A 57,671-nucleotide genomic window follows, 5' to 3' on the forward strand; every position below is an offset into this window, starting at 1 on the left:
CTCGCCTGGGGTGACCAAGGGTTCGTTAACGCAGAGGGGCTGCGGCTCTGGGGGAGGGGGGGTGCGGAGGGGTTCGTCCCGGGTGGGGGTGACCACCGCTGTGCGGCGCCCCGGGCGGCCCCCCGCGACCGACACATTGGCCGCCGAACCTCCAAGGAATTTCCCGAACGTCTCCACACGGTCCAGGGAGATCCCGGTCTGCAGGGGATAGAGGTCGACGCCGATGCGCCCCATCGTGATCAAGTCGAAATGCTGTGCCGGCCCGGCCATGCGCGACCTCCTCGGGAAGCTGGGGATGCGGGTCCCGGGGTGCCCTGACACGGTGGGGGCGTGGACTCATGGGACCTGCCGCCCCTCAGGTGTAGGTCTCGGAGGGCGGCGCTGTCAATAGTTTGTACTTACATTCGGACCTGCTTGTGAAATGATGTCTTAACAAAGTATTGACAGCGGGCGCGGCAGGGACTTGTATCCCGTGGCATCGCCACAGTCTGTTTGCGGCATCATGATCCGGACTCCGTAAGGCTCCGGGACCACGGATCCCTTCGTGATCCCTCCCCTTTCCCCCGCAGTAGCACAGTGAGGTGCCAGGAAAGATGGACCGCTCTTCTCACCCCCGCTCCCGCAGAATCGCGCCCGTCGTCGCCGTGGCCGCGGCAGCGGCCCTGACTCTCGCCGGCTGCTCCAGCAGTTCCGGGGGCAAGGGTGCCGAGGAAGGCGCCGCGAACGCCTCCGCCGGCAAGGCGACCACGCCGCGCATGACCGTCGCCCTGGTCACCCACCAGGCGCCCGGCGACACCTTCTGGGACACCGTCCGCAAGGGTGCCGAGGCCGCGGCCGCCAAGGACAACATCAAGCTCGTCTACTCCGCCGACCCGAACGCGGGCAACCAGGCCAACCTGGTCCAGAACGCGATCGACCAGAAGGTCGACGGCATCGCCGTCACCCTCGCCAAGCCGGACGCGCTCAAGGGCGTCATAGGCAAGGCCGAGAAGTCCGGCATACCCGTCGTCGGCCTCAACTCCGGTCTGAGCGACTGGAAAAAGCTCAACATGCTGGAGTTCTTCGGCCAGGACGAGTCCGTCGCAGGCGAGGCCTTCGGCAAGAAGCTCAACGAGGTCGGCGCCAAGCATGCCCTCTGTGTCGTGCAGGAGCAGGGCAACGTCGGCCTGACCCAGCGCTGCGACGGCGTGGAGAAGACCTTCGACGGCAAGCTCGACACCCAGAACGTCAACGGCACCGACATGCCGGGCGTGAAGTCGACGATCACCGCCAAGCTGAAGCAGGACCCGTCCATCGACTACGTCGTCACGCTCGGCGCACCCTTCGCGCTGACCGCCGTGCAGTCGATCGGCGACGCCGGCAGCAAGGCGAAGGTCGCCACCTTCGACCTCAACAAGGACCTCATCAAGGCCATCAAGAGCGACGACATCCAGTTCGCCGTCGACCAGCAGCCCTACCTCCAGGGCTACCTGGCCGTCGACGGCCTGTGGCTCTACAAGAACAACGGCAACTACAGCGGTGGCGGTGAGCAGCCCGTGCTGACCGGCCCGGCCTTCGTCGACAAGGCCAACGTCGACAAGATCGGGGAGTTCGCCGCGAAGGGCACCCGGTGATGAGCATGACCCAGCAGGCCACGCCGGCGGTGGACACACCGCCGGCCCCCGGCCAGAAGCAGTCCGACGGCCGGACGCGGCAGCGGCCGCTGGCGCTGCGGCTGCTCGCCCGGCCCGAGGTCGGCGTCTTCCTCGGCGCCGTCGCCGTGCTCGTGTTCTTCCTGTTCACGGCGCCGCCGGTGCGCGACGGCAGCTCGATGGCCAACATCCTGTACCAGTCGTCGACCATCGGGATCATGGCGCTGCCCGTGGCCCTGCTGATGATCGGCGGCGAGTTCGACCTGTCGGCCGGTGTCGCCGTGATCACCTCGGCGCTGACCGCTTCGATGCTCAGCTACCAGCTGACCCTGAACGTCTGGGTGGGCGTGATCGTCGCCCTGCTCGTATCGCTCGCGATCGGCGCGTTCAACGGCTGGCTGCTGGTCAAGACCGGCCTGCCGAGCTTCCTGGTCACCCTGGGCACCTTCCTGATCCTGCAAGGCGTGAACCTCGCCGTCACCAAGCTGGTCACCGAGAACGTGGCCACCGACGACATCAGCGACATGGACGGCTTCGCCCAGGCGCAGAAGATCTTCGCCTCGACCTTCAACGTCGGCGGGGTCAACGTCAAGATCACCGTGGTGTGGTGGCTGGTCTTCGCGGCCCTGGCCACCTGGGTGCTGCTGCGCACCAAGTACGGCAACTGGATCTTCGCCGTCGGCGGCAACAAGCACTCCGCGCGGGCCGTCGGTGTGCCCGTGACCTTCACCAGGATCTCCCTGTTCATGCTGGTCGGCTTCGGCGCCTGGTTCGTCGGCATGCACCAGCTGTTCTCCTTCAACACCGTGCAGTCCGGCGAGGGCGTGGGCCAGGAGCTCATCTACATCGCCGCCGCCGTCATCGGCGGCTGTCTGCTCACCGGTGGCTACGGCTCCGCGATCGGCCCGGTCTTCGGCGCCTTCATGTTCGGCATGGTGCAGCAGGGCATCGTCTACGCCGGCTGGAACCCCGACTGGTTCAAGGCCTTCCTCGGCGTGATGCTCCTCGGCGCCGTCCTCATCAATCTGTGGGTCCAGCGCACGGCGACCCGGAGGTGACCGCAATGACCAGCGAAGCAACCGCCACCGACAAGGCCGCCACCAAGGACGCCGCTCTCGTCGAACTCAAGGGCGCCGGCAAGTCCTACGGCAACATCCGCGCCCTGCACGGCGTCGACCTCACCGTCCACCCCGGCAAGGTGACCTGCGTCCTCGGCGACAACGGCGCCGGCAAGTCCACCCTCATCAAGATCATCTCCGGGCTGCACCAGCACACCGAGGGCGAGTTCCTCGTCGACGGCGCACCGGTGCGCTTCTCCACCCCGCGCGAGGCCCTCGACAAGGGCATCGCCACGGTGTACCAGGACCTCGCGGTCGTCCCGCTGATGCCGGTGTGGCGCAACTTCTTCCTCGGCTCCGAGATGACCAAGGGCCCCTGGCCCGTACGCCGTCTCGACATCGAGAAGATGAAGAAGACCGCGGACGAGGAACTGCGCGCCATGGGCATCGTCCTGGACGACATGGAGCAGCCCATCGGCACGCTCTCCGGCGGCCAGCGCCAGTGCGTGGCCATCGCCCGCGCCGTCTACTTCGGCGCCCGCGTCCTGATCCTCGACGAGCCGACCGCCGCCCTCGGCGTCAAGCAGTCGGGTGTCGTGCTGAAGTACATCGCCGCCGCCCGCGAGAAGGGCCTGGGCGTCATCTTCATCACCCACAACCCGCACCACGCCTACATGGTCGGCGACCACTTCAGCGTGCTGCGCCTCGGCACCATGGAACTGTCCGCCTCCCGCAGCGAGGTCAGCCTCGAGGAGCTGACCAACCACATGGCCGGCGGTACCGAACTGGCCTCCCTCAAGCACGAGTTGGCGCAGGTACGCGGCGTCGACGTCGAAGAGCTCCCCGAGGCGGGAGACCTCACCGCCCCCGTAGCCGCGTCTTCGGAAGGAAAGTCCTGACATGGCCCTCGCGCTCGACCGCATCCGGGTCGGCTCCGCCCCCGACTCCTGGGGCGTCTGGTTCCCCGACGACCCCCAGCAGGTGCCCTGGGTACGCTTCCTCGACGAGGTCGCCGAAGCCGGCTACTCGTGGATCGAACTCGGGCCGTACGGCTACCTGCCGACCGACCCGGCCCGGCTCACCGACGAGGTGACCAAGCGGAACCTCAAGGTCTCCGCCGGCACGATCTTCTGCGGTCTGCACCGCGGCCCCTCCGAGTGGGACTCCACCTGGGAGCAGGTCAGCAACGTCGCCGCGCTCACCCAGGCCATGGACGCCAAGCATCTTGTCGTCATCCCGTCCTTCTGGCGCGACGACAAGACCGCCGAGATCCTGGAGCCCCCGGAGCTCACCACCGAGCAGTGGCGCAACCTCACCACGGGCATGGAACGCCTCGGCCGTGAGGTGAAGGACAAGTACGGCCTGGACATCGTCGTCCACCCGCACGCCGACACCCACATCGACACCGAGGAGCACGTCGAGCAGTTCCTCGACTCGACCGACTCCGACGCGGTCAACCTCTGCCTGGACACCGGGCACTACGCCTACTGCGGCGGCGACAGCGTCAAGCTGATCGAGACGTACGGCGAGCGCATCGGCTACCTCCACCTCAAGCAGGTCGACCCGGAGATCCTCGCCGACGTGGTGAAGAACGAGGTGCCGTTCGGCCCGGCGGTGGCGCGCGGTGTGATGTGCGAACCGCCCGCCGGTGTGCCCGAGCTGGGCCCGGTCCTCACGGCGGCCCAGAAGCTGGGCGTGGACCTCTTCGCCATCGTCGAGCAGGACATGTACCCCTGCGAGCCGGACAAGCCGCTGCCGATCGCGGTGCGCACCCGTAAGTTCCTGAGGTCCTGCGGCGCCTGACGACCCGAAAGGACGGCCATGACTGAGCGCGCCACCACCCTCGGAGTCGCGGTCATCGGTACCGGAAGGATGGGCGCGGACCATGTGCGCCGCATCCATGAAGTCACCAGCGGAGCACGGGTGACAGCCGTGGTGGACGTCGACGCGGAACGCGCGAAAGCCGTCGCCGCCCGCGTCGGCGGCTGCACCGCCTACACGGACCCGGCCGCCGCGATGGCGGCGGCCGACGTCGACGCCGTCCTGATCGCCTCACCGGGCCCGGCTCACGAGGCCACACTGCTCGCCGCCTTCGAGCACGATCTTCCCGTCCTGTGCGAGAAGCCGCTCACCCCCGACGCGGCCTCCGCCCTGCGCGTCCTCGAAGCCGAAACGCGCCTCGGCCACCGCCGGGTCCAGGTCGGCTTCATGCGCCGCTACGATCCCGAGTACGCGAAGCTGAAGGCCCTGCTGACCACCGGCCAGCTGGGCCGCCCGCTGATGGTGCACAACCGGCACCGCAACGCGGCCAGCCCGCCCTTCTTCACCAGCACCATGCTCATCACGGACTCCGTCGCCCACGAGGCCGACGCGACCCGCTGGCTGCTCGGCCACGAGATCACGGCCGTCACGGTGCTGCGCCCGACCCCGTCCGCCAACGCCCCCGACGGGCTGCGCGATCCGCAGTTCGTCGTCTTCGAGACCGACGGCGGCGCCCTCTCCGACGTGGAGATCTTCGTCAACTGCGGCTTCGGCTACCAGGTCCAGGCCGAGGTGGTCTGCGAACGCGGCACCGCCCGCATCGGCGACGGCCACGCCCTGGTCACCAACATGGCCGGCCGCTGGGGCGGCACCATCGCCCAGGACTGGACCGAACGCTTCGAGACGGCCTACGACCAGGAGATCCAGGCCTGGGTCGACGCCACCCGGCGGGGCACGGTCACCGGGCCCGGCGTCTGGGACGGCTATGCCGCGGCGGCGGTGTGCGAGGCGGGGGTGCGGGCGCTGGAGGACGGCGGCCGGGTCGAGGTCGAACTCGCCGAGAAGCCCGCGCTGTACGCGTGAGAAGGGCCCGGGGTCACGCCCCGGGCCCCTCCCTTTCCGCGATTCCGCGTGTGCGTCAGATCCTGGTCCGCGGCCGGGGCTCGAACCCGGCCTTCCGGTAGCAGGCGTCGATGAGCTCCATCGTCGTCACCGCGTCGTCCGCGTCCAGTGGCAGCGGAGCTCCGTCCCGCACCGCGGCGGCGAACGCCTCCAGCTGGTACGTGTACGACGAGCGCGTCCCGAGCCGTTCCGTGCGCTCGCCCTCCGCGGTGCGGACCACGACCCGGTCGTCCAGCTGCGGCAGCACGAAGTTCGGGGCCGTCGCCTCGCCCCGGGAGCCGACGATCCGGATGCTCATGTCCAGCCCGTCGTACGCCATGTGGCAGCGGGCGGAGCCCGTCGCGCCGCCCGGGAACTCCAGATCGGCGTCCAGCCACTCGTCGACCCCGGGCGCGCCCGCCCGCTCCCCGCCCCGGGCTCCGGCAAGACGCGGTGCGCCGCCCGCCCAGGGGGCCAGCATCCGCAGTGCGTGCAGGCTGTAGCAGCCCAGGTCCATCAGGGCGCCGCCGGCCAGCGGCAGCGACCAGCGCGGGTCGGTGTCCGGCGGCGCGGCGATGGCGACCATCGCCTCGACGTGCCGCAGTTCGCCGAGTTCGCCCGAGGCCAGCAGCTCGTGCAGGCGGCGGGTGACGGGATGGAAGAGGTAGTGGAAGGCCTCCATGAAGACCGTCCCGGCCTTCCGGGCGGCCTGACGTACCTCCGCCGCCTCCTCCGTGTTGCTCGCCGACGGCTTCTCCGACAGGACGTGCTTGCCGGCCGCGAGGGCGGCCAGGTTCCACGGGCCGTGCAGGCCGTTGGCGAGCGGGTTGTAGACGACGTCGATCCCGGGATCGGCCACCAGCTCGGCGTACGACCCCACCACCCGCTCCACACCGTGCCCGGCGGCGAACGCCTCGGCACGGGCGCGGTCGCGGGCGGCCACCGCGACGAGACGGTGGCCGGTCGCCCGGGCCGGGTCGATCAGGGAGCGTTCGGTGATCCGCGCGGCTCCCAGCAGTCCTATGCGCAGGGGTTCCCGGCCTGGTTCGCTCATGCCTGCCATTCCTCCTCGTTCGTCGCGGGACGGTGCTCGTGCGTCGACAGTGTGCGCAAAGATTCTGGTCGCCCCGCGGGCGGCAGCGGCGTAGCGTGATCAGTGCCTTCGAGGGGAGCTGTGATGGGCACAGCACGCGACCTGATGATCGTGGCCATGGACGCGGCCACCGACCGGCCGGTGACGCAGGGCGACCTGTCGCTCGGGCTGGCCGGGGCCGAGCTGATCGACCTCCTCGGTGCGGAGGTGGTGACGCTGGACGGCGACCGCATCGTGTCCCGCCCGGCGCCGCCCCTCGGCGACACCCTGCTGGACCGGGCCGCGACCGCACTCGTGCGCGACAAGCCGTATGAGCCGATCGAGGACTGGCTGTGGCGCAGGGGCCGTGGACTGGCCGAGGAGTACGTGAGCGTCCTCCAGGAAGAGGGGCTCGTCGCACGGCCCCGGGCCTCCTGGCTCCCCTTCCGCGACGCCACCTGGCCGGCACCGGTCGAGTCCCCTGCCCGGCAGCGCGCCCGGCACCGCCGGGCCACCGACGAGCCGGTGCTCGCCACACTCGCGGCCGCCGTCGGGGTGCGCGGCGAGGTGCCCGAGGACCTCCCGGAGCCCGGCGACGCGGCCCAGGCCGTGCTCGCCGCGGTGGTCGACGCCGTGACGGAGCTGGACGCCGTCCGCCGTCGGCGGACCCTCGAGAACGAGGCTTTCGCCAACGTCTGGCGCGGTGCGTGAGCCGCGGCGGCCGCCACACCCTTAGGCCACCCGTACCTCCTCGATGGTCACCGGACGGTGCTCGTGCAGCGACAGGGTGCACGCGTCGGCGATCCAGCCCGCCTCCAGGGCGTCCTCGATCGTGCAGGGGGAGGGGCGGGTGCCGACGACGACCTCGGTGAACGCGGTCAGTTCGGCGCGGTAGGCCTCGGTGAACCGGTCCATGAAGAAGTCGTGCGGCGTGCCCGCGGGGAAGGTCACGCCCGGCTCGACCGAGCGCAGCGGCAGCTTGTCCTCCAGACCGACGGCGATGGAGTCCTGGAAGCCGTGGATCTCCATGCGGACGTCGTAACCACGGGCGTTGTGGCGGGAGTTGGAGACCACCGCGATCGTGCCGTCGTCCAGGGTGAGGATCGCGCCGGTGGTGTCGGCGTCCCCGGCCTCCTTGATGTAGTCGGCGCCGCGGTTGCCGCCGACGGCGTACACCTCCGTCACCTCACGGCCGGTCACCCAGCGGATGATGTCGAAGTCGTGCACCGAGCAGTCGCGGAAGATACCGCCGGAGGCGCCGATGTACGCGGCCGGGGGCGGCGCCGGGTCCAGCGTGGTCGACCGCACGGTGTGCAGCTTGCCCAGCTCACCGGCCTGGACGGCGGCCCGCGCGGCGACGAACCCGGCGTCGAAACGGCGGTTGTAGCCGATCTGGATCGGCACGTCCCTGCCCTGGACGGCCTTGAGCACCTCGACGCCCTCGCTCATGGTCCTGGCGACGGGCTTCTCGCAGAAGACGGGCACACCGGCCTCGACCCCGGCCAGGATCAGCGCCGGGTGGGCGTCGGTCGCCGCCGCGACGACGATGCCGTCCACACCGGCGGCCAGCAGGGCCTCGGGCGAGTCCACGACCTCGGCGCCGAACCGCTCGGCCGCGGCCTTGGCGGCACCCGCGAACGGGTCGGTGACGACGAGCGACTCGACGGCGTCGAGCCCGGACAGGGTCTCGGCGTGGAAGGCGCCGATACGGCCGAGGCCGAGGATTCCGATACGCATGGGGTGTTGCTCCTTGATGTGTAGCGCCCCGAAAGGGGCGCGGGGAACTGCGCGATCAACCACAGCGGCGTCGCACACGACCAGTGACCGGGCGCGGCACTTCCTCAGTCGAGCCCGCCGAGCACGTTCTGGTCCCAGTCGATCACCGACCCGGTGACCACCCCGGACCGGTCCGACAGCAGGAAGACCACGAAGTCGGCGATTTCGTCCGGCTGGCCGAGCTTGCCCATCGGCAGCTTCGCGGCCGCTTCGTCACGCCAGTCGTCCCCGGCCCCGTGAAAGGCCTTCTGCGTGGCGTCCTCGCCCTCCGTCGCGGTCCAGCCGATGTTCAGCCCGTTGATCCGGACCCGGTCCCACCGGTGCGCGTGCGCGGCGTTGCGGGTCAGCCCGATCAGCCCCGCCTTCGCGGCGACGTACGGCGCGAGAAACGGCTGCCCGCCGTGCGCCGACGACGTGATGATGTTGACGACCGTGCCGGGCGCCTCGCGCGCGACCATGTCCGCGACCGCCGCCTGCATCGCGAAGAACGGGCCCTTGAGGTTGATCCCGATGTGCTGGTCGAACAGCTCGGGCGTGGTGTCCAGCAGCGTCCCCCGGGAGGTCAGCCCCGCGGAGTTCACGAGACAGTCGACCCGGCCGTACGCCTCCACGACCCGGGCCACGGAGGCCTTCGCCTGCTCGGCGTCCGACAGGTCGGCCCGTACGTACAGGGCCTTGCCGCCCGCGGCGATCAGCTCCGCCACCAGGGCCTCGCCCGGTTCGGGACGCCGCCCGGTGACGGCCACCACCGCCCCCTCGCGGACCGCGGCCCGCGCGATGGCCGCGCCGACGCCCTGGCTGCCGCCGTTGACCAGGACGACCTTGTCGTCGAGAAGTCCCACAGGTTTCCTCAGCTCTCTCGCCGTTCGGTACCGGCCCGCAGCTCCGCACGGAGCGCCTCCGGCGTCCAGTTCTCACGCAGCGCCCGCCGCAGCAGATCCGCCTGTGAAGGCGGGGCCAGGCCGTCGACCGGCGGGTCGCTGTCGAGGTTCGTGGGGAAGGGGTAGCCCTCGGCACTCGCCGCGATCACCCGGTCCAGCCATGCCTGGTCGGCACCCTCGGCCCCGCGCTTGAGCAACGCCGGGTACACCGCGTTCGCCACGGCCTCCCGGTCCACCGTCTCCATCGCACGCCCGAACGCGGACGACACCTGCAGCAGGTTGGCCATGCGCCGGATGTCCGCCGAGCGGTTGGTGCCGGCGGCGTGGAAGAGCGCCGGGTTGAAGAAGACCGCGTCGCCCTTCGCGAGCGGCAGCTGCACCTGGTGCGCATCGAAGTACGCCCGGAACTCGGGGAGCCGCCAGGCGAGATAGCCGGGCTCGTACTTCTGCGAGTGCGGCAGGTACATCGTCGGCCCGGACTCCACCGGCATGTCGCAGTGCGCGACCGCGCCCTGGAGGGTCAGCACGGGGGAGAGGCGGTGCACGTGCGCGGGATAGGCGGCGGCGACCTCGTTCGACAGGAAGCCCAGGTGGTAGTCGCGGTGCACGCTCTGCGCGGCGCCGCCCGGATTGACCACGTTGAGCTGGGAGGTGACCTGGTAGCCCGGGCCCAGCCAGGCAGTGGCGACCAGCGCGAGCACCTCGTTGGCGTAGTAGTCGGCGAAGGCCTCCGCGTCATACAGGGCCGCCTTCTCCAGCGCGTTCCACACCCGGTCGTTGGCGCCCGGCTTGGCGAAGTGGTCACCGGCCGTCGCGCCCGAGGCGCGCTGCTCGGCGATCAGCGCCTCGAACACGGCGGTGGCCCGGTCCACGACGTCCTCGTCGGGAAAGGCACCGCGGAAGACGACGATGCCGGGACCGTCGGCGAGCGCGCGGGACAGTTCGGCCTGGACCACCCGGTCGCCCTCGAGCAGACCGGCCTCGTAGACCGGCACGTTCCGCTCCACGGCGGAGGCGTGCGGATAGTCGGCGGGGTCCGTCGCCCGCTCGACCAGCGCGCGGAACGCGTCGAGATCGCAGTCCTGCTCGGACAGCCAGGCACGGTGGTGTACGGAAGTGAAGGACATCGTCGTCCCTTCGGGGTCACGGAGCGACGCAGCCCTGTCATTCTTGTCAGTACAAACCCCTCGAACAACCAGCAGGCAGCCATCAAAAACCCCTCAAGGAGCCAGCGCATGGGCCACCCCTTCCCGATCCGGGAGATCGCTCGTCAGGCGGGACTGAGCGAGGCGACCGTCGACCGGGTGCTCAACGGCCGGGGCGGGGTGCGGGAGAGCACCGCGCGGGAGGTGAGCCGCGCGATAGCCGACCTGGACCGGCAGCGCACGCAGGTCCGGCTCGTGGGCCGGACGTTCATGGTCGACATCGTGATGCAGGCGCCCGAGCGGTTCACCACGGCGATCCGCGCCGCCCTGGAGGCCGAGCTGCCGTCCCTGCACCCGGCGGTGCTGCGCTCCCGCTTCCACTTCCGCGAGACCGGCCCGGCCGGGGAACTGGTGCGGACCCTCGACCGGATCGCCCGGCGCGGCTCGCAGGGCGTGATCCTCAAGGCCCCGGACGTCCCGGAGGTCACCGCGGCCGTCGGCCGGCTCGAAGCGGCCGGCATCCCGGTCGTGACCCTGGTGACCGACCTGCCCGCCAGCGCCCGTCGTGCCTATGTCGGCATCGACGACCGGGCGGCCGGGGCGACAGCCGCGTATCTGATGGGGCAGTGGCTCGGCGACCGGCCGGGCAACATCCTCACCAGCCTCAGCAGCGGCTTCTTCCGCAACGAGGAGGAGCGCGAGATGGGCTTCCGCGGCGGGATGCGTGCCCGGCACCCCGGGCGCGCGCTGGTCGAGATCGCCGAGGGGCAGGGCCTGGACGCCACCCAGTACGACCTCGTGCGGGCCGCGCTGGAACGCGACCCGGAGATCCGCGCGGTGTACTCGATCGGCGGCGGCAACATCGCCACGCTCAGGGCGTTCGAGGACCTCGGCCGCGAGTGCGCCGTGTTCGTCGCGCACGACCTCGACCACGACAACACCCGGCTGCTGCGTGAGCACCGCCTGTCCGCCGTGCTCCACCACGACCTGCGCCAGGACGTACGCGAGGCCTGCCACACCGTCATGCGGGCGCACGACGCGCTGCCGCCGGCGGGACCCACCCTGCCGTCCGCGATCCAGGTGGTGACGCCGTACAACATGCCGCCGCAGGCCGCGGGTGTGTGAGCCGGGTGCGGGTCGTGGGGGCCGGTCGCGCGGTTCCCCGCGCCCCTGGGCCGGCTGCTCCGCTCGGCGTAGTGCGTCAGGCGTGGGTCCGGGACGAGGCCCGCCCCGGCCCCTACCGTCAGGCTCATGTGGACATCGCGCCCGGACGGCGGCCCCGAGCGGTTGCTGACGCTCGCCGACGGCGTGTTCGCCATCGCCATCACGCTGCTGGTCCTGGACCTCTACGTACCGCGCGGACTGGACGCGGACCAGTACGACCAGGCCCTGCGCCGGCTGCTCCCGGACCTCGGGGCCTACGCGCTCAGCGTCACGGTGCTCGGCAGTTTCTGGCACGACCACCGCAGGATCTTCCGCGATGTGCGGGAGATCGACGGACAGGTGATCACCCTGGCCGTCGCCGGACTGGGTGTCGCGGCCCTGGTGCCCTTCCCTACCAGGCTGCTCGCGGAGTACGGCGACGAGCCCGTCTCGGTCGCCGTCTACGCGGCGGCGGTCGCCGCGATGGGCGCCGGCCACCTGGCGCTCGCCGCCCTGTTGGCCACACGCCCCTGGCTCCGCCACGGCACCCCGTCGGAGGCCGGCACCACGCTCTACCTCGTCGACAGCGCCACGATGGTGGCGGTGTTCGCCGCGACCGTCCCGCTGGCCCTGGTGTTGGGGGCCCACGCCATGTGGCTGTGGCTCGGCCTCGTCCCGGTGAGGTTCCTCCTCGGCCGCCGCCTCCAGAAGCAGGCCTGAGACGTCATGCCCCCGCGGACACGTCCGCCCACGCCCCACTGGCCGCCGACCGCGCCATCGCGTCCAGCGCGGCGGCGCTGTGCACGGCGTCCGTGAGCGTCGCCCCGTGCGGGGTGCCCTCCGCGACCGAGCGCAGGAAGCGGTACGCCTCGATGACCTTCAGGTCGTCGTACCCCATCGAGTTCGCCGCACCCGGCTGGAACGCGGCGAACTCGCCGTGGCCCGGTCCGACGTACACCGTGGTGACGGACTGGTCCTGGTACGTCGTGCCGCGGCTGACGCCCAGTTCGTTCATACGGCGGAAGTCCCAGAACACCGCACCCTTGGTGCCGTGCACCTCGAAGCCGTAGTTGTTCTGCTCGCCGACCGAGACCCGGCAGGCCTCCAGGACACCGCGGGCCCCGGAGGCGAAGCGCAGCAGGCAGCTGACGTAGTCCTCGTTCTCGACGGGGCCGAGGTCCCCGCCGGAGGCACGGCTGTGGCCCGCCGTGGCGCCGGTCGGGCGGGCCCGCTCCGGCAGGAAGATCGCGGTGTCGGCGGTGAGGGACGTGATGTCACCGAGCAGATGCCGGGCCAGGTCGGTGCCGTGCGAGGCCAGATCGCCCAGCACCCCGCTGCCGCCCCGCTCCCGCTCGTACCGCCAGGTCAGCGCACCCTCGGGATGAGCCGCGTAGTCGCTGAAGAGCCGGACGCGCACATGGGTGACCGTGCCGATCTCCCCGGAGGCGATCAGCTCGCGGGCCGCCTCGACGGCGGGCGCGTTGCGGTAGTTGAAGCCGACGGCGCCCTGCACACCAGCCTTGGCCACCGCGTCCGCCACCGCACCGGCGTCCTCGGCGGTCAGACCCACCGGCTTCTCGATCCAGATGTGCTTGCCCGCCTCGGCCATGGCGACGCCGATCTCACGGTGCAGGAAGTTCGGCGCGGTGATGCTGACCGCCTTCACCCGAGGATCGGCGACCACGTCACGCCAGTCGCGTGTCGTCGAGGCGAACCCGAACTGCGCGGCGGCCTCCTCCGCCCGGCCCGGAACCTCCTCGGCGACCGTCACCAGCTCCGGAACGAGGGGCAGCCGCGGATAGTGGTGCCGCACACGCGCGTACGCCTGGGTGTGCACCCGCCCCATCCAGCCGAATCCGATGACGGCGACGCCGAGCGTGTCGACCATGAGAGCCCCTCTTTGGACCGTTCCAGAACCTGTCCAGCCCACCCTGAGCGCGGTTTCCCATGCATGTCAACCCTTTGACAAGCCGGTGACCCGCATGGAACGGTCCATCCCATGAGACCACCGACCATCCGTGACGTGGCCGACCGGGCCGGCGTCTCCAAGTCGCTGGTCTCCCTGGTGCTGCGCGGCTCCGACCAGGTGCGACCTGAGAAGCGGGAAGCCGTGCTCCGGGCCGCCCGGGAGCTCGGCTACCGGCCCAACGCCGCCGCCCGCAGCCTCAGCGAACAGCGCACCCGCACGGTCGGCGTCCTGCTGAACGATCTGCGCAACCCCTGGTTCGTCGACCTCCTCGACGGCCTGAACTCCCTGCTGCACGCCCACGGCCTGCACATGCTGCTGGCCGACGCGCGCCTCAACCGCCGCACCGGCCAGGACCCGGCCGACCCGCTGCTGGACCTGCGCGTCGACGGCCTGGTCGTGGTCGGCACCCTGCCCGACCCGGCGGCCCTCGGCGCGGTCGCCGCGCGGATGCCGGTCGTCCTGGCCGGTGCCCGCGAGCCGGTGCCGCCCGGGGTGGACCAGGTCGCGGGCGACGACGAGAAGGGCGCCCGGCTGGTCACCGAGCACCTCATCGGCCTCGGCCACCACCGCATCGCCCACCTCGCCGGCTACGGAGCCGTCGGCGAACTGCGCCGCCGCAGCTTCGAGGCGACGATGCGGGAGCACGGCCTGGCGGACCGGGCCGTCGTCGAGACCGGTGACATGACCGAGGAGGGCGGCTACCGCGCCGCCGTCCGCCTCCTCAGCCGCCCCGACCGGCCCACGGCCGTCTTCGCCGTCAACGACATCACCGGCGTGGGCGCCCTCTCGGCGGCGGAGGAACTGGGGCTGCGCGTCCCGCACGGCGTGTCCCTCGTCGGCTACGACAACACGAGCATCTCCCGGCTGCGCCATCTCTGGCTCACCACCGTGGACAACGCCGGCCACGAGGTCGGCCGCCGCGCCGCCCGCTTCCTCCTCGACCGTTTCGAACGGCCGGGAGGAGAGGGGCGCGTGCACCTGGCGACGCCCACGCTGGAAGTCCGGGGAACCACGTTTCGTTTTCAACGAGGGTGATTCCGGCGGGATTTCCCGAGTCGCCGCTTCACATCGGCGGGACTAGAATTTATTCCGACACCCCCAAATCCGAGAGTGCCAAGGCGGCTTGGCGTTTTCTTCCTTTCCCTCCACCTGCGCTGGAGGAGGCATCATGGATCCGCACCGCACCGAACAGCAGAGGAACATGCCGGGCCCGGAGGCCGACAAGCCGCTGAGAATGGTTCCGGATGTGGGTGAACACGCCGACGACGACGGTGTTCTGCGGGCCTATGTGGATCCCGGGGCGACCCTGACCCGCGCGCCGACGGCTCGCAAGGCCATCGACCGTTTCATGAAGGCGCGCTCCCAGGACCTCAAGATCCAGCGCATCGACCTGCGCGAGGTGGGCTCCGCCGAAGGCGCGGCCACCCTGCGCGTGCGCTACCAGCAGTTCCACCACGACCTGCCGATCGTGGGCGCCACCGTCCAGGCCGTCGCCGATGTGAAGCAGGCCGCCGTCATCCAGGTCGACCACACGGCGGAGGTCGATGTCACGGATGCCCCCGACCCCGGCACGGCCCGGCCGCTCGACGCGGTGCGGAAGAACGCCCTCGCGCCGTTCCAGGGCGATTTCGCGTCCGCCGGCATCGTCAGGGACGAGCTGGTGTATCTGCGGGACACGGCCAGGCCCCCATTGCCGGAGACCGACTATCCCACCGCGTCGATCGGCCTGCTGAGAAAGGGGCAGAAGCCCGACGGCGCCCTTCATCTCGTGCACGATCTGCTCGTCGAGACCACCGGCCCGTTCGAGCATTTCCGGGTCGTCATGGACGCCGTCTCCGGAAAACTGCTCTGGCTCTCCCTCGCGGGGAAATACGTGACGGCCGGCCTCAGGGTCTTCATGCCCGATCCCGTGACCGAGTCCGACGACGGCACCGTGCACGGCGGTTCCAGCGCGGCCACGCTCGACACCTCCTGCCGCGACGTCCAGGCGGAGGTCGCTCCGGCCGTCGGGGGCAGGTTCCGGCTCGACGGGGACTGGTTCCGGTGCACCGACTGGGACACCCCGGCCTTCCCCCAGCCGGAGGAGACGTCGCCGGACTTCACCTACCGGCCCTACCCCGACGACCGGGCCTTCCTGAGCGCGAACGCCTACTACTGGCTCGACTCCTTCGCCCGCTATCTGCGCACGCTGGGCAACACGACGCTCAACACCAACATGGTCAAGGTCGAGGTCGACGCCCAGGCCTATGACGGCCAGGACCAGAGCGAATGGCACGGCACGCTGACACCCCCGCGGATCCGCTTCGGCGAGGGCGGCGCACCGGACGCCGGCGACCTCGGGGTCATCGGCCACGAGTACGTCCACGGCGTGTTCGACTGGCTCGACGCCCAGCACGGTGGCTCCGGTTCGTACGAGCACAGCGTCTGCGACGCGCTGCCCGCCATCTACCGCGACCGGTTCAACCCCGACGGGCACCGGCGCACGGAGACGTTCCCCTTCGACAACAACGCGACCGACCGGTGGAGCACCGAGCGACGGCTCGACGTCCCCCAGCGATTCGACGCCCCGGCGTTCAACGGCTTCGGCGTCAACCTGCGCAACTCGATGCTCGGCACGGCACTGTGGCGGTGCTACCTGGGCATGGGAGGCGACTCGCCCGATCCCGCCGTACGGATCGCGGCGGCCGACGCGATCAACAGGACGATGCTGGAGATGCTGCTCATCGTGCCGGACGACACCTCCACGGGCCGCGGCCACGCCGTGAGCATGGCCAGGGGCTGCATCACGGCCGACTCCACGCTCACCGGCGGCCTCTACAGCAAGGTGATGGACGAGGCCTTCGTGAACCAGGGGCTGTGGGCACCGCGGCCGGTGGACGTCTACATCGGCGACAACCCCGCCGACCTCGGCGCGGTGCCGAGCGGCGTCCCGCACTGGTCGTCGCCGGACATCTGGGTCCGCAACAACGACATCAGCACCGGTGACAATCCCGAGCTCGGCCACGAGCCGCCCGTCAACGACCGGCCCAACTTCCTCTATGTGCGGGTGCGCAACCGGGGGACCCAGGAAGCCGCGAGCGGAGCGTTCCAGGTGGAGGCGTTCCGGTGCGACCCGGGCACGGGGATGCTCTGGCCCACCCACTTCCGGTCGCTGGGCACCGTGGTCATCGACCAGCCGATCCCCGCGGGCGGGGCGGTGCGGGTGGGCCCGCTCGAGTGGACCCCGCAGATCGCCGACCACGAATGCCTGGTCGCCGTCGTGCACGGAGCCCCCGACCCCGCCATCACCGCCACCCTCAACGGGCCGGTGCCGCACGGTCTTCTGGTGCGGTTCGACAACAACGTGGCGCAGCGGAACGTCGCGCCGCAGCTCGCCGCACCGGGCGGCAAGACGCACATGACGATCACGCTGCGCGGCGGCCTCGCCAGGACCACCGGTTCCTGGCAGCTGGACGCGACGGCCCTGCCGGACGACAGCCGGGTCTCGATCCGCACGCTGACCCGCGTCACACGGGACGCGGAGCTGACCGGCTGCACCGTGACCGAGACGGGCCCGGTCCGCTCCACGCTGGAGATGCCCGGCGGCGGAACGGCGGCCGTCGACGGGTTCACGCTGGAGCCCGACGACCGGGTGGCGGCCGACATCACCATCGACTTCTCCCAGCGCGCGGAGCACCTCCGGCTCTATCCCTTCGTGGCCACCCAGTACCAGGACGGACTGATCGCCGGGCGGATGACCATCCAGATCACGGCCGTCAAGGAACTGGAGGACTTCTTCTTCGGCAACCCGCACAGCCGCGAACTGCACATCTCCACCTGCCCGCACTGGTCCAGGCTCGGCGCCGGCAGCAAGGTGCCCTTCCTGCGCGCCGAGGACGCGCTCGCCCGCGGCTACAACAGCTGTGCCTACTGCCGGCCCGCCCTCCACGCCGGCTGAGGAGGCAGGAGATGGACCTCGACGTACTCGAGAACCTGCCCCTCGCGCCACCGCTCAAGGGCCGTCCGCCCAGCCCCGCCGAACCCTTCGTACCGGCGGAACGCGGGGTGGCGGGCAAACGGGCGGACGAGTCGATCGCCCCGCTCGTCGCGGCGGTGTCGGCGGACGCGCTGCGCGACACCGTGGAGGCCCTGGCGGACTTCCAGACGCGGCACACCTTCTCGCCGCTCATCGGACCGGCGGCCGACGAGGTCGCAGGCCGGCTGTCGGCGGCGGGATACCCGGAGGTGACCAGACGCACCTGGACCAACGCCGGTCACAGCGCCGACAACGTGATCTGCACCAAGCCAGGCACAGCGGTCGACGGGCCCGTCATCATCCTGTGCGCCCACTACGACTGCCGTATGCAGGACCCGGACGACGCCACGGCCCGCGCGCCGGGCGCGGACGACAACGCCAGCGGGGTGGCCGCGACCCTGGAGATCGCCCGCCTGCTCGCCCCGGTCGCCCTGGCCGGCACGGTCCGGTTCGTGGCCTTCTCGGGCGAGGAGCAGGGACTGTGGGGGGCCACGGCGTACGCGGCGGCGCTCCGGGCTGAGGGGGTCTCGGCCCTGCGGGTGGTGAACCTGGACATGGTGGGCAGACCTCCTGCGGACGGCACCGTGACGGTGGAGCGCGACCTGGGGAACGCCGTGCCCGGCAACGACGCCGCCTCGCACGCCTTCGGCGAGGTGATGGCGCAGGCGGCGGCGGACCACACGGCGCTGCCGGTGCGGCTCGGACCCATCTACGCCAGTGACTACATGCCGTTCGAAGCGCGGGGCGACGTGGCGATCGGCGCGTACGAAGGGGACGGCAACCCGCACTACCACCGGACTTCCGACGCCCCGGACACGCTCGACTACGGCTATCTCGCCGACATCACGAGATTCACCCTGGCGACCGTACTCGCCGAAGCCCTCCCTGCGTGAGCCCTGAACTGCTGGAGCGGCTCAAACGCCCAACTGGTATGTCACCGCTTCCAGTTGGCGCTGCGCCCGGGGCGCCCCCAGTCATCCCTCGCGCGAGGCGGGCGCGCACCGCTGATCGGCGCGAACCTAGGGATACATCACCTGATGTCTGTCTCAACCCGTATGCCCTGGTCGGGAGTTGCCGTGAACTTCGCGTATTGTTTGCGGCATATGCCCGGGAGTCGACCTCCTCAGGGCGCGCGATCGCGCAGGCGAAGGGGGACCACGACGTGGACGAGACACGGCACCGAACCGTCCGGCGTGCCGGGCTGATCGGGGGTGCCGTCCCGGCGCTCCTGGCCGTCGCGGCCTGCGCCGGCCACGCGACCAAGGCGGAGATCCCCTGGTGGGCCGTCCTCGCCGTCGCCGTCTCGACCGCGGGCCTCGCCGGCCGGACCGGGGCCCAGATCGGCCGGAGCCACCACGAGGGCCGCGAGGCCGAGGCCCCTCCCCGGGTGCGGTAGGGTTGACCTGCGTGATCACGCGGTTCACCCGCGCGAGACGCATCGGGACGTGGCGCAGCTTGGTAGCGCACTTGACTGGGGGTCAAGGGGTCGCAGGTTCAAATCCTGTCGTCCCGACTTGTGAAAGTCGCAGATGAGGGCCGATTTCGGAGGCATCCGGAATCGGCCCTCGGTCATGCTCGGGGCCATGTCGCGTACAGCTCCCACGAGGTTTGCCGTAGCGAGGGCTGGAAAGGCGCTCTGTGATCACCGGATGCGACAATCCGGTGGATAGTGAGCAAAAAGCCAGAAAAGCCAGAAAGAGGAGGTTCGATGTCCTCGAAGCGACGTCGCAAGAAGAAGGCCCGCCGCAAGAACGGCGCGAACCACGGCAGCCGTCCGCAGTCCTGACGAAGTCCTGCGGGCACGCCGACGCACTCGGGTGGGTGGCACATGCCACCCACCCGAACGCGTTCGCGGGCACGGCACGGCCAGGTCCGTCAGATCAGCTGCGCCTCCGGCACTCCGTTCCTGCGTACCCACTCCGCACGGTGCTCCGCCGCCAGGGCCAGTCCCCGGCGCCGGGCCTCGGCCGGTACCGGGAGGCGGCACAGGTCGTCGAGGGTCTCCAGCATCGTCCGGGCGAAGCGCTGCCCCAAAGGCGTGAGGCGGCCGGAGGTCAGCAGGACCTCCGTGGCCTCCCGGGCGCCGGTGCGCCAGCGGACGAACTGGGCCTCGGCCCGGGCGAGTTCCCCGGGGTCCTGCTCCACGGCCCGGCGGCGGTTCCAGAAGTCCGTCACACCCAGATGCGCGTACGCCCCGTGGAAGAGCCCGAGCAGGGGCCGGGGATCGGGGCGCCACGGCGCGTAGTAGCGCTCCCCGCCACCGGACTCGAACAGGTCGAACAGGTGCAGTACGACGGCGAACTTGCTGTGCTGCAACTCGTGGGCCATGGACAGGGCGAGACCCCGCCCGGTGCGGGGCCGGGACAGCGCCATGGAGCCGAACGCCTCCGCGCTGCTGCCGCTGAAGCTGCCGCTGCTGCCCAGGGGGACCAGGGTGCGGGGCCCGGCGGCGAGTTCGGCGTAGGTCCGCGGGTGGTGGGACCGGAGTGTGTCGCAGGCTTCCCGCGTCGTGGTCTGCCACCAGCGCAGATCGTCCGCCGTCAGGCCCAGGGGCGGCTCCGGGACGCCCGGGAAGCGCAGCGGGTCGAGGTCGTCCAGGAGCAGTGGTGCTCCGGTGTCCAGCACCAGGAGTTGGTGCGCCGCCCGCCACCGTCCCGCCGACCCGTACGGCGCCCGGGGGACCTCGACCGGGCCGGGCACGGCACTCCGTCCCGCCACCCCGATCCGTGCCCCTCCGTCGGCACCGACCAGCACCTCGGCCACGTCCCCCGGGCAGGCGCCGGGGAAGCGCGCACCACCGAGCGAGGGCAGGAAAACCCGGTCGGTCGTCAGAGGCCACCGCACCCGTGCGGGCAGACCCGCGCGGACCGCCGCGGCCGCGGCGAGGGCGCTGAAGCGCTGGATCGGCGGCTCGCCCTCCGCACCGGCCTCGGCCCCGCCCTCGACGACGCGGTCCAGCCGGGACAGCAGGCCGATCAGCGCGGTGCCCGACGACGGGTGTGCCAGGACCGCCGACACCGCCCGGGCATCGGCCCGGTGGGCGGCGGCGAGGAGTTCCCAGGCCTGTCCGGCCGTATCGGCCACGCCGCCGCCGATGTCACGGGCGGCCGCGGTGACGGCGTGGGCGCAGGCCAGGCGGCGGCTGTACTCGGCACGGGCGAGCAGCTCCAGGGCCTCGGCCCCGCCGCCGCCCGTCGCGATCGCGGTGAAGAGCCTGCCGGGCACCCGGAGCGGCACGGGCCTCATGCGGCTCCCGCCGGGGCGTCGCGCAGCCGGTCCAGGTCCCCGGCCAGCCGCTCCCTGACCCGGTCGATCAGAGCGGTCAGATCGGCGCAGTAGACACTGGGGTTGGCGAACCCGGTGGCCGGCCGGTAGCGGTTGGCGTAGTGGCCGCCCCCGCACACCCGCAGCAGCCGGCAGTCGCGGCACCGCGCGGACAGCCCGTCGGCGCCCCACTGGCGGGCCGCCACGCCCGGATGGCGCAGCAGCGCGTCGAAGGAGTCCCGCCCGACGTGCAGACCCGTCCGCGCGGCACCGTGATAGGCGGTGCGCAGTGTGTCGTCCTGGGCCAGGGAGCCGTCCGTCTCCACCACGGCGTACCGCACCGGGGCCAGGCCCAGGGCCTCCGTCTCCGGGGCACCGCCGAGCAGCAGCGTCATCATGTCCTCGAGCAGCCGCACCCGGGTCTCCCGCCGTCGGGCTCCGTACCACCGTTCGAACACCCGCCACAGCCAGTCCGCGTACGGCGTGCCCGGCCCGCCGGGCCGCAGCCCCGGCGGGGGAGTGTGCCAGTTGCCCTGCGGCAGCAGGAAGTCCACCGCCGGCGGCCGGTACGTCAGCAGGTGCTCGTAGCAGCGCACCGGTTCGTTGCGCAGGTCGATGGTGCACAACAGGCCCGCGAACAGCTCACGATGCGGCCCGTCGGCCAGCAGGCGCAGAGCGGCGGAGACCCGGGCGTGGCTGCCGCGCCCGTCGGCGCCGCGCCGGTGCCGGTCGTGTGCCGCGCGGTCGCCGTCCAGGCTGACCGAGACCCGGATGCCGTGCGCGGCGCACAGGTCGAGCCAGCGCTCGGTCAGCCGTACGCCGTTGGTCTGCAGCGCGAGGTGCAGCCGTATCCCGGGACCCACGGCCGAGCGAAGGACCGATGCGGCCCGGCCGAGCGCGGCTTCCCCGGCGAGCAGAGGCTCGCCTCCGTGCAGCACCACTCCGGCCTCGCGTACCCGGTGCGCCGCCAGGTGCTCGGCGACGCGCTCGGCGGTGCGGCCGAGGACGTCCGGCGTCATGGTGCGCGGCTGCTCACGCCAACTCGTGTCGTGCGAGCGGTACATGTAGCAGTAGCGGCAGGCGAGGTCGCAGCGGCTGTGCATCTTCAGTACGAAGGAGTGGAACGGGGCGGGCACCCATCCGGAGGCTTCCCTCGCCACGACGTCGTCCGCGACCGGCCACGGCGGCTCCGCATGGCGCAGTCGATTCATACGTACCCCCCGGTTCGCATGCCGACCGGCCCGGTGCCCACCCGGCCGGCCACGCCATTTGTCCCAGTATTCGGCGCCGGTGACAGACCGTCAACATCGAGATTCCGTCGTCCGCGCGGCCCCCGCCCGAAAGTAGCCGGTTTCGGAAGCCACCCTGTGGGGACGTCAACACTGGACACGAGCCGCGGAGGATGGGCCATGGCAGAGCTCGAGGAAGCGGGTGCCGAGCAGGGCGAGGCCGCCCTGGAGTCCGTCGTGCTGGACCTCACCGACGTGCCCCTGGACGACCTCGCCGCACTGCCGCCCTCCGTGCTCGGGGAGACGCTGCGCCGGCTGCGCACCGGGCGCACGGCGGGAGACCCCTTCGTCACCGGGTTCAGCGAGAGCCAGTGACCGGAACCGCGTGGCGACGCCACCGTCGAACGCGAAACCGCCTGATCAGGGGCAACCCGCCCTATAATGACCGTCCCTGACTGTCGTGCCCCACCGTCCAGCACCTTCCGTCCGAAGCGGAGTGGCCATGCCCGACACCCACGCAGCCGACCGCTCGGGACGGTTCGCCCTCTTCTGCTCCACCGCGGAGAACCTCGGCGTCAGCACGACCGTACGCAACGTCGCGGACCTGCTGGCCGCGAGCAACCGCAGCGTGCTCATCGTGGACGGCCGCGCCACCGGCGCGCCGGCGGGAGCGCCGGTGCCCGAGCCGGTGCCCGGCCGGATCGCCTCCGTGGCCCGCCCGGACGCGGCGTCCCTCCTCGCCCTCGCCTCGGACCCGGACGCCCTGCGCCACGACCACGTCCTCGTCGAAGCCCCGCTGCCCGACGCGCCCGGCGCACCGCCCGAGGGCAGACTCGGCGCCCTGGCCGACTCGCTGGTCCTCTGCTTCGCCATGACGGCCTGGTCCATCGACGGCGCCGCCGCCCTCGCCGAGCAGCTCAGCGGCGGCCGTGCCGACCGGCCCGTACGGCTGCTGGCCCTCGGCCTGAAGAGCAACGTCGAGTCGCACGACCGGCTGCGCGGCGCCCGCGAACGGGTCCGCGGCAAGTTCGGCCCCCTCTCGCGCACCTCCCGCACCTCCGAGGTCGCCTTCCTGGAGATCCCGTACCACCCGCTCTACCTGGACACCCGGCAACTCGCCGTCGAGAGCGAGCCCGAAGGCTCGGTGACCGGGCTGCGCCCCTACTACGAACGGCTCGCCGACTGGCTCCGCAACCGGCGGCCCGTGCCGCTCGGCCGGGTCACCCTCGTCCACTCCCAGCGCCACGCCCCCTGGGCCGCCTGGCTGGAGGACCAGTTCCGGCGCGGCGGCATCCGCACCGAACTGCGCGCCCAGGACGCCTACTCCGGCGACCGTCCCGCCCCCGGCACGGCGCTGCTGTTCCTCTCCCCGGCGGACATGGACCACGCGGCGCTGGCCCAGCTCGCCGCGCTGTCCCACCCCGACGTCCGGATCGTCCTGGCCGACGAGCCCTTCCCGGACGCGGGCGCCGCCCACCACGAGCGCATCGACCTGCGCGGAACCGACGAGGACGAGGCCGTGCGGCGGCTGTACGCCGGACTCGGCCTCGGCGCCCCGCCCCCGGCGGACGGCCCGCCAGGCGCCAGGTTCCCGCGGCTGCCCGCCGTCACCAACGTGGCCCCCCGCTACAGCGGCTTCGTCGGCAGGGACGACGTCCTCGGCACTCTCCTGGAGGAACTGCACACGGCCGGCCGGGACCACACCCCGCTGGTCGTGCACGCCGCGAGCGGCTGGGGCAAGAGCGAGACCGTACGGGAGCTGTGCCACCGCTTCGGCTCCGCCTACGACGTGGTGTGGTGGGTGCGCTCCTGGGAGATCCCCCGCGCCCGCCGCGGCCTGAACCGGCTCGCCGGCCGGCTGGACCTGGTCACGACGGGAGACGGCGCCTCCCCGGCGCTGTTCGACCACCTCTCCCGCGCCGACACGCAGAGCTGGCTGCTCGTCTACGACGGGGCCGAGTCCCCCGACGGGCTGCGCGAGCTGCTGCCCACGCCCCACGCCCGCGGGCACGTCCTCATCACCAGCCGCACCGCTCCCGCCGCGGGGGACATGGCGGCCTTCGCCCTGCCACCCATGTCGCCCGCCGAATGCCGGGGCGTCCTGGGCGAACGGCTCGCGGAGATCGACGAGGAGCAGGCCCAGCGGGTCGGCCAGGTCCTGGGCTTCGTCCCGCTCGCCGTGCGCATCGCAGCCCTCTGCCTCGCCGAGCGCGCCGCGGCACACCGGCGCGACGACAGCATGGGCGACCAGACGGCGGCCCGCGCCGCCGTCGCACACCTCCTCGCCGAGTACCGCACGGCCCAGCAGTCGATGCTCGAACGGCAGGGCGCGGCCCCGCCCGTGGCCGTCATGGTGCGCGTCGCCCGGCAGACCGTGCTGCACACCCCGGGCGCCGCCGCCTGGCGCGCCGAGAGCCGCACCAGCGACGCCCTCGGCTGGCTGCTGAACGCGGCGTCGCTGCTCACCGGCCGGGGCATGGGACTCGAACTGCTGAGGTCGAGACACATCCTCGCGGAACTGGCCCGCGACGACACCCGCGACTTCGGCACCCACCGCCGCCCGGCCGACACCCGGCTGCCCGACGAGCACATGGTGAGCGTCGCCCTGTGGGCGCTGTCCCGGGTCGGCCTCCTGGAGGTCGACTTCGACCGGCCCGACCAGCCCCTCGGGCAGCACCACGCCGTACGGGACGCCGTCCGTGACGCCATGGCACCGGACGAGCGCGCCCGCATCGAGGAGGTGCTGCGCGGCACCCTCGCCGAGTTCACCCCGGACGAGAACCGCGGTCTGTCCGCCGACTGGGCACGCGAGGTGTACTCACTGCGCCTGTGGGAAGACGACCGCCCCCGCGTCCGGCGTTCCATGCTGCGCCATCTCAACGCCCTGAGCCAGCGCGGCGAGACCGCCGACCTGGCCCGGCTGCTCGACATCTCCGAGCGCGCGCGGGAGGCCTGGAGCCCGCGGGACGACGACCCGTCACCGGAGTATCTGCGCCTGCTCAACCTCACCGCCCGGGCCCACCGCCTCGACGGCGCCTACGAACAGGCCCGCCAGTTCTCCGAGCAGGCCCTGCGCGGCCACCGCAGACTGCTCGGCCCCCTGCACCCGAGGACGCTGCTGTCCGCCGACTCCTACGGCGCCGTGCTGCGCTCCCTCGGCAGGTTCTCCGACGCGCTCTTCCAGGCCCGCCCGGTGCTGGAGGGCCTGACGCTGCTGCTCGGACCGCAGCACCGCGCGACCGTGCAGGCCGAGCACAACCTCGCCTTCACGGAGGCGCTGAGCGGGCGGGCCCCCGACTCGCTGGCCCGGCTCCTCGCCCGGTTCCGCTACCGCCAGGCCGTCGGCGGCGAGGACGACCCGGCCGTCTGGCGGTCCGCCGACCTGCTCGCCTGGGTCTACCGCACACTGGGCCGCGACGCGGAGTCCCAGGACCTGCTGCGGCAGTGGCTGCACCGGCACGGCGACGTCGCGACCGGCACCCGGCTCAGCATCGAACTCGGCCTGGCCGTCAGCGAACGGCGCATCACCTACAACTCCGCCCGCCCGCACGAAAGGGTCTACGGCTACGAGAAGGCCCTGGAGCGCGACCGGCGGGTGCTCGCCGAAGCCACCGGCCGGTTCGGCGCCGACCACCTGGACACCCTGCGCTGCCGCTTCAGCCTCGCGGCCGACCTGCACGCGCTCGGCAAGCACGACGAGGCCGAACACGAGGCCCGCCAGTGCCGCCACGCCCTCGAGAGCACCCTCGGCGCCTGGCACCCCTACGCCGGACTGGCCGGGGTCAGGCACGCGGTGTACCTGCGGGCCGCCGACGCCGTCGAGGAGGCCGAGGCCACCGGCAGGGCCGCCCTGAACCTCCTGGAGGACCGGCTCGGCGACAGCCACCCCTGGGTCTCCGCCGCGGAGAACTCCCTCGCGGCCACCCTGGCCGCGGCCGGGCGCGTGGACGAGGCGACCGGACTCGCCGAGCGTGCCCTGCGCCGTTTGCGGGACCTGGACATGGGGCATCGGCCCGATGGCCGGCGGGTGGGCGCGCACCACGCCTGGCTCACCTCCCGCGCCACCGCCCGCACGGCACCGGCCAGGGACTTCGACATCGATCTGGAACTGCCCGGCATCTAGGGCCGGACCCGGGGCCGGACACCGGTCCCGGCGCCCGGACGGTTCCTCAGACGGAAAGGTGAGCGTACGTGGCAGCAGCCCCGCACCCGGAGACCGAGCTCTTCACCGAGTCCCACTGGTTCCCGGAGGGCCACGGCCGAATAACAGAGCTGTGCCAAGGGGCCTTCGCCGGCGTCCCCGCTCTCAGGTCGGTGTCCCACTACAGCAACGGAATCACCGACTTCGTCCTCCGCAGGAGCGACAGCGTCCCGCTGTCCAGCCTGGTCACCGTGGGCGGCGAGGACATCGCCAACGAGGCCCTGCCCGGCAGCCGGCTCCTGCTGTGCACCCAGGACCTGAACGCGCTGATGCGGCCCCTGGGCACCGGTGAGCTGATGCGCGTCGTGGTCGCCAACGCGCGCGGCGGCCTGTGGGGCGGTCGCGTCAAGCCGGGGGAGTACCTGGCCGCGCTCACCGACACGCCCGGCGGGATGCCCGCCGCCGACGCGGCCATGAACGCCCTCGTCTCCGCCATCCGCACCCGGGTGCACCACCTGCCCGACGAACTGCCCGGTGGCCTGACGGACCCCGCGGTCCCGCTGCCGGAGCACAAGGAGAAGCTGCGCATCGACTTCGGGACGGCGGCGGCCGAGCACGAGAACCTGTCCGAAATGCGGCTGCGGGCCCTGTGGGGCGGTCACGTCAACACCATCGACCTGCACTACGCGGCCTTCTACCGGGACTGGAAACTCGTCTGCGCGGGCGACGTCTTCGAGAACGCCGAGCTCGGCCCGCGCTTCCTCGAGACCAGCGTGCGCTCACGCCGCACCGGCTACCGCGACCTCGCCCAGGGCCTGCGCGGGCATCTCGCCCGGCTGACCGACGCGCTGCGGCTGGTGGTGCAGCCGCCCGCCGACCGCCTGGTCCTGGACGTCCAGGAGGGCGCCGTGTACGTGACCTGGCTGTCGCCCCGGGACTACGTCCTCGGGGTGACGCTGGACCAGCGGCAGGTCGCCCACGCGGAGAGCCGGCTGCACCAGCTGGCCGGCGTCCTGCGCGAGATCACGGAGCCCGGACCGCACTGACCAGCCCGCCCCACACCTCGTCGGCGAGTGCCTCCACCGCGCGCGCCGCGGTCGGCCGGTGGGCCGGGCCGGAACTGCCGAGGGACTGCACGGGCAGCACCTCGACCGCCGTCTCGTACTCCCGGCAGACCCGGCGCAGCCCCGCCCACTGCTCCTCGGACGCGCCGGGCGTGGCGGCACGGAACCAGGCGTCGGCGCCCGTGCGGAACCTCTCCGTCAGCTGCCGGACCAGGGTGGCGCAGCCCAGCGCCGTCAGATCGGCCCGGCCCGCCCGCAGCGGGGGGCTCCCGTCCGGGCCGGCGCCGGACGAACGGCCGGCCAGCCGTTCCACGGCCGCGTCGAGGAGCGAGAACACCTCCTCGAACCGGCCCTCGACCGGCTCCGGCAGTGCCGTGCGCGCCGGGCCGGGCGCCGTCGCGACCAGATCGCGCCGGGCCAGATCGCTCACCGTCCGGCGCAGCCGCCCCAGTTGGGAACTGTGCTCGCCGAGCGCACCGCGCAGCTCGCTGGTCAGCTCCGCGAGGTCGGCCTCCTGGCGGAGTTCCGTGAGCCGGGCACGCAGCCGGTCCAGGGCCTCGTTCACGGCCCGCTCGAAGTCACCCGGGCGGTACAGCAGGGGCTGTGAGCCGAGAGAGCGCGCCAGCCGGTCCCGCATGGTCCGCGACACATGGCCGTTGACCACCAGCAGCACCTCGGCCCGGGCCGGCTGGAGCGCGCCGCGCAGCGCCCGGACGCGCGCGGTGATGCGCTCATGGTCGTCCGCGACCAGCACCGACGGGCTGACCACGATCGCGATGTAGGCGTTCGAGAAGGGCTCCAGCCAGTACGCCACCACCAGCGGCCCGTCGGCGGCGGGCCCCCGCGCCGGGACCGGGTCGACCGAGGCGATGCGCCACTGCCCCAGGGCCAGTGCGTCATGGATCGTGGAGAGCACCTGGTCCTCGGAGACGTTGTCGTGCAGATCGCGCACGGCCCGCAGCACGGTCGCGGCGGTCACCTCCCGGACCGCGCCGCCGCCGTCCTCACTCAACTGCCAGGCGTGGTGGCAGGTCTTGAGGATCTCCCGGGGCACCCCGCCGGTGAGCTCCTGAAGGATCGCCACCGACTCGGAACCGAAGGGCGCGGGCCACCCCTCGATCGAACCCGCGCCCCCGGCGGAGCCCGGACGGGCGCCCGAACCGACGTACTCGGCGACGAGATCCGCCGTCAGGTCCGCGGTGAAGCGGTTCGGCCACAACTGCACCACCCGCTCGTGCAGGCTCGGGCGGAACGCGTTGAGCCCGCTGGGCGAGGTGCAGAACACCAGCAGCCCGCCCCGGCTCACATACACGTTGACCAGACGCTCGAAGGCGTCGACGAACGTACGCCGGGAGTCCTCCGGCCAGTCCAGCACCTTCTCCAGCGAGTCGATCAGCAGCACGTACGGCTTGCCGACGCGGCCGTGCAGGAAGCCCTGGACGGCCAGCGCGTCGAAGACCGGGTCGATGCCCGTGACGGCGTGCCGGATGCCGCGCTCCCGCAGCTGCGGCGCCGGCTCGTCACCGGTCAGCCACGCCCAGACCATCGAGGTGAACCGGGGGTCCTGCAGCAGGGCGAAAGCGGTGGCGAACCTCCTGTGCTCCGTGACCTCGCCGAGGGTGACCCGCAGATCGGCGTGCATCACCTCGGGGTCGTAGCGCAGGGCGGAGACCACCTTGTCGGGATCCAGGACGCGGTCGCGCAGCCCGGTGGCGATGTCGTCGAGGGCGATGTCGCCGAGCGGGATGTCGTCCGGCCGGCCCGGCCGTGTCTCGGAACTCTGCTCGCCGACCCGGGATGCCGTCACATAGGCGTAGTAGTCGCGGACGAGTTCCTCGAACGCGGCCTTGCCCTCCGGGGTGTCGGCGGGGCCGCGCAGCCGGTCGCGGTACATACGGCCGAAGTCCTGCACCGGTTCGTCGACGATCCACATCGCCGGGCCGTCCGGACGGGCGAGCCCGTTGCAGACCTCACGAGCCGCGTGGCTCTTGCCCAGGCCGAACTCTCCCACCACGGCGATCGCCCGGCCGCGCCGCCCGCCCCGGGGACGGTCCCGGAGGTAGTCGCGCACCAGTTCCTCGAGGTCCCCGAGGAACTGGGTGGAGACATGGGCGTTGCCCGAGTCGGCGGCCTCGACCGGTGCCTCACCCAGGTCCGCCGACGGGCCGAGCCGCACGACCGGCACCAGGGGGAAGGGGTTGCTGTACCAGGTGTCTGCGCTGCTTGCGGCCACGATGGCACTCCTTGCGGGTCCGGAGAGGCGCGGTCGGGGTGGCGGCGGGCATCAGCCGCCGGGGCGGGGCAGGATCGGCTCACGGAGCAGGGCGTCACGGCGGGCCCGCCGGCTCTCCCAGTGGGGTCTGAGCGCGTCGGCGTCGATCGGCCAGGGGTGCGGTGCGCTGCGCATGGCGTTCGCCGCCGAGTGGAAGACCTTCCGCAGTTCGCGTACGTCGGAGGGTTTCCATTCGTCGTGTGCTGCCATCAGGGAACTCCTGTCGGGCTCGACCAGGCCGTGCGGTCCGCCACCGGCGGTGCGGGCGCTGTGGCTGAACCTCCAGATGTCCTCGGAGTCCAGCTCGCGCAGCGCGAGATGGGTGACCGCCGCCGATCCGCCGATGGCGGCGGCCACTTCCCGCGCCGTCTCCGCCGCGCTGTGGCTCACTTCGACGAAAAGTACGATCCTGGGGTGCGCGGGGCTCAGACAGGTGCGCAGAAACGCCGCCCGGAGATGGGCGTCGTTCCACCGGATGTGCGGGATCACGACGAAGAGCAGCGCGTTGTGCTGGATGAGCAGGTCGCTCATCTCGCTGTAGGCCTGGAACGGGTCCTCCTCCGCGATGATCGCCTGCACCCGGGACTCGGAGAACTCGTGCAGCAGCAGCTTCTTGGCGATCTCGCGGCGTATGCGGGCGTTGATCAGCCGGGTCGGCGCGAACGACCGGCCGTCGGGGTCGACGCTGATCCGGCGGCCGTCGTTGTCGAGCCCGGCCGTCGGGGCGAACAGCACGAGCGGATTCCCGGCCGCGGGCGCCGCCGCCGTCACCCGGCGGCGCGCTTCGTGGATGCACCGGTGGATGAGCGAGGTCTTGCCCATGCCGGGCGGGCCGCTGACGACCACCACCCGGCCGTGCCCCGAGCTCGAGTCGAGGAGTTCGCCGAGGTCGGGCCAGTGCTCCTCGAAGCGGTCCAGTTCGTCACGGGAGTGGTCGACGTCGACCCACTGGTGCATGTGGCCCGGCTCCTTCCACGGCACCAGGGGATGGTCGGCGCTGAGCGCTGCGGAACCGTTCGCGCCGTTGTGACGGCCGTCGCCGTTGCCCGCGCCGTTCGATCCGTACGGTTTGCGCACTCCGTAGGGGTTCGCCCAGTCGGAGTTGGTCATTCCTGTTGTCCTCCGGCGCTTGTGGGACGGCCGCTGTGTCGTGATCCGCGCAGCCACCGGACGGGTGCGGGGCGCAGCAGATCCCCCACCTCCCGCGTCTGCCGGTCCAGGGTGGTGCGCACGGCGTCCGCCTCGGTCTTTCTGTCCTGCGGTTGCAGGAGTCGCCCGTCCCGGCTGCGCGGCAGTCTGTCCGCCAGGGGCAGGGAGTCGGCCAGCACCCGGGCCGCCGCCCGGCGTGCGGCCGGGCCGGGCACCAGCGCGAGGAGGCCGGTGAGCGTCGCCCGGGCCCGCGCTACCTCGGCGTGGTCCGTCTCGGCCACCTGCTCGTACTCCGCGAGATACAGCCATGCGATCCTCCGGAATTCCAGCACGGCCGCCGTGAGGTGCCGGCCGTGCGTGCGCCGCTCCGCCGAGATCCGCTCCGTCTTCTGCCCGAGTACGGTGAGCACGGCGCCGGTCGCCAGCAGCAGAGCCCCGTCGGCGAACCCGCCCAGCCCACCGCCGCCTTTGTCCGCGGACGCCCCCGGCGGCTCGCCCGCGGCGGCCATGACCGCGTCGCAGACCCGTGCGAAGTCGCCCGGGCGCTTGCCGGCCCAGTCGTCGAGCGACATCACACCGCCCTTGCGGCCGGGCACCCGTACGGCGTCCGCACCGCCGGCCGGTCCCGGAGCCGGCCGCACCACACCGAGCCGCACCGCCGCGTCCCCGAGCTCGCCCCGGTGCTCGTCGCCGAGGCAGTACACCAGCCGGACATCGCTCCGGCCCGTGTCGGCGGCGGCCTGGCCGGCGGTCGCGGGCAGGAGCGGCAGCGTGCCGAACAGCAGGACGGGCGTCCAGCGCGGTCCCCTGCGGGGACGCCTGGCACGGCTCCCTCTGCGCTCACCCATCCGGCCTCCCCGTTCCCCTGGCCGCGCCCCGTCCGGGCCGCCGCACATCATTCGGCTACGCGGAGGACCGCAGTCCGTCGGCCGCCGTCGGTGCCTCGCCCGCCCCGCCGTCGCCGGCCGCCGGATGCCGGGGGAGACGCCGCTGCCCGCCCACGGGTTGCCGGTCCCCGCGGGACCGGCGGCGCGACCAGCAGCCGAACGCGATCTGTGCCCCGTAGTGCAGCAGGTTGACGGTCACCACGGCCGGGGCGACGATGCCGACGGTCTTCGGGAAGTCCCGTTCGAGGGTGAGCGCGAGCAACACGGCCGTGAGACCGTTCTGCTGGCCGATCCCCAGCAGGACCCGGTCCCTTCGGGACAGGCCGCGCACGAAGAGGGGCATCAGCAGTACGGCCACCACCGCCTGTGCGCCGAACGCCGAAGCGCCGAGCACCACCCCCGGGCCCGGCGACACCCCCTGGGCGGCGAACAGGCCCAGCAGGGTCGTCGCGAGCAGGAAGGCACTCGTGACCGCCCGCGCGAGCGGACGGGCGAACGCCCGCGTGCGGAGGAACAGTCCGGCCACCGCCACGGCGAGCATCAGCATGTTCGCCGCGGCCAGCACGAGCATGGCCACGACCAGCAGGGCGGCGAGTGGCGTCACGGGACGCCGAGGGCTGTCGAGGTCACCGGGCTCCGGAGACTCGGCGGACTCCTTCCGGGCCCGCCGTGCCGGCCACAGCCTGCCGCCCGCCCACCACAGCAGCAGGGCGCCGGCCAGGAGCAGCGCGTTGAACGCCAGTCCGAGGGCGTAGCCGCGGGCCCCGCCGCCCACCACCGACGGCGCGCCGGGGTGACCCGCGGCCGTGTAGGCGTACCCGGCGACGTACAGCGTCAGCAGGACCGTCATCGGATCGTCGAAGGAGGCCCACGCCGTGAGCAGCGACCGGGCGCGCTGCGACATGTGCCCGTCCCTGCCCAGGGCGGCCACCGACAGCGGGTCGATCTGCGCGACGACGATGCCGAGGATCAGATACTCCGGGCGGTCGAAGGCCCAGACCATGACGCCCGAGACGATCCCCGCCTTGAGGACGACGCCCAGCGTGACCGCCGCCACCACACCGCGCAGATCACGGCGCAGATCGGCGAGCTCGATGCCGTAGGTGCTGCCGTACAGGCCCACGGCCAGCAGGAGTCCGGTGCCGAAGACGTACCCGGTGGTGCCGACCAGGCGCGAGGGGTCCGCCGCCAGACCGATCAGAATGCCCAGAACCAGAGCGCCCAGCGCCCAGAGCGGCACGGCCGGAACCGCCGCCGGCGCCCTGCGCCGCCGGGCACGGTCGCGTCGGGACGTCTCCACCTGCTCCCCCCATCCCCCCGGTGTTACGCCGCGAGCGTAGTCGGGCCGCCGGCACCTCGTGGGCCTTCCGGTACGGACGTGCAGCCGCGAGAGCAATCAAGCGTAGGCATCAATACTCGGACGGCGTAACGCCATTGCCAGCCGTTCCCTTGCACGATGCCCCATGTCGGCCGCGGATGAACGCTCTTCACCCCTGGGGCGGATCCACGGCGCCGGGGCCGGTGCGCCCCGCGTCCGCCCCGCCGCCCTCGGCGGGGCCCTCGAGAGCACCGCGTCCGTCGGCCGTGCGCCCCCGCCCCGGCCGTGAACCAGGACATGGCGTGGTCGAGGACGTCACCCACCCCCATGGGCGACGTCCTCGACCGCTCCCCCGGTGCCGGACTGTGGCTCAGGTGTCCGCGCGGCGGGCCTGTGCTGTCACCAGCACATCACCGCCGTCTCGCCGGAACCCCAGGCGGAGTACAGGCGTACGCGGACGTGGTAGCGGCGGCCCTTGACGAGCCGGGCGCTGATCGTGGCGTTGCGTGCGGTCCCTCCGTCGTCCTGCCCGGCGAGGTAACGGGGCTCCCCGTCCCGCTCCTCGAAGACCACGACGACGGCGTCGCTGTCGCCGAAGGTGCCCAGCGTGTAGGTGCGGGTCTCCGGCGGGTCGACGACGAAGTCGGCCTGTTCGCCCGGGCCGAGACCGAGCGGTGCCGAGCGGAACGGCACCAGTTCGGACGGTCCCTCAGGATCCGCCGGCGGATACCAGCGGAGCACGAACTCCTTGTCCGCGGCGGACAGGGTGCCGGGCGGGTTCAGACCCGCGCGGTACTGCTCCGGCTCCAGGACCAGCCCCGACGCGAACGGATACTCCATGATCGACTGCGGGTCCCAGACGGAGCCGTTGACCTCGTCCGGGTCGAGCTTGCGCAGAATGTTGTAGTGCGTCTTCTCCCGGCTCCAGTGGTGGGGCGGGCCCGCCAGTTCGGCGTACACCGCCTCGTCGTCCCAGTGGATGCCGGCGAACGGGCTCTGGTGCTCGTGCAGCATGCCGAGCGCGTGCCCGATCTCGTGCAGGGCCGTCCCGCGCTCCCCGGGCGCGGTCAGGTCCCAGCCGAAGTTCATGGTGCGCTCGTGCCGGCCCGCCTGGAGCGCGTCACGGCCCACGGCCGACCAGGAGCCGTCGCCGAGCTGGAACCCGATGCGCAGTTCGGCCTCCGAGCGGTCGTCGACCTCGGCGAACGAGATCCCGGTGCCGAGGCCCTGCCACTCCCGGAAGCATTCACGCACGACGTCCCGCTGCTCCTCGGCGCCGGCCCACGACACGCGCCGCGTCATCCCCGTCCCCGGCACGGGGATGACGGACGCGTCGTTGTCGCCGTCGAAGAACCAGTAGTGCACAACGGTGCCGTTGACCCACATCCGCCGCCCGCTCACGAGCGCGCTCAGCCGCTCGGCCGCCAGCCCCGGTGCGAAGGCGGGCGCCGGCGCCTGAGCCAGCGAGCAGTAGCGTGCGGTCATGGCCACAGCCTGCCCCGCGGGCCGTACCGGGCGCCTGAGTCGGGGGCTACTCAAGTCGCCCTGTATCAGAAGTGAGTAGCCGCGCTCATGTCTGTGTGACGACTTACGAGCGGGACGCGACGCCCCTGGAGCTGCCCTGGCCGTTCGCCGGGCGGGAGGACGAACTGGAGCTGGTCCGCAGGTCCCTGACCGGCTCACGCCGCGGCATCGTGGTGACGGGCCCGGCGGGCTGCGGCAAGACCCGCCTCGTCACCGAGGCGGTCCGCGGCACCGACTGCGCCCGGGCGGCCGGTACGCCCGAGAGCCGCGCCCTTCCCTTCGCCGCGTTCGCCCATCTGCTGCCCGAGACGGTCACCCTGCACCGCGCGGTCCAGCTCCTGGCCGGCGTCCGTACGCTGGTCGTGGACGACGCGCACCTCCTCGACGACGCCTCCGCCGCCCTGGTCCACCAACTCGCCGTGCACGGCCGCACCCGTCTGCTGGTCGTCGCCACGGACGGCACGCCGGTGCCCGGCGCGATCTCCCGGCTGTGGACCGGGGAGCTCCTGCCGCGCCTCACCCTGGAGCCGCCGGCCCAGGAGGAGATCGCGCGGCTCCTCACGGCCGGCGCCGGCCCCCTCGACCCGCTCACCACCGACCGGCTGCACCGCCTGAGCCAGGGCGATCTGCGGCTGCTGCGCGACCTGCTGGGCGCGGTGCGGGGGCGGCTCACCCAGGTCCCGGGCACCGAGGAACGCGCCTGGCGTGGCCCGGTGCCGCTGACCCCGGCAGTGCGTGAGCGCACCGCCCGCGTCCTCGGCCGCACCTGCCCTCGCGAACGCGAGACCCTGGACCGCCTCGCCTTCGCCGAACCCCTGCCGCTGCGTCCGGCTGACGCGGACCTCGGGGCCCTGGAGATCCTGGAGTCCGACGGCCTGATCCGCGTCGACGACGCGGGCACCGTCCGCCTCGCCCACCCCCTGCACGGCCCGGTGCTCAGGGCCGCGGCCGGCCGGCTGCGGGCGCGCCGGCTGACCCGGACACCGGACGTGTACACCGCTGCCCTCGACGCCGAGTCGGCCGCGCTGGCGCACCGGATCGACCGGGACGACGTACGGCCGCTGCCCACGCCGGTGGGGGAGTGGCTGGTCGCCGAGGGCTCCGCGCTGCCGTGCGGATACGCCGCCGTGCGCGCCCGGTTCGCCCGGCTGCGCGGGGAGTTGCGGGAGGCGGCGGCCTGGGCCAGGGAGGGGCTGCGCGGCACACCCTCGGACGCGTCGTGCCGGGACGAACTCGACCGTGCCTCCGCCTTGTCGGGCGAACCTCCGGTCGACATCGGGGGTGACCTCGACACCGCCCTCGCGAACCTCGCCGACCCCTACGACGCCGTCCGCCTCGGTGCCCCCGAGAAGGTCATCGACCAACTCTCCGGCGTGTTCGCCCGGCACGCCGACGCGCTCACCCGCGCCGACGGCCCGGCCCTGGACGAGGTCGCCGAGGAACTGGAGCGGCGCGGCTTCACGCTGTTCGCCGCCGAGGCGCACGCCCAGGCCGTGGGGACACACCGCGATCCCCGTGCCGCCCGGCACTCCCGCACCCGGGCCGTGGCCCTGGCCCGGCGCTGCCAGGGTGCCCGCACGCCGGCGCTGTCCGGGCTGGTCCTCGGCGAACTCACCGCCCGGCAGCGGCAGATCGTCACCCTCGCGGCGGCGGGCCTGAGCAACCGGCAGATCGCGGAACGCCTCACCCTGTCGATCCGCACCGTCGGCAACCACCTGTACAGCGCCTACACACGGCTCGGCGCGAGCGACCGCGGCTCCCTGCCGTGGCTGACCGAAGAGCCGGAGGCGCAGCCGGCCTGAGCCGCACCCCGAGACCGGCGGCCTGACCCGCACAGGGGACGGGTCAGGCCGCCACTCAAGCCCGTCGTTCGCGGCGCCCCTCAGGCCGCCCCGAACGCCGAGAACGCCCACCCCGTGGCCTGGTGCAGCGCGTCGCCCGGCAGGGCGGCCCGGGCGTCACGCAGCGCCTCCGCCAGGGACAGGCCGGCGTCGAGGCCCTTGTGCAGCGCCAGCATCAGCGGCACCACGGCGGCGTCGTTGACGGGCGCGCTGCACGCCACCACCCCGGCCGTGCCCAGCGGCAGCAACGCGGTGACCAGGCCGAGCAGTTCGTCGGCGCCGACGGACGCGAGGCGGGCGGTGTCGCAGCAGGACAGGATGATCCGGTACGGGCTGCGGGCCAGACGCTCGAAGTCGTGCACGACGATCGGCCCGTCGGCCATCCGCAGGGAGGAGAACAGCGGGCTGTCCGCGCGGAACGTACCGTGCGCGGCGATATGCGCCAGCGCCGCCCCGTCCAGCTCCTCCAGCACGCGCGGCACCCGCGCCTCGCCGTCCTCCAGGACCGTCGCGCAGCCGTACCGGCCGGCCAGCTCGGGCACCTCGGCGCCGCCGGTCGCCAGGCCCGGTCCGCGTACCAGCACATGGCGGCCGTCCGGCGGCGGCGCGGTCTCCCCGGCACGCAGCCAACTGCCCGCCGACGGCGACACGCTGAGCACCCGCTCCCGCAGCGACGGCAGCAGCGCCCACGGCACCCGGTGCAGCCGCCCCGGCGGCACGACCACCACCGGGCCGCCGCCCAGCAGCGCCGCCGCCGGGCCGAGCAGCAACTCCTCCAGCCGCCGTCCGGCCGCCTCCACCACCGGAAGGCGCGCCTCGGCCCCGGGATGCGCCAGCCGCCGCAGCCCGGCCTGCACGTGCTCCGCCTCCGTCACCGCCTCGGCCAGCAGTCCGGCCTCGAACCTGCGCACCCGCCCCTGCCCGCACAGCAGCACCTGCACCCGCCCGTCGAGCACGGCGAGTTCCACCAGCCGTACCTCGTCACCCAGCCGCTCCAGCAGCCGGCCGACGTCGAAGCGGTCCCCGCCCCCGGGCGCCTCACCCCGCATGTGCAGGGTCCGGGAGCGGATCTCCCGCTCCAGGCGGCGCTGTTCACGCTCCAGCGCCGGCACCGGCCGGCCTTCCATCCGGGCGGCCTCCGCACGGGAGGCGATCTCGCGGAACGCGGTCATGCCGCTGAGCAGTTCCGGATCGGCGGGCGGCCGGGTCGGCGCCGTGGACAGCACGGTGGCACGCCAGCGCTCGCTCCACACCAGCAGCCGCCGCGGCCCGCCCGAGACCAGACTGGCCCGCTGGGCGAGCGCGGCCAGCTCAGCGCCCTGCTCGGTGGCGCGCGCCCTGAGCTCCGAGGCGCCCAGCGTCATCCGGTGGTCGTCCAGCACGTCCAGACCCCGCCGGCAGGCCTCCAGCACACCCCGGGCCGACCCGGCCGCCCGCGCCCGCAGCGCCTGCGCCGCCCAGCCCGTCATCCGCGCCAGCGGCGGACCGCCCCGCCTGCTGCGGGCGGCGACGGCCAGATGCCGCTCCGCGTCCGCCGTCCAGCCCAGGCCCAGCGCGATCCGGCCCGCCAGCAGCGACGCCTCCGGCGCGGCCGGCGCCCCGAACGAGGCCAGCTTCTCCGCCACCGCGGCCGCGTCGGCGACCAGCCGGCCCGAACCGCGCCCGGCCGCGTGCCGCGCCTCGATCAGCACCAGCCGGGCGTGCGTCTCCCACCAGGTGCGCCGCTGCCCGGCGAACAGCCGCACCGCGAGAGCGGCACGGGCGATCGCGGTGTGCGGATCCCCGGCCAGCCGGGCGGCCCGCGCGGCGGCCAGCAGCAGCTCCGCCTTGCGCGTGGACTGCCCGCCGATCCCGTCGAGCTTCCTGATCGCCGCGTCCGCCTCGGCCAGCGCCTCGGGAGCGAGCCCAGCCGCCATCAGCACCTCGCAGCGCCGGATGTTCAGCATGAACGTCGGCGTGCCGAGCCGGGCGTACCGCTCCTCCGCCTCGTCGAGCAGCCGCAGTGCCACCGGCACGTCACCGGACCGGAACGCGGCGAGCCCCCGGCTCTCCACCGCGTCGGCCTTGTCGTGCTCCTGGCCGGTGGTGTCCCACAGCGCCTCGGCCGCGGTGAAGTCCGCCTCGGCCCGTTCCACCGCCCCCAGCGCCAGATGCACGGTAGCCCGCAGGGTCAGCGCCCGGGCCGTCCAGATCACGTCCTCCGCCTGCCGCAGCACCGGAACCGCCCGGCGTACGTCCTCCAGCGCCTCGCGATGCCGGCCGAGCACCCACCACACGTACGCCCGCCGGTACAGCACCCGCGCCCTCGTGAGCCCGCCGCCCCGCGCGACCCCCCGCTCGAACGCCGCCAGGCCCGCACGGGTGCGGCCCGCGTGCACCAGCGCCACGCCCAGCGTGGCCAGCACGTCCGCCTCCCGGTCGGCCGAGTCCGCGCGCGCCGCGAAGTCCCGGGCACGCCGCAGATGGTTCAGCGCGAGCCGCAGATCGCCGAAGTCCCGCTGCCAGATGCCGATCACCTGATGGGCGACGGAGGCGTGCAGCGGGTCGGGATCGGCGTCGAGCAGCGCCCGGGCCCTCGCGAGAGCCTCGCCCGGATCGGCGAACACCATCGGCAGCAGTGCCGCCACCGAGTCGTCTGCCGCTGTCACTCCTCGGATGGTAGTGGGCCCCGACCACACCCCACAGGTTCGGCGCTGTATCAAATGACCGCCCCGCGGCTCATGTCGAGGAGGATCGGCGCGTACCGACGACCGCTCCGCCGCACCGACCGACGCCGTCGCCCAGTGGGAGGACCCGCCATGGCACCTCAGCGATTCCACGAGCAGTTCGACCAGATCCAGCGCTCCATGCCGGAGGTCCCCCTCGCGATGGGCCCGGACGACGCGGGGGAGTTCATGTACGAGAAGGGCGTCGTCCTCGTCCGCGACGGTGAGGAGGCCGGCATCGTCGAGGACACCGTACGGGCGCACTTCACCGCGGCACCCGACCTCGACCAGGACCAGGTCCGCCGGGCCGGCCCGCGGACCAACCGCAGCGGCATCACCCGGATCCGGGTCGGCGACCCCGGTGAGGGCGGCCGGGAAGCCGACCGCGCCGTCGCTCAGGCGCTGCGCTCCGTACGCGAACGGGAGGTCCGCGCCGGGCACCGCATGGCCGCCCGCAACCACGTCGTCCACATCGCGGTCAACGCCTGCCCCGGCGACGAACCGGTCCCCGTCCCGCTCAGCGAGCCGCTCAACCCGGCGCCCGCCGACACGGCGTACGACCCGGACACCGCCGTCGGCGTCCTCGTCGTCGACACCGGGCTGATGAACGACTACCGCTCCTGCGGCCTGCTGTCCCACACCGGCGGCGACGCCCAGGTCCAGGAGTGCGACGACCGGGGCATCCTCCAGCAGTACGTCGGCCACGGCACGTTCATCGCCGGGCTCGTCGCCGCCGTCGCGCCCAACACCGACATCACCGTGCGCGGCAGCCTCAACGACGCGGGCGCCATCCTGGAGTCGGAGTTCGGCGACAAGCTCTTCGAGGCCGTCGACGCCGGCGGCTGGCCCGATGTCCTCAGCCTCTCCGCCGGCACCTCCAACGGCCGCACCGACGGTCTGCTCGGCGTGGAGAACTTCATGCGGGAACTGCGCGAGCAGCGCACCCTGCTGGTCGCCGCCGCGGGCAACAACGGCAGCGCCACGCCGTTCTGGCCCGCCGCCTACGCCGACCTGCCGGGCTGGGAGGACTCCGTGCTCTCGGTCGGCGCCCTGCGCAGCGACGGCGAGTTCGGCGCCTGCTTCACCAACCACGGCCCTTGGGTACGGGTCTACGCCCCCGGCGAGCGCCTCACCAGCCCCCTCACCGGCTTCGAGACACCCGTCCCGTACGTGTACCAGCACTCCACGTACGACTCCTGCCGCTACGGCTTCCGCTACGGCTGCACCTGCCGCCACCCCCGCCACACCGGAGTGCTGAGCGACGAGAACGCCGCCGCGAAGCCGGACCAGGTGATGTTCGAGGGGTACGCGCAGTGGAGCGGCACCTCCTTCGCCACCCCCGTGACCGCGGGCATGGTCGCCGCCCATATGACGGCACACAAGGAGACCGACCCGCGCGCGGCCCTGCGGCAACTGCTCGCCGCCAACACCGGGCTCGCCGAAGTGCGCGGGGCGCACGTTCCCGCGCTGCGTCCGCCCACCTGGCGCCCGGTCCCGGTCGTGCGCCTGGTCCCCGGCTCGTGAGGGCCGAAGCCGCCTCCTCCACGGCGTACCATGACCTGCCGTACTCGAGGGGTGGGGCTGCTGTGGACCGTACTGATGCCGACGCGCTCGTCCAGGCAGCCGCCGACGGCGACGCGGCGGCCTGGAAGGCGCTCGTGGAGGGGCTGAGCCCGCTGGTCTGGTCCGTGGTGCGGGCCCACCGGCTCTCCGACGCGGACGCCCACGAGGTGTACCAGACCGCGTGGTTCCGCTTCGCCCAGCACCTCGGGCGGATCCGCGAACCCGGCAAGGCGGGCGCCTGGCTGGCGAGCACGGCGCGCAACGAGTGCCTCAAGGTCATCCGGAGTTCGCAACGGCTGACCCTGACGGACGATCCACAGCTCCTGGACCGGGTCAGCGAGGAGGGCACGCCGGAACAGTCGCTGCTCGACTCCGAGGAGGCCGCCGCCCAGAGCGAACGCGTACGGCGGCTGTGGCAGGAGTTCGAGGAACTGGGCGAGCGGTGCAGGCAGTTGCTGCGCGTGCTGATGGCCACGCCGCCGCCCAGCTATCAGGACGTGTCCGCCGCGCTCGGTATCGCGGTGGGCAGCATCGGGCCGCTGCGCCAGCGCTGTCTGCGGCGTCTGCGGGCCCGGCTCGAGGCTCGGGGGGCGATATGAGCGACACGAACGGCATGAACGGCATGAACGGCATGAACGGCATGAACGCCGACGAGCTGTTCGGCGAAGAGGACTGGGGTGATGAGGAGTTCGACGCCGGGCTGCTGGAGGAGGAGCTGCGGCAGGCCGTCGCCGTCCTGGACCCGGTGCCCGCGGAGCTCCAGCAGATCGCCGTCGACGCCTACGCGCTGCACGACCTCGACGCCCGGATCGCCGAGCTGACCTTCGACTCGCTGGTCGACGCCCTCCCGGTCCGGGGCGTCACCGACGCGCCCCGGATGCTGACCTTCCGGGCGGGCGAGGTGACCGTCGACGTCGAGGTGACCCCGCAGGGACTGCTGGGACAGGTGCTGCCACCGCAGCCGGCCCGGGTCGAGGTCCTGGGCGGCCCGCGCCCCGGCGCCCCGCTCATCGCCGACGACCTGGGCCGCTTCACCGGCGACGCACCGCTCTCCGGCCCGTTCGCGCTGCGGCTGCGCACCGGCGGGGACGTGGTGGTGACGGAGTGGCTGCGGGCCTAGACCCTGGGCCGGGGGACCCGGGTCACCAGGTGCACGGCAGCGTCCGCGGACCCCGGATCATGGTCCTGCGCCGCCACTCGACCTGGTCGGGCGGGACCGCAAGGCGCAGGCCCGGGAGCCGGTCCAGCAGCGTGCCGAGCAGCAACTCGGTCTGGAGGCGGGCCAGGACGGCGCCGGTGCAGTGGTGCGGTCCGTTGCCGAGGGCCAGGTGCGGGTTGGGGGCGCGGCCGGGGTCGATCCGGTCCGGCTCGGGGAAGACGTCCGGGTCGCGGTTGGCGGCGAGGTAGGAGACGTACACCGGGTCGCCCGCGCGGATGCGGTGTCCGTGCAGGTCGACGTCCTCCAGGGCGATCCGCGCCAGGCCCACGGAGCTGCGGTGCGGGATCCAGCGCAGCAACTCGTCCAGCAGCGCGTCGCGGGCATCGGGCCGCTCCTGCCACCACTGCCGCAACTCGGGCCGGGTGAGCAGCAGGCACAGCATCTGCCCGCAGTTGTGGGTGACGGCCTCGCCGCCGATCTGCAGCGGACCGGCGAGGCCGACGGCCTCCGTCGCACTGAGGTCGCCACGCGCCACGGCGGCGCCGAGCAGGGAGTACACGTCCTCGCCGGCGCTGTCAGCGCGGGAGCGGATCGTCTCCGTGATCCATCCGTACAGGCTGTTCTTGGCCCGGTCGGCGGCCTCGGCCCCGCCCGAGGTGGAGATGATCTGCCGGGTCCAGGTGTGCACCCGTTCCCGGTCGGTAGCGGGCACGCCCATGACCTCGCTGACCAGGGCGATCGGGAACGGCTCGAGCACCCGCTCGATCAGCTCGGCCGGCGGCCCGTCCCGTACGACCCCTTCCACCAGTTCGTCCAGCATCTCCTGCGCGCGGGGCCGCAGCCGCTTCATCGCGCTGACGGTGAAGGCCCCGGCGACCGCCTTGCGCAGCCGGTTGTGGTCGGGCTGGTCGGCGAAGGCCAGTGAACCGGGCCGCGGCTTGAAGTGCGGTGCCATCCGCGTCACTTGCCGTCCGGTCACCTCGGCGCGGCTGAACCGCGGATCGTTGGTGATCAGCTTCACGTCGTCGTGGCGGGTGGCCAGCCACGCCCATCCCTCGCCGAACGGCAGCCGGATCCGGGTCAGCGGCCCCTCGCGCATCAGCTCCGCGAGGACGGGGTCGAACTCCGTCCCGTCCAGGTCGAGGGCGGGCCAGTCCCGTACCGGGGGCGGTGCCTGGCCGGTCAGCGTGGTGGTCTCCTCCGTCATGCACCCACCCTCGTCGGGCCCCCGCCGCTTGTCGCGCGGGAGTGCTCCAGCCGGTGGCGTCCGGCGTTCAGCGGGACACGGCGTCGACGAGACGGGCCAGCGCGCCGGCCAGCCGCTCCAGTCCGGCCCCGGCGGGACCGCCCGGCTCGGTCATGTAGATGTCGCGGCGGATCTCCACCATGAGCGCGCCGACCTCGGGCCGCTTCCCGTAGAACTCCAGGGGGACATAGGTCCCGCTGAACGGGCTGTCGAGCCCGGTCTCCCCGAACGCCTCCCGGGCGGCGTCCAGCAGGCCCGGCGACGTGTGGAACGGGTCGGTGCCGAGGCACACGGCCGGCCGGGGCCCGTCCCCGTGCAGTTCGTACGGCAGCCTGCGGCTCGGGTAGGAGTGCACGTCGATGATCACGGCCCCCCCGGTGGCCGCCAGCCGGTCCGCCACGGCCTGTGTCATCGCCCGCGCGTACGGCCTGAAGTACCGCTCCACGAGCGGCTCGGGATCGATGCCCTCGGGCCGCAGCACAGCGCCGTGCGTGGTCCGCGTGTACACCGCGCCCATACCGACGGCCCGCATCTCCTCCCGTTCGTCCGGAAACCGCTCGGGGTCGACGACCAGCCGCGACAGCCGGTTGACGAACCGCCAGGGCGTCACCTCCGCGAGCCCGGCCGCACCCTCGGCGATGTCCGCCGTGTGCGCGTCGGTGATGTGGTCGAGCTCCCGCTCCAGCTCCTCGTCGCCGAGCAGGATGCCGGCGCGCACGTCGTCCGGTATCTCCCGTGCGGAGTGCGGGACATGCAGGATCACGGGGGAGCGACCGGCCCCGGCCGGCAGCTCGAAGGAGGGCGGGGCGTCGGTCATGGGGCGGCTCCGGGGGTGTGGCCAGTGACGTGCGGCAAGATCACCCACGCAGGACTCCGCCCCGGCCGGGCAGCATGCCGGCCGGGGCGGAGTCGGTGCCTCTACGCGGGACCGGGCGTCAGCTCAGGGACGCCAGGGCCTCGTTCCACGTGGTGGACGGGCGCATGGCCTGCGCGGCCTTCGCCGGGTCGGGCTGGTAGTAGCCGCCGATCTCGACCGGCTTGCCCTGGGCGGCGATCAGCTCGTCGACGATCTTCTGCTCGTTGGCCGTGAGCGTCTCGGCGAGCGGGGCGAAGGCCTTCGCCAGGTCCGCGTCGTCGGTCTGCTTGGCCAGCTCCTGCGCCCAGTACAGGGACAGGTAGAAGTGGCTGCCGCGGTTGTCGATGCCGCCGACGCGCCGGGTCGGGGACTTGTCCTCGTTGAGGAAGGTCGCCGTGGCGCGGTCGAGCGTGTCGGCCAGGACCTGGGCGCGGGCGTTGCCCGCCACCTTCGCGAGCTGCTCGAAGGACGGCACCAGGGCGAAGAACTCACCCAGCGAGTCCCAGCGCAGGTAGTTCTCCTTGACCAGCTGCTGCACGTGCTTCGGCGCCGAGCCGCCCGCACCCGTCTCGAACAGGCCGCCGCCCGCCATCAGCGGGACGACCGACAGCATCTTGGCGCTGGTGCCCAGCTCCAGGATCGGGAACAGGTCGGTCAGGTAGTCACGCAGGACGTTGCCCGTCACCGAGATGGTGTTCTCGCCGCGGCGGATGCGCTCCACCGACAGCTTCGTCGCCTCGACCGGGTTGAGGATCCGGATGTCCAGGCCCTCGGTGTCGTGCTCCGCGAGATAGGCGTTGACCTTGGCGATCAGGTTGGCGTCGTGCGCGCGGGTCTCGTCCAGCCAGAACACCGCCGGGTCGCCGGTGGCGCGGGCGCGGGTGACGGCCAGCTTCACCCAGTCGCGGATCGGCGCGTCCTTGGTCTGGCAGGCGCGGAAGATGTCACCGGCCGAGACGGCCTGCTCGATCAGCGCGGTGCCGTTGCCGTCGACCAGGCGGACGGTGCCCGTGGTGGGGACCTCGAAGGTCTTGTCGTGGCTGCCGTACTCCTCGGCCTTCTGCGCCATCAGGCCGACGTTCGGCACCGAGCCCATGGTGGACGGGTCGTAGGCGCCGTTGGCCCGGCAGTCGTCGATCACGGCCTGGTAGACGCCCGCGTAGGAGGAGTCCGGCAGGACCGCCAGGGTGTCGTGCTCCTGGCCGTCGGGGCCCCACATGTGGCCGGAGGTGCGGATCATGGCCGGCATGGAGGCGTCGACGATGACGTCCGAGGGGACGTGCAGGTTCGTGATGCCCTTGTCGGAGTCGACCATCGCCAGCTCCGGGCCCTCGGCGAGCTCGGCGTCGAAGGAGGCCTTGATCTCGGCACCCTCCGGCAGGGAGTCGAGGCCCTTCCAGATGCCGCCCAGACCGTCGTTCGGGGTGAGGCCGGCCGCCGCGAGCTTGTCGCCGTACTGCGCGAACGTCTTCGGGAAGAAGGCGCGCACCACGTGGCCGAAGACGATGGGGTCGGAGACCTTCATCATCGTCGCCTTCAGGTGCACCGAGAACAGCACGCCCTGGGCCTTGGCCTCGGCGACCTGCGCGGTCAGGAACTCGCGCAGCGCGGCGACGCGCATCACGGAGGCGTCGACGACCTCACCGGCCAGCACGGGTACGGACTCGCGCAGCACCGTGGTGGAGCCGTCGTCGCCGACGAGCTCGATGCGCAGCGCGCCGTCCTCGGCGATCACCACGGACTTCTCGGTGGAGCGGAAGTCGTTCTGGCCCATGGTCGCCACATTGGTCTTGGACTCGGGGGTCCAGGCGCCCATGCGGTGCGGGTGGGACTTGGCGTAGTTCTTCACCGAGGCGGGGGCGCGCCGGTCGGAGTTGCCCTCACGCAGGACCGGGTTCACGGCGGAGCCCTTGACCTTGTCGTAGCGGGCGCCGATCTCGCGCTCCTCGTCGGTCTTCGGGTCGTCCGGGTAGTCCGGCAGGGCGTAGCCCTGGCTCTGCAGCTCGGCGATCGCGGCCTTGAGCTGCGGGATGGACGCCGAGATGTTCGGCAGCTTGATGATGTTGGCGGCGGGCGTCTTGGCCAGCTCGCCGAGCTCCGCGAGGGCGTCCGGGATGCGCTGGTCCTCGGTGAGGTACTCCGGGAACACGGCGATGATGCGCCCGGCCAGCGAGATGTCGCGGGTCTCCACGGCGACACCCGCCTGCGAGGCGTACGCCCGGACCACCGGCAGGAAGGAATACGTCGCCAGGGCGGGGGCCTCGTCAGTGTGCGTATAGATGATGGTCGAGTCAGTCACCGGGTGCTCCGCTCCACGTCTGCAACATTGCTCGACATCAAGATATCTCGTGACCGGCCTCGTCTCGACAGGGGTCCGCCGCCAGTTTCGGGCAACCGATCGGCCCGCTCCTTTGTCATGGAGAGAGATCACTCACTCCAAGCCACGGCCGGACCTGACCACCCGGCCGTCCGAGCGAAAGCGGACCATGAGATATCGCACCAGAGTGACGGCCCCGGCGGCCGCCCTGATCGGCACGGCGGCGGCTCTGACCACGGGGGTCCCGGCCCAGGCGGCCACACCACGGGGGACCACGCGCACGGACGCCTCCCCGGGCCCCGAGACCCTCGGCGACCCCGTCTTCCCCGCCCTCGGCAATGACGGCTACCGCGTCTCGGCCTACCACCTCGACTTCGCCTACGACGCCACCACCAAGCTCGTCGAGGCCACCGCGACCCTGACGATCCGCACCACCCAGGCCCTGAGCCGCTTCTCCCTGGACGCGCGCGGCCTGGACATCCGCTCCGTCCGGGTCGGCGGCCGCACGGCCGCCTTCGAGCAGGTGGCCGAGAAGCTGCGGATCACCCCCGCCCGTCAGCTCCCGGCGAAGGCCCGGGTCACCGTGTGCGTGGCCTACGGCGCCGACCCGCGCCGGACCCCGCCGCCCGCCGGCGGCTGGGTGGCCACCCCGGACGGATTCGCGGTGTGCTGCCAGCCGGACCTGGCGCACACCGTCTTCCCCTGCAACGACCACCCCTCCGACAAGGCCGACTTCACGTTCCGCCTCACCGTGCCCGCCGGGCTGCGGGGCGTCGCCAGCGGCAGCCTGGTGCGTACCGAGCGACTGGCAGGCGACCGGACCGCGTACACGTACCGCTCCCGCTCGCCGATCGCCACGGAGGTGGTGCAGATCACCGTCGGCGACTATGTGATCAAGGACCGGCAGGGCCCGCACGGCCTGCCGCTGCGGGACGTCGTCCCCACCGCCCGCGCCGCCGCCCTGGAACCCGCCCTGGCGCTCACCCCGGCCCTGGTGGAATGGGTCGAGCAGCGGCTCGGGGCGTACCCCTTCGAGACGTACGGCCTGCTCCCCTGCAACTCGGACGACCCGAACGCCTTCGACTTCACCGGCCTGGAGACGCAGACCCTCACGATCTACAAGCCGAACTACCTCCTCCAGGAGGAGAGCAAGATCGGCTCGCACATGATGCACGAGCTGGTCCACTCCTACTTCGGCAACAGCGTCAGCCCCGCCACCTGGGCGGACCTGTGGCTGAACGAAGGCCACGCCGACTTCTACGGGCTGCTGTACCGCTACGAGCGCGGCTGGCCCGACTCCAAGGGCATGACCACCATGGAAGCCCGGATGAAGGACACCTACGCCCTCGGCGACCAGTGGCGCCACACCTCCGGGCCGGTCGCGGCGCCCAACGCCATCAACCTGTTCGACGGCCAGCGCTACCTCGGCGGCGTGCTCGTCCTGTACGCGCTGCGGCAGAGAATCGGCGAGGCGGCCTTCAGCGCCGTCGAGCGCACCTTCCTGGAGCGCTACCGCGACGCCTCGGCGTCCACGGAGGACTACATCGCGGTCGCCTCGGAGGTCTCAGGACAGGACCTCACGGGCTTCCTTCGGGACTGGCTGTACGGGACGAAGACGCCCAGGATGCCGGGCCACCCGGACTGGACCGTGACGCCGGTGAAGCCGTCCCTCGCGGCTCCGCGAAACCGGAGGGACAGCGGGCACCACGACAACTCGGCGACCCTGTAGCGCCCTAGTCGAGCCGGGCGGACGTCATGCCGTCCGGCTCGAACTCGCCGGTCCGCTGCTGCGGGATGACGGCCGCGCCCTGCTGGAGCGCCACCGTGCGGGCCGGGGCGGGGATACGGATGCCCTCCGCGCGGTAGCGCTTGTGCAGGCGCTTGATGAACTCGTGCTTGATCCGGTACTGGTCGCTGAACTCGCCGACGCCCAGGATGACGGTGAAACCGATGCGGGAGTCGCCGAAGGTGTGGAACCGGATGATGGGCTCGTGGTCCGGCACAGCGCCGTCCACCTCGGTCATCGTCTCCGCGATGACCTCGTTGGTCACGCGCTCGACGTGCTCAAGGTCGCTGTCGTAGGCCACCCCGACCTGCACCAGGATGGTCAGCTGCTCCTCGGGGCGCATGAAGTTGGTCATGTTCGCCTGCGCGAGCTGACCGTTGGGGAGCACGATGAGGTTGTTGGACAGGTTGCGGATCGTCGTCTGCCGCCAGTTGATGTCCTCGACGTAGCCTTCCTCGCCGCTGCTGAGCTTGATGTAGTCACCGGGCTGGACGGTCTTGGAGGCGAGGATGTGGATGCCCGCGAAGAGGTTGGCGAGCGTGTCCTGAAGCGCCAGCGCGACCGCCAGACCGCCGACGCCCAGGGCCGTGAGCAGCGGGGCTATGGAGATGCCCAGGGTCTGGAGCACCACCAGGAAGCCGATCGCCAGGACCAGGATCCGGGTGATGTTGACGAAGATCGTGGCCGATCCGGCGACCCCGGAGCGGGACTGGGTGACCGTGCGCACCAGGCCGGCCACCACCCGGGCCGCCGACACCGTCGCGACGAAGATGAGCAGCACGGTCAGCACCTGGTTGGTGTGGTGCTGCACCGTCCGGGTCAGCGGCAGTACCGCCGCCGCGCCCGCGGCGCCGCCCACGACCGCGGCCCACGGCACCACGGCCCGCAGCGCGTGCACGATGACGTCGTCCCCGCTCCAGCGGGTGCGGTCGGCGTGCCCGCCCAGCCAGCGCAGCAGGATGCGCAGCGCGAAGGCGGCCAGCAGGCCCGAGGCCAGGGCGATGCCCGCGAAGACCAGGTCATCCACTGTGAGCGCCCGGTTCACCGGTCACCTCCGGGGTCAGGAACAGCGCCGAACGCCGTCGTCGACGGCCGGATGTGAAGTCTCGTCACGTAGTCACCTGCTCGTTTTCGGGGAAGTCCGGTCGCGCCCGACCACCCTGACCCGGGGTCGGCGCAATCGTTCATCCTGCCGCATCCCGTACGGGGCTTCGTACCGGAGACAGGGGTGAGCGGGGGGTGAGTTACTGCACATGACGTACCGTCGCGTGCGCCGGATCCGCCTCGCGCACATCCGCGCCGCAAGGTGAAGTCCCTTCCGCGTGACGGAGTCGGCACGCTGCCCGGGTCAGATCACCTTCAGCCGCACCAGTGCCCCCAGTGTCACCGCGCCCGGCAGCAGCGGCAGCCAGACGGTGATGACCCGGAAGGCCAGGACCACGGCCGTGGCCACCGCGGCCGGGCCGCCCGCCGCCACCAGCGCCACGACCAGCGCCGCCTCCACCGAGCCGATCCCGCCCGGGGTGGGCACCAGGGCGACGGCGACCGTGGCCGCCAGGTAGGCCACCGCCATGTGCGCGGGCGGCACGTCGAGACCGAGCGACTGCCCCACCAGCACCAGCACGGAGGCCTGCAGCGCCGGGAAGGTGAAGGACCCGCCCCACAGGGCCAGGGCCCGGGCCGGGCGGGTGTGCACCGAGCGCGCCTCGCCGAGTGCCGTACGCAGGAAGGAGACCAGGGCCGAGCGCACCCGCCGGACGAGGGCGACCACGGCCGCCGCGACCACGAGCACCACGCCGGCACCGGCCAGCAGCGGACCGAACGCCGTCTCCGGGACCAGCGTGCTCAGCCGCAACGCGTCAGGGAACGCGAGGAACAGGGCGCCCAGCAGGGCCACCCGGCCGATGCTCTCCGCCAGCAGATACAGCGCGAGGGCGGCGGAGGAGCGGGCGAGCGGCAGCCCGCACACCGTCATGAACCGCAGATTGACCGCGCTCGCGCCGAGCCCGGTCGGCAGCAGGTGGTTGGCCGCGCCCGCCGCGAACTGGGTCGCGAGGAGCCGCCGTTTGGGCAGCGGTTCGACGACCGCGCCCTGCCGGGTGCAGGCGGCCGCGACCCAGGTCAGACAGGTCGCGCCGACCGCGGCCAGCAGCCACGGCCACTCGGCGGTGCCCAGGTGCGCGAAGCCCTCGGCCAGCACCGACCGGTGCTGGACCGCGACCACGGTGACGAGCAGGAGCGGAAGCAGACACAGGATCTGACGCAGGCGGCGGACAGGGACGCGACGGGGGAGTCGTCCCGGGCGGATTTCGGGGAGTTGTACCGCTGTCACATCCGCAGAGGCTTCCCATGCCGTGCCAACGGCGGGTTGCGGAAGCGGGGCCTGCGGATTGCGTACGGGGAGCGGCTCGGAGGAGATCGTCATAGGGGCCTTCGCGCGGGGAGCGGACGGGGGACGGGAAGAGGGGGATCGGGCTGATTGTGCGGGATGTCGGGGCCGATACGCGAGCGCCTTGACCTCAAGATTGCTTGAGGTTCTACGTTCGGTGCCATGAGCATGGAGACCACAGCGTGGACACAGCTGCACAGCGTCATGAACGCCGAGGAGGAACGCCGCCCCTTCGCCCTGGCGACCCTGCGCCGCATCGGCGCGTTCGCCCGCCCGCACCGGCGCCGCATCGCCCTCTTCGTCCTGCTCGGCGTCGGGACCGCCCTGCTCGCCGTGGCCACCCCCGTCCTGGCCGGGAGCGTCGTCGACGTGATCGTCTCGGCCGGTGACGAGGGCAGAGTCGTACGCCTGGCCCTGCTCATCGCGCTGATCGCGGTGGCGGAGGCGACGCTCGGCATCCTCGGCCGGAGGCTGTCGGCGACGCTCGGCGAGCACCTCATCCTCGATCTGCGGACCGCCGTCTTCGACCATGTGCAGCGGATGCCGGTGGCGTTCTTCACACGCACTCGTACGGGCGCCCTCGTCTCACGGCTCAACAACGACGTCATCGGCGCCCAGCGCGCCTTCAGCAACACCCTGTCGGGCGTGGTCAGCAACCTCGTCACACTGGTGCTCACCCTCGCCGTGATGCTGACCCTGTCCTGGCAGATCACCCTGCTGGCGCTGGTGCTGCTGCCGGTGTTCGTGATCCCGGCCCGGCGCATGGGCAGCCGGATGGCCCGGATGCAGCGGGAGGCGGCGACGCTCAACGCGGCGATGGGCACCCGTATGACCGAGCGCTTCTCCGCACCGGGCGCCACTTTGGTGAAGCTCTTCGGCAGGCCCGAGGAGGAATCGCGGGAGTTCGCCGAACGCGCCCGCCGCGTCGCGGACATCGGGGTCCGGACGGCCACGGCCCAGGCCGCCTTCATCACCGCCCTCACCCTGGTCTCCGCCCTCGCCCTGGCCCTGGTCTACGGCCTCGGCGGCTGGTTCGCCCTGCGCGGCGCCCTGGAACCGGGCGCGGTCGTCTCGCTGGCGCTGCTCCTGACCCGGCTGTACGCGCCGCTGACCGCGCTGGCCGGGGCCCGCGTCGAGGTGATGAGCGCGCTGGTCAGCTTCGAGCGGGTCTTCGAGGTGCTCGACCTCCGGCCGCTCATCGAGGAGAAGCCGGACGCGCGCGGGGTGCCCGACGGGCCCGTGGCGGTCGAGTTCGAGAAGGTCCGCTTCGGCTACCCCGCCGCCGACAAGGTCTCCCTGGCCTCCCTGGAGGAGGTCGCGACCCTGGACCGGCGGGGCGGCGACGAGGTCCTGCACGGCATCTCCTTCCGCGCCGAACCGGGACAGACCGTGGCGCTCGTCGGCTCCTCCGGCGCCGGCAAGTCGACCGTCGCGCAACTGCTGCCCCGCCTGTACGACGCCGACGAGGGCGCCGTGCGCGTCGGCGGCGTCGACGTCCGAGACCTGAGCGCCCAGGCCCTGCGCGAGACCCTCGGCATGGTCACCCAGGACGGGCACCTCTTCCACGACACCGTCCGCGCCAACCTCCTGCTGGCCCGCCCCGCGGCCACGGAGGAAGAGGTGTGGGACGCCCTGCGCCGGGCCCGCCTCGACGACCTCGTACGGTCCCTGCCCGACGGCCTCGACACCGTGATCGGCGAACGCGGCTACCGGCTCTCCGGCGGCGAACGCCAGCGCATGACCATCGCCCGGCTGCTGCTGGCCCGTCAGCGCGTCGTCATCCTCGACGAGGCCACCGCCCATCTCGACAACACCTCCGAGGCCACCGTGCAGGAGGCCCTCACCGAAGCCCTCGAAGGCCGGACGGCGGTCGTCATCGCCCACCGGCTGTCCACGGTCCGGTCGGCGGACCAGATCCTGGTCGTCGAGGCCGGCCGGATCGTGGAACGGGGCACGCACGAGGAACTGCTCGCGGCGGGCGCACGGTACGCGGAGCTGTACCGCACCCAGTTCAGCGAGACGGAGCCCAAAGTCGCCGAAAGCGTGTGAACGGCGCCGGGCGCGCATCCGTACCTCCTGCGAGTACTCAGGCCTGCCCGCCAGGGCAGAACAGCGCCCATCCGGAGAGGCGACGTGTCCCAGCAGCAACCGCACGCACCATCCAACCGCCGGACCCCGTCCCGCGCCCAACGGCTGCGCATCGCCGCGGCGGTGGGCGTCCTGGTCGCACTTCCCCTGGTCACCGCCTGCGGCGGCGGTGACGACAAGAAGCCGGCCGGCAGCCGCAAGGCGGCGACGCCCAGCGGGGCGGCCGCTCCCGCCGCCGGTGTCGTCGCGCCGGCGAAGGTGGAGGTCATCGCCGGGCTGGCCGGCTGCAAGGCGAAGATCCGCACCGAGGCGGACGAGCTGCGCGAGGGTGTGTGCCACACCAAGAAGGGCGACTTCCTCATCACCACCTTCCCCGAGGAGAAGCTCAAGGAGACCTGGCTGGAGTCGGCCCGTGTGTACGGGGGCAAGTACCTCGTCGGAATGCGCTGGGTGGTCAGCGCCAAGCCCGGCATGTACGAGTCCCTGCGCGCCAAACTCGGCGGCACGGTCCAGGAGTTGCAGGGCATAGGCCCCTCCGCGAACCCCTCCTGACGTCACTCGGGCACCAGGCGGCGGACGAGTCCGGCGACCTGTGCGTCCTGCCGGGCCAGGAAGGTCTCGAAGGTCCGGCCGGTGGCGAACACGTCGGTCCAGCCGTGCCGGCGGAGTTCCGCCCGCCACCGGCGGGAGCCGTGCAGCTCGGTCAGCGCGTCCACCCAGCGCCGCCGCTCGGTGTCGCTGATGCCGGGCGGGGCCACGATGCCCCGCCAGTTGTCGAAGACCAGGCCGATCCCGGCGGACCTCAGGGTCGGCACACCGGGCAGCACACCGACCGGACGCTCACCGGTGACGGCGAGGACCCGCAGCCGGCCGCCGCGTATCTGGTCGAGGAACTCGCCGACCCCACTGGTGGCGACGTCGACCCTGCCGTCGAGCAGCGCGGGCAGCAAATCACCGCCGCCGTCATAGGGGACGTACGCGACCCTCCGCGGGTCGATGCCGACCGCCCGGGCCAGTTCCATCGGCAGCAGATGGTCGGGGCCGCCGGCGGAGGAGCCGCCGCCCACCCTGAGCCGCCCGGGGGTTTCGCGCCAGGCGTCCACCAGGTCACCGATCGTGCGGTACGGCGAGTCCTCGCGGACGACGACCGCGCCGGCCTCCTCGATCAGGCGGGCGATCGGGGTGGTGTCGGTGACGGACACCCGCGAGCCCGCCGCGTGTGACGAGCCCACCACTCCGAGGCCCATCTGCAGCGCCAGCTCGCCGTTGCCCTTCTCGTCGACGACGCGCTGCAGCCCCACCGTGCCACCGGCACCCGGCAGGTTGAACACCTGCACACCCGGGGCGATCCCGGTCTCCTCCAGCACCCGGGCCGCGGTACGGGCTGTGGTGTCGTAGCCGCCGCCGGGCGTGTTGGGCACCATGAGCCGAAGGTTCGCGGCGTCGCCGCCGCCCCGCCCCGCCCCGCATGCGCAGACCACCAGCAGCGCCAGGACGGCGAGAGTGCCGGGTAAGGCGCGCGCCGGGCCTCTCATGACGCCTCCCTTTCGATTTCCGCTGGTGGGCGTCATGATTGTCCGACTCGGCACCTGAGCCACCCCGCTTGTGTCGGCAGAGAAGATTGAGTTCGTTGTGGTCGCCACCTTTCGTCGCCATTCGCTCGCGGGCGAGATGCTGGTGCTCCAGCTCGCCATCGTCGTGGTGGTGCTGCTGGCGGTCGCCGCGGTCTCCCTCGCCCAGTCGCAGGCCACCTTCACCCGGGTCGAGGGACGCCGGGTGAGCGCGCTGGCCGAACAGCTGGCCGCCAACCCCCTGGTGCGCAGCCAGCTGGTGCGTCCCGCACCGGGGGAGACGCTCGCCCCACTGGTGCACTCCACCCAGGCACAGTCCGGGGTGACCTCGGTGACAGTGGCCGACGCCTCCGGCCGGATCGTCAGTTCCACGAACCCCACCGTCGTCGGCGAGCGGCTGCCGCTCGGGCCGGGCACCACCCGGGAGCGTGGCTGGGAGGGACAGCTGACTCTGGACGGCAACCGCGAGCTGGCCGCCCAGGTCCCCGTCCTCGGGGCGACCGAGGAGAACCTCGGCCGGATCCTCGGCACGGTGATGATCGGCGAGGCCGATCCGACGGTGTGGCAGCGGCTCAGCGGCGCCTCCTCGTACCTGCTCGCCTATCTGGGCATCGCCAGCGGGCTCGGCGTGGCCGGCTCCTGGCTGCTCGCGCGACGCGTGAAACGGCAGACCCTCGGGCTGGAACCACGGGAGATCGCCGGGCTCGCCGAGCACCGGGAGGCGATGCTCTACGGGATCGCCGAGGGTGTGATCGCCCTGGACCCGCAGCACCGCCTCACTCTCGTCAACGACATGGGCCGCCGCCTGCTCGAACTGCCCGAGGACTGCGTGGGCCAGAGCCTGGACGGCCTGGGCATCGACGGGCGGCTGCGCGACGTGCTGGCCGGAACCGTGACCGCCGCGGCCGACAGACGGGACGAGGTCGTCGTCCGCCACGGCCGGGTCCTGGTGATGAACCGGATGACCGTCGCCAAGGACGGCCGGCTGCTCGGCTCCGTCACCACCCTGCGCGACCGCACCGAACTGGCCCGGCTGGAGCGGGAGATCGGCTCCTTCCGCAGCTCCTCGGAGCTGCTGCGCGCGCAGGCGCACGAGTTCGCCAACCAGCTGCACACCATCTCCGGGCTGATCCAGATCGGCGAGCAGGAAGAAGTCGTGCGCTACATCCGCGCGTTGAACCAGCGCCGTCAGTCCCTGGACGTCACCCTCAGCCGCCGCGTCCGGGACACGGCGGTGGCGGCACTGCTGATGGCGAAGGCGTCCCTCGCGGCCGAACGGAAGGTCAGCCTGCGGATCTCCGACGACACCGCGCTGGACCGGCTGGCCCCGGAGGACGCCGCCGACGTGGCGACCGTGGTGGGCAACCTGGTCGACAACGCCGTCGACGCCGCCGCGCCCGACGGGCAGCGGTGGGTCGAGGTGGCGCTGCGCCAGGACGCCTCCAGCGTGGAGATCGTGGTACGCGACTCCGGCCCCGGCGTGGCTCCGGAACTGGCCCGCGAGGTGTTCTCCCACGGCTTCACCACCAAGGCCGCGCGCGAGGGCGAGCGCGGCATCGGACTGGCCCTGACCAAGCTGGTCTGCGAACGGCACGGGGGAGAGATCTCGGTGGCCAACACCCCCGACGGAGCGGTGTTCACCGCACGCATGACCGTCGGCCGGCTCACCGGCACGGTGGCGGAAGGAGCGGCCCCATGACCTCCCGAGCGCGCGACACGCCGGGCACGATCGACGTCCTCGTGGTCGACGACGACTTCATGGTGGCCCGTGTCCACCGCACCTTCGTCGAACGCGTCCAGCCGTTCCGTGTCGTCGGCGTGGCCCACACGGGCAGGCAGGCGATCGAGGCCGTGGACGAACTGCGACCCGACCTCGTCCTCCTCGACCTGTACCTCCCCGACCTCTTCGGCCTCGAGGTCATCCCCCGGCTGCGCACCGCGGGCCGCGACTGCGACGTCATGGTCATCAGCGCCGCGCAGGAGGCGGACACGGTCCGCGGCGCCGTCCGCCGAGGCGTCGTCGACTACCTCCTCAAACCCTTCGACTTCGAGGACCTGCGCCCCCGCCTGGAACGCTACGCCGCCCAGCGGGGCCGCCTGCTGACGACGGTCGTACGGGGCCAGGCCGACGTGGACCGCGTCCTGGCCGGCGCGATCGTCCCCGCCCCCGCCCCTACCCTGCCCAAGGGCATGAGCGTGGAGACCGCCGAACTGGTCGAACGCGCCCTCCGCGCGACGTCCGGCACCCTCTCCGCGACCGAATGCGCGACCCTGACCGGCCTCTCCCGTGTCAGCGCCCGCCGCTACCTGGAGTACTTCCACAGCACGGGCAGCGCGGAGGTGACGTTGCGGTACGGCGCTGCGGGGCGGCCGGAACGCCGTTACGGCCGCCGGTTGTGACCTGATGCCGCGACACGAGCCGCACGGTGGGCGACGGTCCGATTACCATTCGTACAGTCCTGGAGGACGGTGACTCGTAGCGAGGGGGAGCGCGTTGGGGGTTCGCGATCACTTGGTCGTCGTCCTGCCGGGGTTGGGGGGAACGGTCCTCGCCGTCCCCGACCGACGCGGGCGCCCGAGCGGGGAGTTGGTCTGGGGCACGCTCGGGAAGGACCTCGACCTGCTGCGGGACCCCGAGGGACTGAGCGTCGAGAGGTATCCACGGCTCGCCCCGGCAGGACTCGTCGCGGCCACCAGGGCGTTCGGGCTGTGGACCGTGGTTCCCGGCTACGACCGTCTCCTCGCCCGGATGGGACAGCGAGCCGGAGCCGTCGTCGACGACGGGACCGCGCCGGAACCCGATCTCGACGCCGGCATCGTCGCCGTCGGATACGACTTCCGCCTCGGAGTCGCCGATGCGGCGCGGACGCTGGACGCCCAACTGCTGCCACGGCTGGAGCACCTCTGGCCGCACGAGGAGGACCGCAGGGCACGCGTCGTCATCGTCGCCCACTCCATGGGCGGCCTGGTGGCCCGCTACTGGGCCGCAGTACTCGGAGGTGCCCGCTGGTGCCGCGGCATCATCACCCTCGGCACACCCCACCGGGGCGCACCCAAGGCCCTCGAGGTGATGGCGCACGGACTGCCCGTCGGGCGCTTCCGCGTCACACGGCCCGTCGAGGTGGTGCGCGGCTGGCAGGGACTGGCGGACCTGCTGCCGCGCTACCCCGCGGTCCACGACCGCAGCGCCCCTGACGCCGAGCGCCCGTCCGGCCACGGCGGTGCCCCTCACCCGCCCAGCCGGCTTCGGCCGCACCAAGTTCCCCTGCCCTGGCTGCGCGAGCCGGCCCGACGCGCCCACGCCATGCACCAGAGGATCGAACAGGGCTGGCAGAACCTCCACGTCCCGCCTGCGGTCATGCCCCGCATCGGATTCGGCCACGCCACCCTGCGGTCCTGCTCCTGGGACGGCAACGACGTGACCGTCACCAAGGACGTCCCCCCGGGCCCCCAGCTCGGCGGCTGGAGTGCCGGGCTCGGCGACGGCACCGTCCCCGCGTTCTGCGGCCTGCCCGTGGAGATGGACAACTACCCCCGCACCCACCTGCACGTACACCGGCGTCACGGCCCCATCGCGGAACTGAGGGAGACCGCGGAGCTGCTCGACGCCTTCCGGAGCGACGCGGCGCTCTCCGCGTACCGAGCCCGGCAGGAGAGCCCGGTCGTCCTCGGCATGGACCTGGACGAACTGCACCTGCGCGACCGGCCGATCCCCGTCGTCGTCACCCCCCTGACCCTGGCCGGAGAACG

At 72.5% G+C, this 57,671-nt stretch carries 45 protein-coding genes, 1 tRNA gene and 2 pseudogenes (1 of these 48 running past the window's edge); 28 read left to right on the top strand and 20 right to left on the bottom strand.

Annotated elements, in window-relative coordinates:
• Positions 1-270: pseudogene (locus tag AC07DF_RS06745) on the bottom strand (5-dehydro-2-deoxygluconokinase); the annotation flags it as partial.
• Positions 271-593: 323 nt separating this feature from the next.
• Between AC07DF_RS06745 and AC07DF_RS06750 the strand changes: the two are divergent.
• Genes AC07DF_RS06750 through AC07DF_RS06770 form a run of 5 tightly spaced genes read left to right on the top strand, consistent with a single transcriptional unit; the run spans position 594 to position 5,533 of the window.
• Entirely contained in the window at positions 594-1,613 is a 1,020-nt protein-coding gene (locus AC07DF_RS06750) for a sugar ABC transporter substrate-binding protein (RefSeq protein ID WP_478967641.1), read from the top strand.
• Positions 1,613-2,689 (top strand): ABC transporter permease, encoded by a 1,077-nt coding sequence (locus AC07DF_RS06755; RefSeq protein WP_478967643.1) that lies wholly within the window; start codon positions 1,613-1,615, stop codon positions 2,687-2,689. The genes AC07DF_RS06750 and AC07DF_RS06755 overlap by 1 nt, the downstream gene beginning before the upstream one ends.
• 5 nt (positions 2,690-2,694) lie before the next feature.
• A complete protein-coding gene (locus AC07DF_RS06760) occupies positions 2,695-3,588 on the top strand; it encodes an ATP-binding cassette domain-containing protein (RefSeq protein WP_478967644.1) in 894 nt (297 codons plus the stop codon).
• Position 3,589: 1 nt separating this feature from the next.
• A complete protein-coding gene (locus AC07DF_RS06765; protein WP_391112231.1) occupies positions 3,590-4,492 on the top strand; it encodes a sugar phosphate isomerase/epimerase family protein in 903 nt (300 codons plus the stop codon).
• An 18-nt stretch (positions 4,493-4,510) separates the two neighbouring features.
• Entirely contained in the window at positions 4,511-5,533 is a 1,023-nt protein-coding gene (locus AC07DF_RS06770; protein ID WP_478967646.1) for a Gfo/Idh/MocA family protein, read from the top strand.
• Positions 5,534-5,588: 55 nt separating this feature from the next.
• Here the strand turns inward: AC07DF_RS06770 and AC07DF_RS06775 are convergent, their stop codons facing one another.
• Positions 5,589-6,605, bottom strand: coding sequence for a Gfo/Idh/MocA family protein (locus AC07DF_RS06775; protein ID WP_478967648.1), 1,017 nt, complete (start codon positions 6,603-6,605; stop codon positions 5,589-5,591).
• 123 nt (positions 6,606-6,728) lie between these two features.
• Here AC07DF_RS06775 and AC07DF_RS06780 point away from each other — a divergent pair, with 123 nt between their 5' ends.
• The gene (locus AC07DF_RS06780; RefSeq protein ID WP_478967650.1) at positions 6,729-7,334 is read left to right on the top strand and encodes a GOLPH3/VPS74 family protein; all 606 of its coding nucleotides are present in this window, start codon (positions 6,729-6,731) and stop codon (positions 7,332-7,334) included.
• A gap of 21 nt (positions 7,335-7,355) precedes the next feature.
• On the opposite strand, the gene AC07DF_RS06785 is transcribed toward AC07DF_RS06780, so the two are convergent.
• From AC07DF_RS06785 to AC07DF_RS06795, 3 genes are all read right to left on the bottom strand, one after another.
• On the bottom strand, positions 7,356-8,360 hold the full coding sequence (locus AC07DF_RS06785; protein WP_478967652.1) for a Gfo/Idh/MocA family protein: 1,005 nt from the start codon (positions 8,358-8,360) through the stop codon (positions 7,356-7,358).
• 104 nt (positions 8,361-8,464) lie between these two features.
• On the bottom strand, positions 8,465-9,241 hold the full coding sequence (locus AC07DF_RS06790; RefSeq protein ID WP_478967654.1) for an SDR family oxidoreductase: 777 nt from the start codon (positions 9,239-9,241) through the stop codon (positions 8,465-8,467).
• Between the two features lie 8 nt (positions 9,242-9,249).
• Entirely contained in the window at positions 9,250-10,407 is a 1,158-nt protein-coding gene (locus tag AC07DF_RS06795) for a phytanoyl-CoA dioxygenase family protein (RefSeq protein ID WP_478967655.1), read from the bottom strand.
• 108 nt (positions 10,408-10,515) lie between these two features.
• On the opposite strand from AC07DF_RS06795, the gene AC07DF_RS06800 reads away from it, so the two are divergent.
• The gene (locus AC07DF_RS06800) at positions 10,516-11,550 is read left to right on the top strand and encodes a LacI family DNA-binding transcriptional regulator (RefSeq protein WP_478967657.1); all 1,035 of its coding nucleotides are present in this window, start codon (positions 10,516-10,518) and stop codon (positions 11,548-11,550) included.
• Between the two features lie 126 nt (positions 11,551-11,676).
• Positions 11,677-12,288: a TMEM175 family protein gene (locus tag AC07DF_RS06805; RefSeq protein WP_478967658.1), complete on the top strand. Its 612-nt coding sequence runs from the start codon at positions 11,677-11,679 to the stop codon at positions 12,286-12,288.
• A gap of 4 nt (positions 12,289-12,292) precedes the next feature.
• Here the strand turns inward: AC07DF_RS06805 and AC07DF_RS06810 are convergent, their stop codons facing one another.
• Positions 12,293-13,456, bottom strand: a complete 1,164-nt coding sequence (locus AC07DF_RS06810) for a Gfo/Idh/MocA family protein (RefSeq protein ID WP_478967659.1) — start codon at positions 13,454-13,456, stop codon at positions 12,293-12,295.
• A 111-nt stretch (positions 13,457-13,567) separates the two neighbouring features.
• Here AC07DF_RS06810 and AC07DF_RS06815 point away from each other — a divergent pair, with 111 nt between their 5' ends.
• The 7 genes and pseudogenes from AC07DF_RS06815 to AC07DF_RS06845 all read left to right on the top strand — a co-directional run bounded on the left by AC07DF_RS06815 (position 13,568) and on the right by AC07DF_RS06845 (position 19,338).
• Positions 13,568-14,572: a LacI family DNA-binding transcriptional regulator gene (locus AC07DF_RS06815; RefSeq protein ID WP_478967661.1), complete on the top strand. Its 1,005-nt coding sequence runs from the start codon at positions 13,568-13,570 to the stop codon at positions 14,570-14,572.
• Between the two features lie 133 nt (positions 14,573-14,705).
• The gene (locus tag AC07DF_RS06820; protein WP_478967662.1) at positions 14,706-17,474 is read left to right on the top strand and encodes a hypothetical protein; all 2,769 of its coding nucleotides are present in this window, start codon (positions 14,706-14,708) and stop codon (positions 17,472-17,474) included.
• 11 nt (positions 17,475-17,485) lie between these two features.
• Positions 17,486-18,445 carry a M28 family metallopeptidase gene (locus tag AC07DF_RS06825; RefSeq protein WP_478967664.1) on the top strand — a complete coding sequence of 320 codons (960 nt, stop codon included), beginning with the start codon at positions 17,486-17,488 and terminating at the stop codon, positions 18,443-18,445.
• Between the two features lie 5 nt (positions 18,446-18,450).
• Positions 18,451-18,535: pseudogene (locus tag AC07DF_RS06830) on the top strand (GntR family transcriptional regulator); the annotation flags it as partial.
• Positions 18,536-18,714: 179 nt separating this feature from the next.
• Positions 18,715-18,948, top strand: a complete 234-nt coding sequence (locus AC07DF_RS06835) for a hypothetical protein (protein ID WP_478967665.1) — start codon at positions 18,715-18,717, stop codon at positions 18,946-18,948.
• Between the two features lie 43 nt (positions 18,949-18,991).
• Positions 18,992-19,065: transfer RNA gene (locus AC07DF_RS06840), tRNA-Pro, on the top strand.
• Positions 19,066-19,260: 195 nt separating this feature from the next.
• Entirely contained in the window at positions 19,261-19,338 is a 78-nt protein-coding gene (locus AC07DF_RS06845) for a 50S ribosomal protein bL37 (protein ID WP_370443954.1), read from the top strand.
• An 89-nt stretch (positions 19,339-19,427) separates the two neighbouring features.
• Here the strand turns inward: AC07DF_RS06845 and AC07DF_RS06850 are convergent, their stop codons facing one another.
• Positions 19,428-20,798 (bottom strand): aKG-HExxH-type peptide beta-hydroxylase, encoded by a 1,371-nt coding sequence (locus tag AC07DF_RS06850; RefSeq protein WP_478967667.1) that lies wholly within the window; start codon positions 20,796-20,798, stop codon positions 19,428-19,430.
• Positions 20,795-22,027 (bottom strand): FxsB family cyclophane-forming radical SAM/SPASM peptide maturase, encoded by a 1,233-nt coding sequence (locus AC07DF_RS06855; protein ID WP_478967669.1) that lies wholly within the window; start codon positions 22,025-22,027, stop codon positions 20,795-20,797. The genes AC07DF_RS06850 and AC07DF_RS06855 overlap by 4 nt, the downstream gene beginning before the upstream one ends.
• Positions 22,028-22,225: 198 nt before the next feature.
• Here AC07DF_RS06855 and fxsA point away from each other — a divergent pair, with 198 nt between their 5' ends.
• The 3 genes from fxsA (at position 22,226) to AC07DF_RS06870 (ending at position 27,232) form a co-directional block, all read left to right on the top strand.
• A complete protein-coding gene (gene fxsA, locus AC07DF_RS06860) occupies positions 22,226-22,420 on the top strand; it encodes an FxSxx-COOH cyclophane-containing RiPP peptide (protein WP_478967671.1) in 195 nt (64 codons plus the stop codon).
• Between the two features lie 127 nt (positions 22,421-22,547).
• Positions 22,548-26,168 (top strand): FxSxx-COOH system tetratricopeptide repeat protein, encoded by a 3,621-nt coding sequence (gene fxsT / locus AC07DF_RS06865; RefSeq protein WP_478967673.1) that lies wholly within the window; start codon positions 22,548-22,550, stop codon positions 26,166-26,168.
• A gap of 191 nt (positions 26,169-26,359) precedes the next feature.
• Complete coding sequence (locus AC07DF_RS06870; protein ID WP_478967675.1) at positions 26,360-27,232, top strand: hypothetical protein; 873 nt, start codon at positions 26,360-26,362, stop codon at positions 27,230-27,232.
• On the opposite strand, the gene AC07DF_RS06875 is transcribed toward AC07DF_RS06870, so the two are convergent.
• The 5 genes from AC07DF_RS06875 to absR1 form a co-directional block, all read right to left on the bottom strand.
• Positions 27,210-29,483, bottom strand: coding sequence for a hypothetical protein (locus tag AC07DF_RS06875; protein WP_478967677.1), 2,274 nt, complete (start codon positions 29,481-29,483; stop codon positions 27,210-27,212). The genes AC07DF_RS06870 and AC07DF_RS06875 overlap by 23 nt on opposite strands.
• Positions 29,484-29,534: 51 nt before the next feature.
• A complete protein-coding gene (locus AC07DF_RS06880; RefSeq protein WP_478967679.1) occupies positions 29,535-30,632 on the bottom strand; it encodes an ATP-binding protein in 1,098 nt (365 codons plus the stop codon).
• Positions 30,629-31,519 carry a hypothetical protein gene (locus AC07DF_RS06885; RefSeq protein WP_478967681.1) on the bottom strand — a complete coding sequence of 297 codons (891 nt, stop codon included), beginning with the start codon at positions 31,517-31,519 and terminating at the stop codon, positions 30,629-30,631. The genes AC07DF_RS06880 and AC07DF_RS06885 overlap by 4 nt, the downstream gene beginning before the upstream one ends.
• A gap of 55 nt (positions 31,520-31,574) precedes the next feature.
• Positions 31,575-32,858, bottom strand: coding sequence for a cation:proton antiporter (locus tag AC07DF_RS06890; RefSeq protein ID WP_478967683.1), 1,284 nt, complete (start codon positions 32,856-32,858; stop codon positions 31,575-31,577).
• Between the two features lie 417 nt (positions 32,859-33,275).
• Positions 33,276-34,361, bottom strand: a complete 1,086-nt coding sequence (gene absR1, locus AC07DF_RS06895) for a beta-glucuronidase AbsR1 (protein WP_478967685.1) — start codon at positions 34,359-34,361, stop codon at positions 33,276-33,278.
• 95 nt (positions 34,362-34,456) lie between these two features.
• Here absR1 and AC07DF_RS06900 point away from each other — a divergent pair, with 95 nt between their 5' ends.
• A complete protein-coding gene (locus AC07DF_RS06900; RefSeq protein WP_478967687.1) occupies positions 34,457-36,202 on the top strand; it encodes a LuxR family transcriptional regulator AbsR2 in 1,746 nt (581 codons plus the stop codon).
• An 80-nt stretch (positions 36,203-36,282) separates the two neighbouring features.
• Here the strand turns inward: AC07DF_RS06900 and AC07DF_RS06905 are convergent, their stop codons facing one another.
• The gene (locus AC07DF_RS06905; RefSeq protein ID WP_478969421.1) at positions 36,283-38,850 is read right to left on the bottom strand and encodes a CHAT domain-containing protein; all 2,568 of its coding nucleotides are present in this window, start codon (positions 38,848-38,850) and stop codon (positions 36,283-36,285) included.
• Between the two features lie 189 nt (positions 38,851-39,039).
• Here AC07DF_RS06905 and AC07DF_RS06910 point away from each other — a divergent pair, with 189 nt between their 5' ends.
• The 3 genes from AC07DF_RS06910 (at position 39,040) to AC07DF_RS06920 (ending at position 41,629) form a co-directional block, all read left to right on the top strand.
• Complete coding sequence (locus AC07DF_RS06910; protein WP_478967688.1) at positions 39,040-40,470, top strand: S8/S53 family peptidase; 1,431 nt, start codon at positions 39,040-39,042, stop codon at positions 40,468-40,470.
• 62 nt (positions 40,471-40,532) lie between these two features.
• Entirely contained in the window at positions 40,533-41,108 is a 576-nt protein-coding gene (locus AC07DF_RS06915) for an RNA polymerase sigma factor (protein ID WP_478967690.1), read from the top strand.
• 32 nt (positions 41,109-41,140) lie between these two features.
• The gene (locus AC07DF_RS06920) at positions 41,141-41,629 is read left to right on the top strand and encodes a hypothetical protein (RefSeq protein WP_478969423.1); all 489 of its coding nucleotides are present in this window, start codon (positions 41,141-41,143) and stop codon (positions 41,627-41,629) included.
• A gap of 22 nt (positions 41,630-41,651) precedes the next feature.
• Here AC07DF_RS06920 and AC07DF_RS06925 read toward each other — a convergent pair whose 3' ends face one another.
• The 3 genes from AC07DF_RS06925 to AC07DF_RS06935 form a co-directional block, all read right to left on the bottom strand.
• On the bottom strand, positions 41,652-42,875 hold the full coding sequence (locus AC07DF_RS06925) for a cytochrome P450 (protein WP_478967692.1): 1,224 nt from the start codon (positions 42,873-42,875) through the stop codon (positions 41,652-41,654).
• A 67-nt stretch (positions 42,876-42,942) separates the two neighbouring features.
• Positions 42,943-43,731 carry an N-formylglutamate amidohydrolase gene (locus AC07DF_RS06930; RefSeq protein WP_478967694.1) on the bottom strand — a complete coding sequence of 263 codons (789 nt, stop codon included), beginning with the start codon at positions 43,729-43,731 and terminating at the stop codon, positions 42,943-42,945.
• Positions 43,732-43,849: 118 nt separating this feature from the next.
• Complete coding sequence (locus AC07DF_RS06935; RefSeq protein WP_478967696.1) at positions 43,850-46,069, bottom strand: NADP-dependent isocitrate dehydrogenase; 2,220 nt, start codon at positions 46,067-46,069, stop codon at positions 43,850-43,852.
• Positions 46,070-46,256: 187 nt separating this feature from the next.
• Here AC07DF_RS06935 and AC07DF_RS06940 point away from each other — a divergent pair, with 187 nt between their 5' ends.
• Complete coding sequence (locus tag AC07DF_RS06940; protein ID WP_478967698.1) at positions 46,257-47,816, top strand: M1 family metallopeptidase; 1,560 nt, start codon at positions 46,257-46,259, stop codon at positions 47,814-47,816.
• Positions 47,817-47,820: 4 nt separating this feature from the next.
• Here AC07DF_RS06940 and AC07DF_RS06945 read toward each other — a convergent pair whose 3' ends face one another.
• Positions 47,821-48,918 (bottom strand): mechanosensitive ion channel family protein, encoded by a 1,098-nt coding sequence (locus tag AC07DF_RS06945; protein WP_478967700.1) that lies wholly within the window; start codon positions 48,916-48,918, stop codon positions 47,821-47,823.
• 303 nt (positions 48,919-49,221) lie between these two features.
• The gene (locus AC07DF_RS06950) at positions 49,222-50,121 is read right to left on the bottom strand and encodes a lysylphosphatidylglycerol synthase transmembrane domain-containing protein (RefSeq protein WP_478969425.1); all 900 of its coding nucleotides are present in this window, start codon (positions 50,119-50,121) and stop codon (positions 49,222-49,224) included.
• A 309-nt stretch (positions 50,122-50,430) separates the two neighbouring features.
• On the opposite strand from AC07DF_RS06950, the gene AC07DF_RS06955 reads away from it, so the two are divergent.
• The gene (locus tag AC07DF_RS06955; protein WP_478969427.1) at positions 50,431-52,311 is read left to right on the top strand and encodes an ABC transporter ATP-binding protein; all 1,881 of its coding nucleotides are present in this window, start codon (positions 50,431-50,433) and stop codon (positions 52,309-52,311) included.
• A gap of 84 nt (positions 52,312-52,395) precedes the next feature.
• Positions 52,396-52,902: a hypothetical protein gene (locus AC07DF_RS06960; RefSeq protein ID WP_478967702.1), complete on the top strand. Its 507-nt coding sequence runs from the start codon at positions 52,396-52,398 to the stop codon at positions 52,900-52,902.
• A gap of 2 nt (positions 52,903-52,904) precedes the next feature.
• On the opposite strand, the gene AC07DF_RS06965 is transcribed toward AC07DF_RS06960, so the two are convergent.
• The gene (locus AC07DF_RS06965; RefSeq protein WP_478967703.1) at positions 52,905-53,885 is read right to left on the bottom strand and encodes a Bug family tripartite tricarboxylate transporter substrate binding protein; all 981 of its coding nucleotides are present in this window, start codon (positions 53,883-53,885) and stop codon (positions 52,905-52,907) included.
• 97 nt (positions 53,886-53,982) lie between these two features.
• On the opposite strand from AC07DF_RS06965, the gene AC07DF_RS06970 reads away from it, so the two are divergent.
• The 3 genes from AC07DF_RS06970 to AC07DF_RS06980 form a co-directional block, all read left to right on the top strand.
• A complete protein-coding gene (locus tag AC07DF_RS06970; protein ID WP_478967705.1) occupies positions 53,983-55,620 on the top strand; it encodes a sensor histidine kinase in 1,638 nt (545 codons plus the stop codon).
• A complete protein-coding gene (locus AC07DF_RS06975) occupies positions 55,617-56,321 on the top strand; it encodes a response regulator (RefSeq protein ID WP_478967707.1) in 705 nt (234 codons plus the stop codon). Before AC07DF_RS06970 ends, AC07DF_RS06975 begins: the two co-directional genes overlap by 4 nt.
• Before the next feature lie 94 nt (positions 56,322-56,415).
• A protein-coding gene (locus AC07DF_RS06980; protein ID WP_478967709.1) for an esterase/lipase family protein crosses the window boundary here: on the top strand, positions 56,416-57,671 show its 5' portion. The gene runs 238 nt beyond the window's last position; only the first 1,256 of its 1,494 coding nucleotides appear in the window; the start codon lies at positions 56,416-56,418; its stop codon lies off the right edge, out of view.

It is taken from the genome of Streptomyces sp. NPDC044719, from assembly GCF_056433405.1.

Bases quoted from the DNA above. Each gene is read 5' to 3' on its own strand.
- AC07DF_RS06885 (WP_478967681.1), bottom strand. From the start codon at position 31,519: ATGGGTGAGCGCAGAGGGAGCCGTGCCAGGCGTCCCCGCAGGGGACCG.
- absR1 (WP_478967685.1), bottom strand. From the start codon at position 34,361: ATGACCGCACGCTACTGCTCGCTGGCTCAGGCGCCGGCGCCCGCCTTC.
- AC07DF_RS06785 (WP_478967652.1), bottom strand. From the start codon at position 8,360: ATGCGTATCGGAATCCTCGGCCTCGGCCGTATCGGCGCCTTCCACGCC.
- AC07DF_RS06940 (WP_478967698.1), top strand. From the start codon at position 46,257: ATGAGATATCGCACCAGAGTGACGGCCCCGGCGGCCGCCCTGATCGGC.
- fxsT (WP_478967673.1), top strand. From the start codon at position 22,548: ATGCCCGACACCCACGCAGCCGACCGCTCGGGACGGTTCGCCCTCTTC.
- AC07DF_RS06955 (WP_478969427.1), top strand. From the start codon at position 50,431: ATGGAGACCACAGCGTGGACACAGCTGCACAGCGTCATGAACGCCGAG.
- AC07DF_RS06770 (WP_478967646.1), top strand. From the start codon at position 4,511: ATGACTGAGCGCGCCACCACCCTCGGAGTCGCGGTCATCGGTACCGGA.
- AC07DF_RS06760 (WP_478967644.1), top strand. From the start codon at position 2,695: ATGACCAGCGAAGCAACCGCCACCGACAAGGCCGCCACCAAGGACGCC.
- AC07DF_RS06800 (WP_478967657.1), top strand. From the start codon at position 10,516: ATGGGCCACCCCTTCCCGATCCGGGAGATCGCTCGTCAGGCGGGACTG.
- AC07DF_RS06965 (WP_478967703.1), bottom strand. From the start codon at position 53,885: ATGAGAGGCCCGGCGCGCGCCTTACCCGGCACTCTCGCCGTCCTGGCG.
- AC07DF_RS06905 (WP_478969421.1), bottom strand. From the start codon at position 38,850: ATGGTGTTCGCCGATCCGGGCGAGGCTCTCGCGAGGGCCCGGGCGCTG.
- AC07DF_RS06925 (WP_478967692.1), bottom strand. From the start codon at position 42,875: ATGACGGAGGAGACCACCACGCTGACCGGCCAGGCACCGCCCCCGGTA.
- AC07DF_RS06765 (WP_391112231.1), top strand. From the start codon at position 3,590: ATGGCCCTCGCGCTCGACCGCATCCGGGTCGGCTCCGCCCCCGACTCC.
- AC07DF_RS06880 (WP_478967679.1), bottom strand. From the start codon at position 30,632: ATGACCAACTCCGACTGGGCGAACCCCTACGGAGTGCGCAAACCGTAC.
- AC07DF_RS06845 (WP_370443954.1), top strand. From the start codon at position 19,261: ATGTCCTCGAAGCGACGTCGCAAGAAGAAGGCCCGCCGCAAGAACGGC.
- AC07DF_RS06805 (WP_478967658.1), top strand. From the start codon at position 11,677: ATGTGGACATCGCGCCCGGACGGCGGCCCCGAGCGGTTGCTGACGCTC.
- AC07DF_RS06920 (WP_478969423.1), top strand. From the start codon at position 41,141: ATGAACGGCATGAACGCCGACGAGCTGTTCGGCGAAGAGGACTGGGGT.
- AC07DF_RS06815 (WP_478967661.1), top strand. From the start codon at position 13,568: ATGAGACCACCGACCATCCGTGACGTGGCCGACCGGGCCGGCGTCTCC.
- AC07DF_RS06755 (WP_478967643.1), top strand. From the start codon at position 1,613: ATGAGCATGACCCAGCAGGCCACGCCGGCGGTGGACACACCGCCGGCC.
- AC07DF_RS06810 (WP_478967659.1), bottom strand. From the start codon at position 13,456: ATGGTCGACACGCTCGGCGTCGCCGTCATCGGATTCGGCTGGATGGGG.
- AC07DF_RS06910 (WP_478967688.1), top strand. From the start codon at position 39,040: ATGGCACCTCAGCGATTCCACGAGCAGTTCGACCAGATCCAGCGCTCC.
- AC07DF_RS06825 (WP_478967664.1), top strand. From the start codon at position 17,486: ATGGACCTCGACGTACTCGAGAACCTGCCCCTCGCGCCACCGCTCAAG.
- AC07DF_RS06820 (WP_478967662.1), top strand. From the start codon at position 14,706: ATGGATCCGCACCGCACCGAACAGCAGAGGAACATGCCGGGCCCGGAG.
- AC07DF_RS06750 (WP_478967641.1), top strand. From the start codon at position 594: ATGGACCGCTCTTCTCACCCCCGCTCCCGCAGAATCGCGCCCGTCGTC.
- fxsA (WP_478967671.1), top strand. From the start codon at position 22,226: ATGGCAGAGCTCGAGGAAGCGGGTGCCGAGCAGGGCGAGGCCGCCCTG.
- AC07DF_RS06855 (WP_478967669.1), bottom strand. From the start codon at position 22,027: ATGAATCGACTGCGCCATGCGGAGCCGCCGTGGCCGGTCGCGGACGAC.
- AC07DF_RS06780 (WP_478967650.1), top strand. From the start codon at position 6,729: ATGGGCACAGCACGCGACCTGATGATCGTGGCCATGGACGCGGCCACC.
- AC07DF_RS06850 (WP_478967667.1), bottom strand. From the start codon at position 20,798: ATGAGGCCCGTGCCGCTCCGGGTGCCCGGCAGGCTCTTCACCGCGATC.
- AC07DF_RS06775 (WP_478967648.1), bottom strand. From the start codon at position 6,605: ATGAGCGAACCAGGCCGGGAACCCCTGCGCATAGGACTGCTGGGAGCC.
- AC07DF_RS06930 (WP_478967694.1), bottom strand. From the start codon at position 43,731: ATGACCGACGCCCCGCCCTCCTTCGAGCTGCCGGCCGGGGCCGGTCGC.
- AC07DF_RS06795 (WP_478967655.1), bottom strand. From the start codon at position 10,407: ATGTCCTTCACTTCCGTACACCACCGTGCCTGGCTGTCCGAGCAGGAC.
- AC07DF_RS06975 (WP_478967707.1), top strand. From the start codon at position 55,617: ATGACCTCCCGAGCGCGCGACACGCCGGGCACGATCGACGTCCTCGTG.